Origin of the sequence: Cytobacillus depressus (assembly GCF_008923245.1) — a bacterium.
Lineage (GTDB): Bacteria > Bacillota > Bacilli > Bacillales > Cytobacillaceae > Cytobacillus > Cytobacillus depressus.
In genome coordinates this window covers 1-57,554 of the sequence record NZ_WBOS01000023.1, presented here as the reverse complement: position 1 = coordinate 57,554, position 57,554 = coordinate 1, and the positions used below count along the sequence as shown (strand labels likewise).

The 57,554-nt window shown below is 40.1% G+C and carries 56 protein-coding genes and 1 rRNA gene; 55 read left to right on the top strand and 2 right to left on the bottom strand.

Translation table 11 applies throughout. The features are described 5' to 3' along the window. Positions 1–87: ribosomal RNA gene (gene rrf, locus F7731_RS24120) — 5S ribosomal RNA — on the top strand; the annotation flags it as partial. 152 nt (positions 88–239) lie between these two features. Here the strand turns inward: rrf and F7731_RS24115 are convergent. Next, entirely contained in the window at positions 240–443 is a 204-nt protein-coding gene (locus F7731_RS24115) for a sigma factor G inhibitor Gin (RefSeq protein WP_151537346.1), read from the bottom strand. Between the two features lie 228 nt (positions 444–671). Here F7731_RS24115 and F7731_RS24110 point away from each other — a divergent pair, with 228 nt between their 5' ends. The 9 genes from F7731_RS24110 to rsmI all read left to right on the top strand — a co-directional run bounded on the left by F7731_RS24110 (position 672) and on the right by rsmI (position 7,726). Then, complete coding sequence (locus F7731_RS24110) at positions 672–2,105, top strand: aminotransferase class I/II-fold pyridoxal phosphate-dependent enzyme (RefSeq protein ID WP_151537345.1); 1,434 nt, start codon at positions 672–674, stop codon at positions 2,103–2,105. Positions 2,106–2,138: 33 nt separating this feature from the next. Continuing rightward, the gene (gene tmk, locus F7731_RS24105; RefSeq protein ID WP_151537344.1) at positions 2,139–2,777 is read left to right on the top strand and encodes a dTMP kinase; all 639 of its coding nucleotides are present in this window, start codon (positions 2,139–2,141) and stop codon (positions 2,775–2,777) included. A gap of 241 nt (positions 2,778–3,018) precedes the next feature. After that, the gene (locus tag F7731_RS24100) at positions 3,019–3,348 is read left to right on the top strand and encodes a cyclic-di-AMP receptor (protein WP_151537343.1); all 330 of its coding nucleotides are present in this window, start codon (positions 3,019–3,021) and stop codon (positions 3,346–3,348) included. A 50-nt stretch (positions 3,349–3,398) separates the two neighbouring features. Beyond that, complete coding sequence (holB, locus tag F7731_RS24095) at positions 3,399–4,406, top strand: DNA polymerase III subunit delta' (protein ID WP_151537342.1); 1,008 nt, start codon at positions 3,399–3,401, stop codon at positions 4,404–4,406. Then, positions 4,399–5,226 (top strand): PSP1 domain-containing protein, encoded by an 828-nt coding sequence (locus F7731_RS24090; RefSeq protein ID WP_151537341.1) that lies wholly within the window; start codon positions 4,399–4,401, stop codon positions 5,224–5,226. Before holB ends, F7731_RS24090 begins: the two co-directional genes overlap by 8 nt. A gap of 13 nt (positions 5,227–5,239) precedes the next feature. Beyond that, positions 5,240–5,614 carry a DNA replication initiation control protein YabA gene (yabA, locus tag F7731_RS24085; RefSeq protein WP_151537340.1) on the top strand — a complete coding sequence of 125 codons (375 nt, stop codon included), beginning with the start codon at positions 5,240–5,242 and terminating at the stop codon, positions 5,612–5,614. 244 nt (positions 5,615–5,858) lie between these two features. Further along, on the top strand, positions 5,859–6,599 hold the full coding sequence (locus F7731_RS24080) for a tRNA1(Val) (adenine(37)-N6)-methyltransferase (RefSeq protein ID WP_151537339.1): 741 nt from the start codon (positions 5,859–5,861) through the stop codon (positions 6,597–6,599). Next, on the top strand, positions 6,589–6,873 hold the full coding sequence (locus F7731_RS24075) for a GIY-YIG nuclease family protein (protein ID WP_151537338.1): 285 nt from the start codon (positions 6,589–6,591) through the stop codon (positions 6,871–6,873). Before F7731_RS24080 ends, F7731_RS24075 begins: the two co-directional genes overlap by 11 nt. After that, positions 6,851–7,726: a 16S rRNA (cytidine(1402)-2'-O)-methyltransferase gene (gene rsmI / locus F7731_RS24070; RefSeq protein ID WP_151537337.1), complete on the top strand. Its 876-nt coding sequence runs from the start codon at positions 6,851–6,853 to the stop codon at positions 7,724–7,726. The genes F7731_RS24075 and rsmI overlap by 23 nt, the downstream gene beginning before the upstream one ends. A 240-nt stretch (positions 7,727–7,966) precedes the next feature. Here the strand turns inward: rsmI and abrB are convergent, their stop codons facing one another. Further along, positions 7,967–8,251, bottom strand: coding sequence for a transition state genes transcriptional regulator AbrB (gene abrB / locus F7731_RS24065; RefSeq protein WP_151537336.1), 285 nt, complete (start codon positions 8,249–8,251; stop codon positions 7,967–7,969). 634 nt (positions 8,252–8,885) lie between these two features. On the opposite strand from abrB, the gene metG reads away from it, so the two are divergent. From metG to lysS, 45 genes are all read left to right on the top strand, one after another. Next, the gene (metG, locus tag F7731_RS24060; RefSeq protein WP_151537335.1) at positions 8,886–10,850 is read left to right on the top strand and encodes a methionine--tRNA ligase; all 1,965 of its coding nucleotides are present in this window, start codon (positions 8,886–8,888) and stop codon (positions 10,848–10,850) included. Between the two features lie 267 nt (positions 10,851–11,117). Beyond that, positions 11,118–11,885 (top strand): TatD family hydrolase, encoded by a 768-nt coding sequence (locus F7731_RS24055; protein ID WP_151537334.1) that lies wholly within the window; start codon positions 11,118–11,120, stop codon positions 11,883–11,885. A gap of 386 nt (positions 11,886–12,271) precedes the next feature. Beyond that, on the top strand, positions 12,272–13,456 hold the full coding sequence (locus F7731_RS24050) for a G5 and 3D domain-containing protein (RefSeq protein WP_151537333.1): 1,185 nt from the start codon (positions 12,272–12,274) through the stop codon (positions 13,454–13,456). Positions 13,457–13,637: 181 nt separating this feature from the next. Further along, on the top strand, positions 13,638–14,198 hold the full coding sequence (rnmV, locus tag F7731_RS24045) for a ribonuclease M5 (protein WP_151537332.1): 561 nt from the start codon (positions 13,638–13,640) through the stop codon (positions 14,196–14,198). Further along, complete coding sequence (gene rsmA / locus F7731_RS24040) at positions 14,191–15,069, top strand: 16S rRNA (adenine(1518)-N(6)/adenine(1519)-N(6))-dimethyltransferase RsmA (RefSeq protein WP_151537331.1); 879 nt, start codon at positions 14,191–14,193, stop codon at positions 15,067–15,069. The genes rnmV and rsmA overlap by 8 nt, the downstream gene beginning before the upstream one ends. 402 nt (positions 15,070–15,471) lie before the next feature. Continuing rightward, the gene (gene yabG, locus F7731_RS24035; protein ID WP_151537330.1) at positions 15,472–16,359 is read left to right on the top strand and encodes a sporulation peptidase YabG; all 888 of its coding nucleotides are present in this window, start codon (positions 15,472–15,474) and stop codon (positions 16,357–16,359) included. 231 nt (positions 16,360–16,590) lie between these two features. Next, positions 16,591–16,854, top strand: coding sequence for a biofilm formation stimulator Veg (gene veg, locus F7731_RS24030; protein ID WP_151537329.1), 264 nt, complete (start codon positions 16,591–16,593; stop codon positions 16,852–16,854). A gap of 565 nt (positions 16,855–17,419) precedes the next feature. Continuing rightward, positions 17,420–17,596, top strand: coding sequence for a small, acid-soluble spore protein, alpha/beta type (locus tag F7731_RS24025; protein WP_151537349.1), 177 nt, complete (start codon positions 17,420–17,422; stop codon positions 17,594–17,596). Between the two features lie 331 nt (positions 17,597–17,927). After that, complete coding sequence (ispE, locus tag F7731_RS24020) at positions 17,928–18,797, top strand: 4-(cytidine 5'-diphospho)-2-C-methyl-D-erythritol kinase (protein ID WP_151537348.1); 870 nt, start codon at positions 17,928–17,930, stop codon at positions 18,795–18,797. Between the two features lie 59 nt (positions 18,798–18,856). After that, on the top strand, positions 18,857–19,675 hold the full coding sequence (gene purR / locus F7731_RS24015; protein ID WP_151537328.1) for a pur operon repressor: 819 nt from the start codon (positions 18,857–18,859) through the stop codon (positions 19,673–19,675). Positions 19,676–19,715: 40 nt separating this feature from the next. Continuing rightward, positions 19,716–20,093: a RidA family protein gene (locus F7731_RS24010; protein WP_151537327.1), complete on the top strand. Its 378-nt coding sequence runs from the start codon at positions 19,716–19,718 to the stop codon at positions 20,091–20,093. Positions 20,094–20,611: 518 nt separating this feature from the next. Continuing rightward, on the top strand, positions 20,612–20,902 hold the full coding sequence (spoVG, locus tag F7731_RS24005) for a septation regulator SpoVG (RefSeq protein ID WP_053479353.1): 291 nt from the start codon (positions 20,612–20,614) through the stop codon (positions 20,900–20,902). Between the two features lie 380 nt (positions 20,903–21,282). Continuing rightward, a complete protein-coding gene (gene glmU, locus F7731_RS24000; protein ID WP_151537326.1) occupies positions 21,283–22,656 on the top strand; it encodes a bifunctional UDP-N-acetylglucosamine diphosphorylase/glucosamine-1-phosphate N-acetyltransferase GlmU in 1,374 nt (457 codons plus the stop codon). A gap of 17 nt (positions 22,657–22,673) precedes the next feature. Further along, positions 22,674–23,630, top strand: coding sequence for a ribose-phosphate diphosphokinase (locus F7731_RS23995; protein WP_151537325.1), 957 nt, complete (start codon positions 22,674–22,676; stop codon positions 23,628–23,630). Positions 23,631–23,801: 171 nt separating this feature from the next. After that, positions 23,802–24,434 (top strand): 50S ribosomal protein L25/general stress protein Ctc, encoded by a 633-nt coding sequence (locus F7731_RS23990; RefSeq protein WP_151537324.1) that lies wholly within the window; start codon positions 23,802–23,804, stop codon positions 24,432–24,434. A 204-nt stretch (positions 24,435–24,638) separates the two neighbouring features. Further along, entirely contained in the window at positions 24,639–25,199 is a 561-nt protein-coding gene (gene pth, locus F7731_RS23985; RefSeq protein ID WP_151537323.1) for an aminoacyl-tRNA hydrolase, read from the top strand. A gap of 136 nt (positions 25,200–25,335) precedes the next feature. Further along, on the top strand, positions 25,336–25,566 hold the full coding sequence (fin, locus tag F7731_RS23980; RefSeq protein WP_151537322.1) for an anti-sigma-F factor Fin: 231 nt from the start codon (positions 25,336–25,338) through the stop codon (positions 25,564–25,566). 325 nt (positions 25,567–25,891) lie between these two features. Continuing rightward, positions 25,892–29,425, top strand: a complete 3,534-nt coding sequence (gene mfd, locus F7731_RS23975) for a transcription-repair coupling factor (protein ID WP_151537321.1) — start codon at positions 25,892–25,894, stop codon at positions 29,423–29,425. A gap of 299 nt (positions 29,426–29,724) precedes the next feature. Continuing rightward, positions 29,725–30,261 (top strand): stage V sporulation protein T, encoded by a 537-nt coding sequence (gene spoVT, locus F7731_RS23970; RefSeq protein ID WP_151537320.1) that lies wholly within the window; start codon positions 29,725–29,727, stop codon positions 30,259–30,261. Positions 30,262–30,372: 111 nt separating this feature from the next. Beyond that, entirely contained in the window at positions 30,373–31,980 is a 1,608-nt protein-coding gene (locus tag F7731_RS23965; RefSeq protein WP_151537319.1) for a putative polysaccharide biosynthesis protein, read from the top strand. A 6-nt stretch (positions 31,981–31,986) separates the two neighbouring features. Further along, positions 31,987–33,462, top strand: coding sequence for a bifunctional methyltransferase/pyrophosphohydrolase YabN (gene yabN, locus F7731_RS23960; protein WP_151537318.1), 1,476 nt, complete (start codon positions 31,987–31,989; stop codon positions 33,460–33,462). Further along, entirely contained in the window at positions 33,452–33,718 is a 267-nt protein-coding gene (locus F7731_RS23955; protein ID WP_151537317.1) for an RNA-binding S4 domain-containing protein, read from the top strand. The genes yabN and F7731_RS23955 overlap by 11 nt, the downstream gene beginning before the upstream one ends. Positions 33,719–34,073: 355 nt before the next feature. After that, entirely contained in the window at positions 34,074–34,376 is a 303-nt protein-coding gene (yabP, locus tag F7731_RS23950) for a sporulation protein YabP (protein WP_151537316.1), read from the top strand. Beyond that, complete coding sequence (yabQ, locus tag F7731_RS23945) at positions 34,373–35,005, top strand: spore cortex biosynthesis protein YabQ (RefSeq protein ID WP_151537315.1); 633 nt, start codon at positions 34,373–34,375, stop codon at positions 35,003–35,005. The genes yabP and yabQ overlap by 4 nt, the downstream gene beginning before the upstream one ends. 14 nt (positions 35,006–35,019) lie before the next feature. Beyond that, positions 35,020–35,427 (top strand): FtsB family cell division protein, encoded by a 408-nt coding sequence (locus F7731_RS23940; protein ID WP_151537314.1) that lies wholly within the window; start codon positions 35,020–35,022, stop codon positions 35,425–35,427. Positions 35,428–35,509: 82 nt separating this feature from the next. Further along, positions 35,510–35,977, top strand: coding sequence for a S1 domain-containing RNA-binding protein (locus tag F7731_RS23935; protein WP_151537313.1), 468 nt, complete (start codon positions 35,510–35,512; stop codon positions 35,975–35,977). A 265-nt stretch (positions 35,978–36,242) separates the two neighbouring features. After that, positions 36,243–38,726, top strand: coding sequence for a stage II sporulation protein E (gene spoIIE / locus F7731_RS23930; protein WP_151537312.1), 2,484 nt, complete (start codon positions 36,243–36,245; stop codon positions 38,724–38,726). Positions 38,727–38,817: 91 nt separating this feature from the next. Beyond that, a complete protein-coding gene (locus F7731_RS23925; protein ID WP_151537311.1) occupies positions 38,818–39,555 on the top strand; it encodes a vWA domain-containing protein in 738 nt (245 codons plus the stop codon). Beyond that, positions 39,524–40,519 carry a protein kinase domain-containing protein gene (locus F7731_RS23920; RefSeq protein WP_151537310.1) on the top strand — a complete coding sequence of 332 codons (996 nt, stop codon included), beginning with the start codon at positions 39,524–39,526 and terminating at the stop codon, positions 40,517–40,519. Before F7731_RS23925 ends, F7731_RS23920 begins: the two co-directional genes overlap by 32 nt. 82 nt (positions 40,520–40,601) lie before the next feature. Continuing rightward, positions 40,602–41,990, top strand: a complete 1,389-nt coding sequence (tilS, locus tag F7731_RS23915) for a tRNA lysidine(34) synthetase TilS (RefSeq protein ID WP_151537309.1) — start codon at positions 40,602–40,604, stop codon at positions 41,988–41,990. Positions 41,991–42,045: 55 nt separating this feature from the next. Next, positions 42,046–42,591 (top strand): hypoxanthine phosphoribosyltransferase, encoded by a 546-nt coding sequence (hpt, locus tag F7731_RS23910; protein WP_212031239.1) that lies wholly within the window; start codon positions 42,046–42,048, stop codon positions 42,589–42,591. A 141-nt stretch (positions 42,592–42,732) separates the two neighbouring features. Further along, a complete protein-coding gene (ftsH, locus tag F7731_RS23905) occupies positions 42,733–44,715 on the top strand; it encodes an ATP-dependent zinc metalloprotease FtsH (RefSeq protein WP_151537307.1) in 1,983 nt (660 codons plus the stop codon). A gap of 228 nt (positions 44,716–44,943) precedes the next feature. After that, a complete protein-coding gene (locus tag F7731_RS23900) occupies positions 44,944–45,720 on the top strand; it encodes a type III pantothenate kinase (RefSeq protein ID WP_151537306.1) in 777 nt (258 codons plus the stop codon). A 36-nt stretch (positions 45,721–45,756) separates the two neighbouring features. Continuing rightward, positions 45,757–46,635 carry an Hsp33 family molecular chaperone HslO gene (gene hslO, locus F7731_RS23895; RefSeq protein WP_151537305.1) on the top strand — a complete coding sequence of 293 codons (879 nt, stop codon included), beginning with the start codon at positions 45,757–45,759 and terminating at the stop codon, positions 46,633–46,635. A 21-nt stretch (positions 46,636–46,656) separates the two neighbouring features. Further along, a complete protein-coding gene (locus F7731_RS23890) occupies positions 46,657–47,553 on the top strand; it encodes a peptidyl-prolyl cis-trans isomerase (protein WP_151537304.1) in 897 nt (298 codons plus the stop codon). Positions 47,554–47,748: 195 nt separating this feature from the next. Continuing rightward, the gene (gene cysK, locus F7731_RS23885) at positions 47,749–48,678 is read left to right on the top strand and encodes a cysteine synthase A (RefSeq protein ID WP_151537303.1); all 930 of its coding nucleotides are present in this window, start codon (positions 47,749–47,751) and stop codon (positions 48,676–48,678) included. Positions 48,679–49,039: 361 nt separating this feature from the next. After that, the gene (locus F7731_RS23880) at positions 49,040–50,464 is read left to right on the top strand and encodes an anthranilate synthase component I family protein (RefSeq protein ID WP_151537302.1); all 1,425 of its coding nucleotides are present in this window, start codon (positions 49,040–49,042) and stop codon (positions 50,462–50,464) included. Continuing rightward, on the top strand, positions 50,461–51,033 hold the full coding sequence (gene pabA / locus F7731_RS23875; protein ID WP_151537301.1) for an aminodeoxychorismate/anthranilate synthase component II: 573 nt from the start codon (positions 50,461–50,463) through the stop codon (positions 51,031–51,033). The genes F7731_RS23880 and pabA overlap by 4 nt, the downstream gene beginning before the upstream one ends. Before the next feature lie 10 nt (positions 51,034–51,043). Further along, complete coding sequence (gene pabC / locus F7731_RS23870; RefSeq protein ID WP_151537300.1) at positions 51,044–51,919, top strand: aminodeoxychorismate lyase; 876 nt, start codon at positions 51,044–51,046, stop codon at positions 51,917–51,919. Positions 51,920–52,183: 264 nt separating this feature from the next. Further along, a complete protein-coding gene (gene folP, locus F7731_RS23865; RefSeq protein ID WP_151537347.1) occupies positions 52,184–52,999 on the top strand; it encodes a dihydropteroate synthase in 816 nt (271 codons plus the stop codon). A 2-nt stretch (positions 53,000–53,001) separates the two neighbouring features. Then, the gene (gene folB / locus F7731_RS23860; protein WP_151537299.1) at positions 53,002–53,373 is read left to right on the top strand and encodes a dihydroneopterin aldolase; all 372 of its coding nucleotides are present in this window, start codon (positions 53,002–53,004) and stop codon (positions 53,371–53,373) included. Beyond that, a complete protein-coding gene (folK, locus tag F7731_RS23855) occupies positions 53,363–53,890 on the top strand; it encodes a 2-amino-4-hydroxy-6-hydroxymethyldihydropteridine diphosphokinase (RefSeq protein ID WP_151537298.1) in 528 nt (175 codons plus the stop codon). Before folB ends, folK begins: the two co-directional genes overlap by 11 nt. Beyond that, entirely contained in the window at positions 53,842–54,057 is a 216-nt protein-coding gene (locus F7731_RS23850) for a helix-turn-helix domain-containing protein (protein WP_151537297.1), read from the top strand. The genes folK and F7731_RS23850 overlap by 49 nt, the downstream gene beginning before the upstream one ends. A 41-nt stretch (positions 54,058–54,098) precedes the next feature. After that, positions 54,099–55,100, top strand: coding sequence for a tRNA dihydrouridine synthase DusB (gene dusB / locus F7731_RS23845; RefSeq protein WP_151537296.1), 1,002 nt, complete (start codon positions 54,099–54,101; stop codon positions 55,098–55,100). Positions 55,101–55,567: 467 nt separating this feature from the next. Then, complete coding sequence (gene lysS / locus F7731_RS23840) at positions 55,568–57,058, top strand: lysine--tRNA ligase (protein ID WP_151537295.1); 1,491 nt, start codon at positions 55,568–55,570, stop codon at positions 57,056–57,058. The last annotated feature ends 496 nt before the right edge of the window (positions 57,059–57,554 follow it).

Here is a 57,554-nt window from a genome sequence, read left to right as displayed (position 1 = left end):
GTTCCCATCCCGAACACGGAAGTTAAGCTTTTCAGCGCCGATGGTAGTTAGGGGCTGTCCCCTTGTGAGAGTAGGACGTCGCTAGGCAATCTAAAGAACATCTAAATGATGTTCTTTTTTTATGCGCAAAATTAGCAAGCCATGAACCATCCTCAATCTAATAACATCACTACGCAAGGGTTTAAATTGCAATACTCCCTTAAAACAAAATAAAAAGCCCCAAAACTGGAGCTTGAACATTAAGAGAATATTTCAGGATTTGTAATTTTTTTTAGCTGATTTAAATAAAATTTATATTTTGGATTACTCGTATCTGTTGAAATCAAATCACTTTCGCAATCTGTACAGATAAAAGAAGTGTATAGGTGTATCCCTTTTAGTTTTGTATGCTCGCAAATGACACACTCTTCCCCTATATGTTTCTTTGCTAATAGCGAACTCAATGACTCCACCTCCATACACTAAGTCTGCCCAACCTTCTATTATTGCATACAATCTTTAGAAAATTCTCCTCTAAAAAGATTACTTGTTTAATAATGTATGTTAGAAAGCGAATTTCGTTGTATGTCTTATTGAATTCTTTGCTCGTTATAAAGCTTTTAACATGAAAGTACCTTCTTCCTCATCTATTTGATAAAATAGACAAGATGATAAACAAGTGGTGATAAAGTATGAATCAAAATAAACTTCCTTTATTTGAAGCATTACAAACACATGCAAATGGCAATCCAATATCTTTTCATGTTCCAGGCCATAAGTATGGCAACTTGATCCCAGAGCAGGCAAAAGAGTATTATCAGCATTTATTGAAGCTAGATGCTACTGAATTGAATGGATTAGATGATCTTCATTCACCAGAGGGCGCGATTTTTGAGGCCGAGAAGCTGCTAGCTGAATTTTATCAGGCTAAAAAAAGCTTCTTTCTAATAAATGGGTCAACAGTTGGAAATTTGGCGATGATTATGGCTGCTATTGGAGAAAATGATACAGTGCTTATACAAAGGAATTGTCATAAATCGATCTTAAATGGAATACATCTTGTCAAGGCAAACCCTGTCTTTTTGGGACCGGATTATGATGAGGACTGGGGAGTGGCTGGGGGAGTATCTGTCGAAACGGTCAAATTAGCGATTCAGGAATTTCCTAATGCAAAGGCTATTATTCTTACATACCCGAATTATTATGGGATGGTCTATGAGCTGGAGGAATTGATTCACTATGCCCAATCGAAAGGAATACCTGTATTAGTTGATGAGGCGCATGGAGCTCATTTTGCTGGAAGTCGCTTATTTCCGCCGTCAGCCGTTCAACTAAATGCTGATCTTGTTGTCCAGTCGGCACATAAAACCCTACCGGCTATGACAATGGGAGCCTATTTACATTTTAATAGTAAACTCCTTTCGGAAAAAAGGGTTCGTCACTTTTTGCAAATTTTGCAATCGAGCAGTCCTTCTTATCCGATTATGGCGTCACTCGATATCGCAAGACATTATTTGGCTACATACTCAGATAAGGATATGGAATATCTTTTACAAAAGGTCAATGAATTTAGACGCAGACTGCAGCAAATAAAGGGCATTAAAGTCCTTTCCTATCACAAGGGCTTGGGAGATCCGTTGAAAGTAACCATTCAATCCACAACAGGGTTAAGCGGTTATGAGCTACAGAGCATGCTTGAAGGTGTGGGAGTCTATACAGAAATGGCAGACCCCTATAATGTATTGCTTGTATTTCCATTAATAAAAGCAAATATGGAGCTTTCAATCGAGGAGATGACAGCCCATTTTGAAAAGGCCCTTCAGTCAATTCCAAATTCGTTGATGTCCAAAATCATTCCTTTTAAGAAACCAAGTATTTCAAAGCTAGCATTAAGCGCAAATCAAATGGCTGACCGCGAGTCGGTCTCCATCCCGTTAGAAGAGGCAACCGGTAAAATTTGTGCCCAATTAATCATTCCATATCCTCCGGGGATTCCTTTATTATTTCCTGGGGAAATAGTTAGAAAAGAAGATATTGGAAATATTCACTTACTCCTCCAAACTGGCGCCAGATTTCAAGGAGGAGAGCATTTAAAATATGGCAGACTAGATATATTTCCAGAATAACTATATATCGTTATGTCATCTTGGAGGTAAACAATGAAAAAAGGTATTTTTATAACAGCAGAAGGACCCGATGGAGCTGGAAAAACAACGATTATGAAACTGCTTGGGGAAAGATTAGAAGCGGAAGGTTATCCAGTGATGCTGACTAGAGAACCAGGCGGAATCGAAATTGCTGAACAGATAAGAAATGTCATTTTAGATAAGAGCAATACGAAAATGGATGCCCGGACAGAAGCACTTCTTTATGCAGCAGCAAGGAGACAGCATTTAGTTGAGAAGGTTCTTCCTGCTCTTGAAAAAGGGTTGATCGTTTTATGTGATCGGTTTATTGATAGCTCCCTCGCTTATCAAGGGTATGCAAGGGGATTGGGAGTGGCTGAAGTATTTTCAATTAATCAATTTGCCATTGAAGGAATGATGCCGAGTTTAACACTCTACTTTGATATTGAATCGGAGGCTGGGCTTGAAAGAATCAACCGGCATAAAGATCGGGAAGTGAATCGTCTTGACTTGGAGAACTTAGCATTCCATCAAAAGGTTCGGGAAGGCTACTTTCAATTAATGAAAGACCATTCTGATCGCATTTTTAAAATAGATGCATCTAAATCGATTGAGGAAGTATATCAAGCGGCAGAAAAAAAGGTGAAAGAAATGATCCATCAGGCAGACTAAACATCGAGGGTTAAATAGACCCTCTTTTTTTGATGAACAAATCAAGTAATTCGCGTGCCATGGAAAAAACGCGGACATTTTGCAATGCAAGGTTGAGAGCAATAGTCACGAATTGTGTATATACCTTTCGACATTTAGGATAAAACATGTTTGTTCCCAAAAAAATTGCTATAATGGAGATAGGCATATATTTTCAACATTATAAAAAATGAACAGGGTAAATAAAAGGGGCTGAGAGTGTATGAAACTTATATTAGCGGTGATTCAAGATCAGGACAGTAATAAATTAATGAATGCGTTAGTAGATAATAACTTTCGTGCGACCAAACTGGCAAGTACTGGCGGCTTCCTAAAGTCTGGGAATACAACCTTTATGATTGGAACAGAAGATATTCGTGTGGACAGGGCTTTGCAAATTATTAAAGAGAATTGCAAGTCAAGAGACCAGCTAGTTGCCCCTATCTCTCCAATGGGGGGGAATGCGGATTCATATGTTCCATATCCTGTAGAGGTTGAGGTTGGTGGAGCAACTGTCTTTGTCTTGCCGATTGAAAATTTCCTTCAATTTTAACGAGACCTTCTTCTATTGCATAAAAACTAAGAATTAAAGTGGTGATGATTGTGGCAAAAACGTGGGAAGACCTTCAAGAATTACAGCCTGTTGTATTAAAAATGTTCAAAAATAGCATCATGAAGGATCGGCTTGCCCACGCTTATTTATTTGAAGGGATGAAAGGAACTGGGAAACGAGAGGCTGGTTATCTTTTAGCAAAAAGTGTATTTTGTCATTCTCCCCTTCAAGGCTATATTCCTTGTGAAGCATGTGTAAATTGCAAAAGAATTAACAACGGGAACCATCCTGATGTCCATTTGATTGAACCGGATGGATTGTCTATTAAGAAGGCTCAGATTCAGGCGCTTCAAGAGGAATTTACGAAGACCGGTGTGGAATCAAGGAAAAAATTATATATGATTGTTCATGCCGACCGGATGACGACGAATGCAGCGAACAGCCTGTTAAAATTCCTTGAAGAGCCACATGCGCATACGATTGCAGTTTTGATGACAGAACAGGCCCAGCAAATACTACCTACTATACTTTCTCGCTGTCAGGCTATATCATTTCAATCCTTATCTCCTGAAAAAATGATTGAAAAATTAAGGCTGAATGGAGTAGACCCACAGCTAGCGCCATTAATTGCCCACCTTACCAATAATCTAGATGAAGCTATTGAATATAGTCAAAATGATTGGTTTGTACAAGCGCAAAAAATAGTGTTAAAATTATGTGAAGCGCTTAAAAAAACTCCGCTGGAGGCAATGGTTGCTCTTCAGGATGATTGGTTTAAGCACTTTAAAGAGAAAGAACAATTAGATCTTGGCTTAGACTTATTACTTCTAGTTTTTAAGGATCTATTATATATACAGCTCGGCAAGGACGGACAGATTGTCTATCAAAATGAGAAAGCGCGTTTAGAACAGTTTGCATTGCAATCCTCTAATAGAAAAATATCAGAACAGATGACGGCTGTTTTAGAGGCAAAAAGGAGATTGTATGCAAATATGAATCCGCAGCTGTTAATGGAACAGCTTGTGTTGAAGTTGCAGGAGGGGTCTTCATTTGTATGATGTAGTAGGAGTTCGCTTTAAAAAGGCGGGCAAAATTTATTATTTTGATCCCGGCGGGCTGGAGATTAATAAAGATGACTTTGTGATTGTCGAAACAGTCCGTGGTGTGGAGTACGGCAAGGTCGTTGTGCCGCCGAAAAAGGTTGACGAGAATGATGTTGTTCTCCCATTAAGAAAAGTCCTCCGAATTGCTGATCAAAAGGATAAAATGATTGTCGAAGAAAATAAGCAAGCTGCAAAAGAAGCATATGAAGTTTGCAATGAAAAAGTCAGTACTCATCAGTTAGAAATGAAACTAGTTGATGTTGAATATACATTTGACCGAAATAAAGTCATCTTTTACTTTACAGCCGATGGACGAGTCGATTTCAGGGAGTTAGTCAAGGATCTCGCAGCGATTTTCCGTACGAGAATTGAATTGCGGCAAATCGGTGTCCGAGATGAAGCGAAAATGCTAGGCGGCATAGGCCCTTGCGGAAGAATGTTATGCTGTTCTACTTTTTTAGGCGACTTCGATCCTGTATCTATTAAGATGGCAAAGGATCAAAATCTTTCATTAAACCCGACGAAAATCTCAGGGCTCTGTGGACGATTAATGTGCTGTCTGAAGTATGAAAATGATGAATATGAAGAAGCAAAATCGCAGCTTCCTGACCTTGGAGAATGGATTCAAACGCCTGAAGGTCCCGGTAAAGTGGTCGGCTTAAATATTTTAGAACGAGTGCTTCAAGTGGATGTAACTGCGGCTGAGCGCGTGCTTGAGTATACTTTAGATGAATTAGTAAAACAGGGTGCTGTATCAGTTCAATCCACAGATTAATGAGGTGGAATACGTGGATAAAAAAGAAATCTTTGATTCAGTTAGTAATATGGAAACCCAAATTGGCCAGCTCTATCAACAGCTTGGTGAGTTAAAGCAGCACTTGGCAGAAACCCTTGAGGAGAATAACTCTTTAAAGCTGGAAAATGAACATTTACGGCGTCGTTTGGAATTTACAACAAATAAAGAAAAACCTGCAGAGAAAAAAGGCCAGACTGCCAATCAGCCAACAGGCTCAGCCGATGATAAATTGGTGGATGTCGGTGAAGGCTACGATAATCTTGCCCGTCTTTATCAAGAGGGATTCCACATATGTAACCTCCATTTTGGAAGCCCGCGAAAAGAGGGAGATTGCCTTTTTTGCTTGTCGTTTCTTAATAAGAAATAATAGTGTAGCCTTCCTCATAAAGGGAAGGCTATTTTTACTTATTGTCTAGCTCCAGCGCCTACCCCCTCGAGGTCATAAGCCAATCCGCCCAGAAAGGTAAAGAACACCTTTCCGAGCGGATCGTCTTATGCTTGTCGGGGGTGAGCACAAAGGAAAGCTCCTGCGAATAATCAACGCAGGAACAATTGTCCTATGATTGTTCCGAAGGCGCTTGCGCTTTAATTAATAAATGGAGGAAGAAAGTATGGAATTTTTAAAAGGAGACGAACGATTAGATTATTTGCTTGCCGAGAATTTACGCATTATCCAAAGCCCTTCAGTGTTCTCCTTTTCACTTGATGCGGTTTTACTAGCTAGATTTGTTCATGTACCGATTCAAAAAGGCAGCCTGATCGATCTTTGCAGTGGAAACGGCGTCATTCCGCTGTTCTTAAGCTTGAGAACAAAGGGCTCCATAATTGGAGTAGAAATTCAAGAGAGGCTATATGATATGGCCAAAAGAAGCATCGAATACAATCAACTAGAAAATCGCATTCAGATGATTCATGGGGATATTAAGGAAATACCGAAGGAGCTCGGCTTTGGCAAGTTTGATGTAGTGACATGCAACCCGCCTTATTTTACGACTCCAACCTCTGAAGAAATAAATGAGAATGAGCATCTGGCTATTGCCCGGCATGAAATTTTATGTACATTAGAGGACGCAATTAAAGCATCAAGTCAATTAGCGAAGCAAGGCGGGAAAGTTGCCTTTGTCCATCGGCCAGGAAGATTTTTAGATATTATGACGTTAATGAGGAAATATAAGTTAGAACCGAAAAAAATCCAATTCGTGTATCCAAAGCAAGGGAAAGAAGCGAACACATTATTAATAGAAGCGATTAAAAATGGCAACCCAGATTTAAAAATACTGCCTCCTTTAATCGTATACCAGGATAATAATGAATACACTTCTGAGATAAAGGAAATCTTGTATGGAAAATAGCCATTTCTTTTATGTTCTTCATTGTAAAGATGATACGCTGTATGCGGGCTATACGAATAATTTGGAAAAGCGTGTGAGGCTTCACAATGAAGGAAAAGGGGCTAAATACACGAGAGGCAGAGGCCCCGTCGAGTTAGTTTATTCAAAGGTGTTTGATAATAAAAGCGATGCATTAAAGGCCGAGTATGAATTTAAGCAATGGTCACGAAAGAAAAAAGAGGAATACCTCACAAATAAGACAGGTGGTACGTATGTGGCAACAAAAAAGCTTTGAAAAGGAAGAAAGCAAAGGCATATTGTATTTAGTTCCGACTCCTATTGGAAATTTGGAGGATATGAGCTTTCGGGCAATTCGAATCATGAAAGAAGCAGATTTTATTGCTGCTGAGGATACGAGAAATACAAAAAAGCTGTGCAATTACTTTGAAATAGAAACGCCCATCATCAGCTATCATGAACATAATAAAGAAGCGAGCGGGAAGAAGATTATTGAAAAGCTAGCTGAGGGAGCAAAAATCGCACTTGTTAGTGATGCGGGGATGCCGACGATTTCTGACCCGGGCTATGAGTTAGTTACAGCGGCAGTAGGGGAAAGGCTAACAGTCGTTCCGCTTCCGGGGGCAAATGCCGCCTTAACGGCCTTAATCGCTTCAGGTCTTAATCCGCAGCCTTTTTACTTTTATGGCTTTTTAGATCGGCAGAAGAAGACGAAAAGGAAACAGCTTCAAGAGCTTGCAAAAATGTCGGCAACAACGATCCTTTACGAGGCGCCGCACCGTTTAAAAGAAACACTCACATTGATTGAAGAAGAAATGGGCAACCGAGAAATCGTCCTTTGCCGGGAGCTAACAAAGAAATATGAAGAATTCATCCGAGGGACGGTAAAAGAGGCATTAGACTGGGCGGTAAGTGGAGAAATTAGAGGGGAGTTCGTTCTTATTATTGAAGGTTCATCAGAGCATCTTCAAGACGAGGATGACTCGTGGTGGAAGGACATGTCCATTGAATTGCATGTCGAACATTATATCAATGAAAGTGGCATGAATAGTAAAGAGGCCATTAAACAAACAGCAACAGACCGAGGTTTGAATAAGCGCGACGTTTACCATGCCTATCATGTGAAATAAATAGATAAAGAAAACTCGCCGACTGGCGAGCCTTGGAAAGGCGAAGACAGAGGCGTAGTTGCACTTATCGCGCTCATGGCTGCCACGTCCTGTGGCATTCGCCCGACTAGGGCATCCTGCCCGTCGTACTTAATTCCTAAAATTGGCGACTGCGTCGAATTTACTTCTTCGTTGACAATTTATACGTCCTTAACGTGCAAAAAAGAAAGCTTCTCAATCCCATGAGAAGCTTTCTGCATATTATTTTACAAGTTCAAATCTGTTTTGGATTTCCTCTAATAATTGTTCTGCACCTTCACGGCTTACGATTAATTTTCCGCTAGCTAATGTGATGTTGTTATCAGAAACTTCGCCAGTTACAAGGCAAGTCATATTTGGCTTGTATTTTTTAAGAACGATACGGTCATCGTCAACATAGATTTCTAGAGCATCTTTCTCTGCAATGTCTAATGTACGTCTTAATTCAATCGGAATAACCACGCGTCCAAGTTCATCAACTTTACGAACAATACCTGTAGATTTCATAATAAAAATCTCCTCTCCAAATCTAAAAAAATATTTTTCTATTTTCACTAATTCGCCAATATTCGACAAAAACTTCTTGATTTCATAATACCAGGCTTTCCCAAATACGTCAATAAATTTATTTTGATTTTCAATGGGAATTTTTACCCTTTTGTTGTAAATACTGATATAAAGGGGTTTTAATAGACTGAAGTTTTATGGAAAGGACAGATAATGGGAATTTCCCTGTTTATGCTATAAAAAAATGAGAAATGTGAAGTTAGGAAATTCGACAAAAAGCAACACCACCTGCTATAAATTCAATAATAATATTTGCATATTCCATCGATCTACATCTTATGACTTTCGTCCATGATCACTAAGGAAATCTGCTTAGAAAAATCATCGTAGGAACACTCCGTTCATTGATGGTTCCAAAGTCGCTCTGCTTATTTATTGTCTAGCTCAGGCGCTAACAGGCTCCTGGGTCTATATTTCTTGCACAAATACTAAATTTTAGGTATATTTTGAAGGTATAAGAGGACATGATGACTTAATGTATTAGTGTTCGATAAAGGCTTATTTAACTTTATTCAGTTCAATCTCGCCCATCTATTCGGTCGGGATTTTTTAGCTAAAGAAGGAGGAAGTTTTCATGGGAGATAAAAAGAATTTTTATCTGACGACACCAATTTATTATCCGAGCGGAAATTTACATATAGGACATGCCTATACAACGGTTGCTGGTGACGCAATGGCCCGCTACAAGCGTATACGCGGGTATGATGTAATGTATTTGACGGGAACGGATGAACACGGGCAAAAGATTCAAGAAAAAGCGGAGGAGAAAGGTATTTCACCGCAGAAATATGTTGATGAAATTGTCGATGGGATTCAGGAGCTTTGGAAAAAGCTTGATATATCCTATGATGATTTTATTCGTACAACACAAGATCGGCACAAGGTCATCGTTCAAAAAATCTTTGCCCAATTATTAGAGCAAGGAGATATTTATCTTGGTGAATACGAAGGTTGGTATTGTACGCCATGTGAATCTTACTTTACAGAGCGCCAATTAGTAGATGGAAATTGTCCTGACTGTGGAAGATCGGTGAACAAGGTTAAAGAAGAATCATATTTCTTTAAGGTGAGTAAATATGCCGACCGCCTGCTGCAGTATTATGAAGAGAATCCTTCATTTATTCAGCCTGAATCACGGAAAAATGAAATGATTAACAACTTTATTAAGCCGGGCTTAGAAGATTTGGCTGTTTCCAGAACGACATTTGATTGGGGCATTCAAGTTCCTGGGAATCCGAAGCATGTCATCTACGTATGGATCGATGCTCTATCGAACTATATTACGGCCCTTGGATACGGATCAGAAGACCCAGTAAAATATGAAAAGTATTGGCCGGCAAATGTCCATTTAGTAGGGAAGGAAATTGTTCGTTTCCATACGATCTATTGGCCAATTATGTTAATGGCGCTAGACCTGCCTCTGCCTAAAAAGGTATTTGCTCATGGCTGGTTATTAATGAAGGATGGGAAAATGTCCAAATCCAAAGGAAACGTTGTCGATCCGGTTACTTTAATCGATCGATATGGGCTAGATGCTTTACGCTACTATTTATTGCGTGAAGTCCCATTCGGCGCAGACGGCGTATTTACACCTGAAGGGTTCGTAGAAAGAATTAATTTTGACTTGGCGAATGATTTAGGTAACTTATTAAACCGTACGCTCGCTATGGTGGATAAGTATTTTGACGGAGTTATTCCAGCTTATAATGGCTCTAATGGGGAATTCGATCAATCCTTACTTCAAGCAAACAAAGAAACGATCCAAAAGTATGAAGAAGCAATGGAAAACATGGAGTTTTCTGTAGCCTTAACAGCAATTTGGCAATTAGTAAGTAAATCTAATAAATATATAGATGAAACACAGCCATGGGCATTAGCAAAGGATGAAGCAAAAACGGCTGAACTTGAAAGTGTGATGGCACATTTAGCGGAATCTCTACGAAGAATTGCCATCCTTCTTCAGCCATTCTTAACACAGGCACCGAAGGAAATCTTTACACAGCTCAATGTGAACGTGGATAATTTAACGAATTGGGATAGCTTAGAAAGCTTTGGAATCATTCCAAATGGAACTAAAATTGCAAAAGGATCACCAATATTCCCGCGTCTTGATTTGAAAGAAGAAGTGGAATACATCAAAACAAAGATGCAAGGGGCAACTCCGAAAGCAGAAGAAGTAAAGGCAGAAGAAAAGCCAGAAGAAAAGCCAGACAGTGAAGAAATTACAATTGATGACTTCATGAAGGTTGACTTGCGGGTAGCACAGGTTATTCATGCAGAACCAGTGAAAAAGGCGGATAAGCTGCTCAAGCTTCAATTAGATCTAGGCTATGAAAAACGCCAAGTTGTCTCAGGGATTGCGCAATTTTACAAACCAGAGGAGCTAATTGGCCGTAAATTAATTTGCGTCACGAATTTAAAACCTGTAAAGCTTCGTGGTGAGCTATCTGAAGGAATGATTTTAGCCGGAAGTAAAGATGGAGAGCTTTCATTAGCAACGATCGCTGAGTCTCTTCCATTGGGAGCAAGAGTGAAGTAATCACTGATAATGAGTAAAAATAAACATAGAAATGTTTCACGTGTAACATTAAACGTAAGACATTTCTATGTTTTTCTTTTGGAAAATAATATGTATTTGGATATTCTATTGTAAAGTCAACAATTTTAAAATAACTTCTTTATTTTTCTATAATGTCAAATAAAAGTAAATACTATCTTTGGAAAATGACATGTCATTTGTACTAATTGTTACGTAAGTGAAAAGAATGTAACTAAAATAAAATTTATGTAAAAGGGTGAGTTTTTAATGTTTTTCGACACACACGCACATTTGAATGCTGAACAATATAATGATGATCTAAGGGAGGTAATTGACAGAGCTTTAGAAGAAGGTGTCTCACGAATTGTTGTTGTAGGATTTGATCGTCTCACAATTGAAAAAGCAATGGAACTAACAGAGCAATACGACTTTATTTATGCTAGTGTCGGCTGGCATCCTGTTGATGCGATTGATATGACGGATGAAGATCTTCGTTGGATTGAAGAGCTTGCAAGCCACCCGAAAGTAGTCGCTCTTGGCGAGATGGGGCTTGATTATTATTGGGACAAGTCACCGAAAGAAATTCAGAAAGAGGTCTTTAGAAAGCAAATTCAGCTGGCGAAAAAGGTAAAGCTGCCGATCATTATTCATAATCGGGATGCGACAGCAGATATTGTAGCGATTTTGAAGGAAGAAGGAGCAGCGGAAGTTGGAGGCATTATGCATTGCTTTAGCGGCAGTCCTGAAACAGCAAAGGAATGTGTCGATATGAACTTTTATATTTCCCTTGGCGGACCTGTAACTTTTAAAAATGCCAAAAAACCGAAGGAAGTAGCAGAAGCCATTCCTCTTGATCGGCTGTTAATCGAGACAGATTGTCCATATTTAGCTCCGCATCCATATCGGGGCAAGCGGAACGAACCGAGCTATGTCAAGCTTGTTGCAGAACAAATTGCCGAGATAAAAGGTGTTTCAGTAGAAGAAGTGGCGGAAATGACGACTGCCAATGCAAAAAAATTATTCGGCATAATTTGATAAGGAATGTTGTCGATTTAATGGGGGACTTGTCCAATTTCTTTCGATTTCCAAAAAGTTCTACATTTCCTTGTCCGAACATAGGATAACCATGTCGACAACTCTCTCTTTCCTTTCTCTTGAAGTTTTTGCATAATAGGAAATACGTTTGGGGGTGTTAGTTAAAAACGATCAAAAGCGTTGATCTAAGCCTTGTATGTAATAGGTGAGCAGATTGATTTTCCTGCATGGGTGATGACTTCGTGCATCAAAAACGGTTCAACAAATCCGGCGACAATTCATTTTTTTACACAAAAAGGAAAAGGGAAGAGAGTTGACAAACCTGTAAGATAGTCTATATAATCACTCCGAGAGAAAAGGAGGCGTTTTTCATCGTATTTCAAAACATGAAAAACCTGTTTTCTGAGTCTTTGAGTAAAAAGAAAATCATGATCATTACTGCTAGTTTCATAGTTTTAATCGCCGCTTTAGGCTTTTTTATATTTGAATTCACGAAAAAAACAGTGGCTATGACACTAGACGGTAAAGAGCAGATCATTAAAACACATGCAAATACAATCCAAGAGGTTTTCAATGATTTAGATATTTCTTTACGCGCAGAGGACTATGTGTCTGTATCGCTGGACACAAAGGTGAAGGACAACTTAAAAGTTGTTTGGGAGCCGGCTAAACAGGTTCACATTGTGAAAGACAACGAGAAGAAAACGATTTGGACAGTATCCAAAACAGTCAAAGAGCTTTTGAAAGAACAGAAGATTGCTATAACTGATCACGATAAGGTTCAGCCAAGTCTCGAAGAGGAAATAACAAACAATCTTGATATTGTTGTCAATAAAGCTTTTTCTTTAACGTTGTCAGATGGCGGGAAGGAACAGCAGGTATGGTCAACTTCGACTACGGTCGCTGACTTTTTATCACAGCAGGGGATAGAGCTAAATGATCTAGATCGCATTGAACCCAAGGCTGATGCAATCGTCAAAAAAGACGACCACATCCAAATCATTCGAGTAGAAAAAGTCACCGATGTAGTGGAAGAACCAGTTAAATTTGCTGTCGTATCGAAAAAGGACAGCAGCCTTGCTAAAGGATCCCAAAATGTTATTCAACCAGGCAAAGACGGCCTTCTAACGAAGGAATTTGAAGTAGTTTTAGAAAATGGCAAGGAAGTTTCGCGAACATTAATAAGCAAAAAAACCATCAATGAGAAGCAAGATAAGATTGTAGCGGTTGGCACAAAGCCAATGGCTGTTAATGTTGTTGCATCACGTGGTGAAACAGGCGGAAAGGAAATATACGTTTCTTCGACCGCTTATACAGCGCATTGTAATGGCTGTTCCGGAAGAACAGCGACAGGCCTCAATCTGCGAGCCAATCCAGATATGAAGGTGATTGCCGTAGACCCGAGAGTAATCCCATTAGGAACGAAGGTATATGTTGAAGGCTATGGGTATGCAATTGCTGCTGACACGGGCTCAGCCATTAAAGGAAACAAAATTGATGTGTTTTTTGCTTCTAATGCAGACGCCTATCGCTGGGGACGCAAAAACGTAAAAATTCGAATCCTAAATTAATTATTGATGCAGGGGACCTCTAATATCCTCTGCATTTTTTCTTTCTTGGACTTTTCATATATAATTAAATTATCATTTCACTTGTTATATATATAGACGAATAACGTTACAGAAATGTTTCATTTTTTTATCAAATATTTTATTTTTATTTTTTATTTTTCAAACTTCCCGAGGAGGATTTATGAAAATCAAAGAAATCATTGTGGTAGAAGGCAAGGATGATACGACCGCAATTAAGAATGCGTTAGATGCCGATACGATCGAAACGAACGGGTCGGCGATAAGTGAAGAAACGATTGAAAAAATAAAGCTTGCGCAAAAAACGCGAGGCGTGATTGTTTTCACAGATCCAGATTTTCCAGGTCAAAAAATTCGTAATACAATCAAAGAAAAAGTTCCAGGCTGCAAGCATGCTTTTCTTGATAAAAAGGATGCCATTCATAAGCGTGGCAAAGGGGTTGGTGTCGAGCATGCCTCTCCTGAAATGATTCGCAAGGCCCTTCAGGATGCACATATAATGCATGAGGAGACAATTGAAGCCATCACACAAGACGACCTAATCACAGCGGGACTAATAGGCGGTGCTGGAGCAAGAGAGCGAAGAGAAAAGCTAGGAAAGATTTTGAAAATTGGGTTTACAAATGGTAAGCAGCTACATAAAAGCTTAATGATGTTTCAAATTAGTAAAGAGGAGTTTGCTGCCGCCATCCAAGCAATACGTCAGGAGGAAGAAAATGCATAAAGATATAGCAACCCCGGTAAGAACTCGAGCCATTTTAGAAAAATACGGGTTTTCCTTTAAAAAAAGTTTAGGACAAAATTTTTTAATTGATACGAATATCTTGAGAAGAATTGTTGACCATGCCGAATTAACCGATGATTCGGCGGCAATTGAAATTGGCCCTGGGATTGGAGCCTTAACAGAACAGCTGGCCAAAAGAAGTAAAAAAGTAGTCGCTTTTGAAATTGACCAACGTTTGCTGCCTATTTTAGAGGATACACTTTCTCCTTATCCTAATACAAAGATCATCCATGAAGATGTTTTAAAAGCGGATGTAAAAGGGATGATTGAAACGGAATTGCAAGGCATTGACGACTTAATGGTAGTCGCCAATCTGCCGTATTACGTGACAACACCGATCATTATGAAGCTGTTGGAAGAAAAGCTTCCAATTAGGGGAATTGTGTGTATGCTTCAAAAAGAGGTGGCTGATCGAATTTCCGCTAAGCCAGGAACGAAAGATTATGGGTCCTTATCCATTGCCATTCAGTATTACACTGAAGCTGAAACAGTGATGATCGTACCTAAAACGGTGTTTATTCCTCAGCCCAATGTAGATTCAGCTGTTATTCGCTTGACGAAGCGAAAGGAGCCAGCTGTCTCCGTCCAAGATGAGGGATTCTTTTTTCAAATCATACGAGCAAGCTTTGCGCAAAGACGTAAGACGTTGCTCAATAATTTAACTAGTCATTTGCCAGATGGAAAACAAAAGAAAGAAGAAATAATTGCAGCGTTAGAGCAGGCTGGAATTGAGCCAGGAAGAAGAGGCGAAACATTATCGATTGAAGAATTCGCCCGTCTTAGTGACGGCCTCTCGCCAATCTTTTCATAAGACTCGCCAAGTGCGGGTCTTTCTTATTTAAAAAGATTTAGATTCGGAGACTTAAAGGACATCAATGAGCGGTTTTCCGCCCAACTATGTCCTTTAAACCCCGGTTAAAGGACATCCTTTGGTGTCTTCCCCCCCATCTATGTCCTTGAAACCGCCAATATTTGTGTTTCATCCCGTTATGTCCTTTAAGCGCTTTTAATTTTATAGCACACGTCTTTAAACAAATGCATATTTTATGAGAGAACCTAGACTGTATTTCGATAGGGGAGCGGGTTGCTTCGCTATGTATCCTTGCTGAAAGGATGCAGACGAAATCGTTTAGTTTACATTGAGACTGCCCTTATAGTAGTGGCGAGACAAACGCCATGAAAGGCATATCTTGGGCTAATTGGAGTGACGGTGTTGAGCATAAATCTAATGGATATTGTCGGAAGAGTTTCTTACTCCTGTGATATTCTGTTTCGCGTTATTGACTTCCGGGAACAAAACGGGCAAAAGGTTGCCGTGTTATATGGGGAGGACATCCGGCTTATTGCAGATGCGCCCCTTGAAGATTTAATCGCCATTAGCCCGTCAACGCGGGCAAAAATTGCACAAGAATATCACTCAATGGAAGAACAGTCATTGGAGCTGTTTCGGCAAGATGTCGAATTGATTAAGCAGAAACAGGAGTATCAAGCGACAGACGGCTACAGCAAATTATTTAACTACTTTCAAATGCCTGGGAAAGTGCTTCACTTAGATGGAGATCCCTCCTATTTAGAGAAATGTTTAAATGTATATGAGAAAATTGGTGTACCTGTAACAGGCATCCACTGCAATGAAAAAGAAATGCATTTGAAAATTGGCCAGCTCATCGACTATTACAGACCAGATATTCTCGTTATTACAGGTCATGATTCCTATTCCAAAGCAAAAGGAAAAAAATCAGATATTAACGCATACCGCCATTCGAAATACTTCGTTCAAACAGTCATAGAAGCAAGGAAGAAGATCCCTCATTTAGATCAGCTCGTTATCTTTGCCGGCGCGTGCCAATCCCATTTTGAATCCATCATCCAAGCTGGCGCTAATTTTGCCAGTTCCCCTTATCGGGTAAATATTCATGCTCTTGATCCTGTCTATATTGTCGCAAAAGTTAGTTTCACCCCATTTATGGAGAGAATTAATGTTTGGGATGTTTTACGAAATACACTAACAGGGGAAAAGGGTCTCGGCGGAATTGAAACAAAAGGAGTATTAAGAACCGGTATGCCGTTTAATATAGAACATCATAATGAAACTGACTAAAAACCGTTCGATCAAAAACGGTTTATTTTTTTTGCGTACAACATGGTCATATTTCTTTAAAATTAGCATACATATTCTAAGATGAATAAGGAAAACCTATAAATGTTGAAAAATAAAAGAATTTGTGGACGAAAATATATTGACAATCTTTTTTAAAGACTGTTATAATTTATATTTTTATTTGACTCCACTGTGTCAGTGTGATAAACTTAACATAGTGAGGTGGAACGAATGGCAAAAACATTATTGGATATCAAAAAGGCTCTTGATTCAAACCTTGGGAAAAGACTTTTACTCAAGGCTAATGGCGGACGCAGGAAGACGATTGAGCGTTCAGGTGTTTTAGCAGAGACGTACCCTTCTGTATTTGTGATAGAGCTGGATCAGGATGAAAATGCGTTTGAGCGCGTATCCTACAGCTACGCAGATGTTTTAACAGAAACAGTTCAAATTACCTTCTATGAAGAAACAGCAGGACGAGTTGCATTAAATTAACATAAATTTTTTTTGCCTGAAAGCGACGAACGAATGTTTGTCGCTATTTTTATTTTAAAAAGCATAGTTCAAGTGTGTGTTCAAAAAGGAGGACAAAAAGAGCCGAGAAGTTCAAGGAAGCGTGGCCTCCGAGCACCGAGCGCTAGCTGGTTGCTTCGGAGCATTTCCTTCGCACGAAGAAAAAGCGCTCTTCTTTTCGAGGATATGCTTTTAATACTTGTGGAGCGGAGGAGTAAGCTGACTTCAAAAAGTGGAAGTGCCTTGGTCAGTCCTGACAAGCATAAGACGGCTTACGTAGTGGCTCGATCTTTAGCCACGCAGTAAGATGGCTTATGACCTCGAGGGGCTAGGCACTTGAACTAGATTAGCTGAAATTCGACAGCTCTTTGAATAATCTTCTCGAATAAACATCGCACGAAGAAAAAGTGCTTTTCTTTTTCGAGGATTTTTTCCCGGACTTTTTGAACATCCTCTTCAATCTTCTTTTTTCCTCTAATAGGCTATTATGATTAACGAACGGAAACTCCATACTATTAGTACCGCAGTGTGAAAGGAGATGTTAATCATAGGTAGGCGCAGAGGAGTAATGACAGAAGGTTTCAAAGAGGAACTAGCGAAGGAGCTCGGCTTTTATGATGTGGTTCAAAGAGAAGGCTGGGGCGGGATTAGAGCAAAAGATGCCGGTAATATGGTGAAAAGAGCAGTGGAAATCGCACAGCAAAGCCTCAAGAACAACCGGTAATTCTCCATAAATTCCTTTACTGCACAGTATGGTATTTGGTGATTAATAACTAAATAACGCACTTCGGTATGCTGGGACCCAAAAGGTTCCAGCATTTTGTCTAGCTCCGGCCACCCCCGACTTACAGGACGTACTAGACGACAACGCGACAGGACAAGGAAAGCTTCCTAGAGTAATCATCGCAGGAACAATTTACCTTTAAATTGTTCCGAAGGCGCCTCCGCTTATCTTTTTTAAAAATAATGTCTAATCAAAAGGTCTTACTTTGGCTGTTTTGTGGTAAAATAGGACAAAAAATGGACACGTTGAATGGTCAAAGTAGGTGAAAATGTTGAAGCTTTTAGTAAAGGCACCGGCGAAAATTAATTTATCTTTGGATGTCTTACATAAACGTGGGGACGGCTATCATGAAGTGGAAATGATTATGACAACCATTGATCTAGCCGATCGCCTTGAATTAACGTTATTGGAGCAAGAAGAAATAAAAATCATTTCACATAATCGGTTTGTTCCGGATGATCAGCGAAATCTTGCATATCAGGCGGCACTGCTTTTAAAGGAGCGGTTTCAAGTAAAAAAAGGCGTCGCGATTACCATTGAGAAAACGATCCCTGTTGCTGCTGGTCTTGCAGGGGGGAGCAGTGACGCTGCTGCTGTCCTGAGAGGGTTAAATAAGCTATGGGGGCTCGGATTAAGCTTAGATGAACTGGCAACGATTGGAGCGGAAATTGGTTCGGATGTGTCCTTCTGTGTTTACGGGGGGACGGCGTTGGCAACGGGAAGAGGAGAAATCATAAAAGAGCTTCCGGCTGCTCCAACATGCTGGGTGATTCTAGCCAAGCCGTTTATCGGTGTTTCGACAGCAGATGTATATCGGAGACTTCAGTTAAGCAGTGTCAAGCATCCGAATACGAAAGAAATGATACAAGCAATTGAAGGCGGCGATTACGATCAAGTATGTGGCCTTGTCGGGAATGTCCTTGAAGAAGTGACTTTCAAACTGCATCCTGAAGTCGCCCAAATTAAAGAGCAAATTAAAAGATTCGGTGCAGATGCAGTATTAATGAGCGGTAGCGGCCCTACTGTTTTTGGCCTTGTCCGTCATGACTCGAGAATGCAGCGAATTTATAATGGATTGAGAGGATTTTGTGATCAAGTTTTTGCCGTCAGAATGCTAGGTGAACGTCATAAACTTGATTAAATCCGTATGATGATGATATATTGATGATAGAATATTCGGATTTGATTGGGGGTCCTATAGTGAAATTTCGTCGAAGTGAGCGCTTAATTGATATGACGAATTATTTATTAGAACATCCAAGACAATTAGTCTCTTTAACCTATTTTTCAGAAAGGTTTCAATCAGCTAAATCCTCAATCAGTGAAGATTTAGCGATTATTAAAGAGACTTTTGAACAACAAGGAATTGGAACATTACAAACAGTCCCGGGTGCTGCAGGCGGAGTGAAATTTCAAGTAAAAGTATCGGATGAGGAAGCGAGGTCTTTTATTTCTGAGCTTTGTGAGGTCATCTCCGCCCCTGACCGTTTATTACCAGGTGGCTATTTATATATGACAGACATTATAGGGAATCCTTCTATTGTGAATCGGGTCGGTCGCTTATTTGCCTCGGCCTTTGGAGAAACGCAAATTGACGTTGTTATGACTGTAGCAACGAAGGGAATTTCCTTAGCTTATGCAGTGGCTAACTATTTAAATGTTCCTGTTGTCATTGTACGAAAGGATAGTAAAGTCACAGAAGGCTCAACGGTCAGTATCAATTATGTATCTGGTTCATCCAATAGAATATCAACGATGATGCTTTCAAAGAGAAGCTTGGCAGAAGGCTCTAAGGTGCTTATTGTCGATGACTTCATGAGAGGTGGCGGCACCGTTAATGGGATGATCGGCATGCTTGAGGAGTTCAAAGCAACTGTAGCCGGAATCGCTGTCTTAATCGAAGCAGAGAATGCTGAGCAACGACTTGTTGATGAGTATTTATCTCTCATCAGGCTATCGGAAGTGGATGAAAGAGAAAAGAAGATCAAAGTAAGCGAAGGTAATTATTTTAAAAAATAATTATAGTTTAATCTCATTATTTATTAAGGGGGATACACGTATGAAAATCGTTCAAACAACTAAAGCGCCAGCTGCTATTGGCCCATATTCACAAGGAATCATTGTAAACAACTTATTTTACAGTTCAGGTCAAATTCCGCTAACAGCTGAAGGTGTTTTGGTCGAAGGTGACGTTAAAGTTCAAACGCATCAAGTATTCAAAAACCTGCAAGCTGTTCTTGAAGAAGCAGGGGCATCCTTAGAAACAGTAGTGAAAGCAACTGTGTTTATAAAAAATATGGATGATTTTGCTGTGATTAATGAAGTCTATGGTGAGTATTTTCATACACATAAACCAGCACGTTCATGCGTAGAAGTAGCTCGCTTGCCTAAAGACGTTTTAGTAGAAATTGAAGTAGTAGCTCTTGTTAAAGAATAGGGGAATATTAAAAGCAAGCTCATATTATGGTGAGCTTGCTTTTTTATTGTCTAGCTCCATAAGGAATGCTTCGGCAGCATATTCATCGCACGAGTAAAAGCGCTAGCTTTTAGGAGGAGCGCCTACCCCCGACGTACAGGACGTACTAGTGTCGACAATGCGACAGGACAAGGAAGACTTCGACAGCGACACATCGCACGACCAAAAGTGTAGCTTTTGGGAGGACGTCGTGTATTTGTCGACCTCGAGGTCACAAGTCAATCCTCCCTGAAAGGTAAAGAACACCTTTCTGAGAGGCTTGTCTTGTGCTTGTCGGGGGTGATCAAGGCGCTTCCGCTTTTCTTTCCCCTTTTTTGTATATTTTCTCCTTTTTCAAGTCATACTGGATGAGGGACTAAAAAGAGTGTAAATTTCAATTAAAAGATTCTAAAAATTTTTTCGATTCAAGAAGGAAAAATGGAAATAATGTTGAATTATTAAACTAAGGTTTAAATCTCCTAGAAAAGGTGGTGAACAGAATGGAAGTAACTGACGTAAGATTGCGCCGCGTTAATACAGATGGTCGTATGAGGGCAATTGCATCCATTACATTGGATCATGAATTTGTTGTTCATGATATTCGTGTTATTGATGGAAACAATGGGTTATTTGTTGCTATGCCTAGCAAACGAACTCCGGATGGGGAATTTAGAGACATCGCTCACCCAATTAACTCTGGAACACGGGGGAAAATCCAGGAGGCTGTATTATCAGAATACCACCGCTTAGGTGAGTTAGAAGTTGAATTCGAAGAAGCTGGAGCTTCCTAAATAATAGCAACTAGAGCCTACTGCACAAGTAAGGCTCTTTTTTAATCTCCACGATGTCCCTTACTGCTCTCTTGTTTTATTCTTCTCTTTATCTTCAGAATGAAAACCAATTTTTTCTACTATTGTGTAAAATATATGTAGTTTGCTGTCAATTCTTGAAATAAGCGCTTCAATAAGATATATTTTTAATGGATAAAAATGAAATGAAATTAAACTTTACGAAACAATGGCGAAGAATACTGATTTTGAATTCGTAAATGAGAGGGTAAGCCAATATAATGGTAAAGGTGTATTGGCTTCTTATAGTGCCTGATTTTGTTCGTTTTTCTGCATTTAGGAAGGCTCCTTCCTACTTACTCTTATGAAATGGAGGCCTGTCTGTGTATAATCGATATGCGGTCATTTTAGCCGCAGGTCAAGGGACGAGAATGAAGTCTAAGCTTTACAAAGTCCTGCATCCTGTGTGTGGAAAGCCGATGGTTCAACATGTGGTTGATCAAGTTTCTAAGCTTAATATAAAAGAAATTGTAACGATTATCGGTCATGGGGCGGAGCTTGTACAGGCTCAGCTTGGCGACAACATTAAATATGCTTTGCAAAAGGAGCAGCTTGGGACGGCTCATGCTGTCATGCAGGCGAAGGAAATGCTTGATGGAAAAGAAGGCGTGACAATTGTCGTATGTGGGGATACTCCGCTTATCACACATGAAACAATGGAAGCCCTTTATAAACATCATGAAGAAACAGGTGCGAAGGCGTCTGTTTTAACAGCATGGACTAATAATCCCGCCGGTTATGGACGCATCGTTCGCAATGATAGCGGACATGTTGAGAAAATAGTCGAGCATAAAGACGCAACAGAAGAGGAACGCAAGATTCAAGAAATCAATACGGGAACTTATTGCTTTGATAATCAAGCATTATTTCAAGCTTTAAGTCAAGTAAGCAATGATAATGTTCAAGGAGAATATTATTTGCCTGACGTCATTGAAATTTTAAAAAATGAAGGGGCTCCAATTGCAGCGTATCAAACAGCTGAATTTGGGGAGACTCTTGGCGTCAACGACAGGGTTGCTCTTTCTGAAGCTGAGCAGTTTATGAAACAAAGAATTAATGAGGCTCATATGCGGAATGGGGTCACAATCATTGATCCTTCGAATACGTATATTGGTGCTGATGTAACGATTGGAATGGATACAGTCCTTTATCCGGGAACGATTCTTTCCGGCCAAACCTCTATCGGTTCCAACTGCAAGATCGGCCCTCATAGCGAAATCTCAGATTGTACAGTAGGGGATCATACGGTGATTCGTCAATCTGCTGCCTTTGACAGCCAAATTGGATCAGATGTCCAAATTGGGCCATTTGCCCATATCCGTCCGAATTCAGAAATTCACGGTCATGTAAAGATTGGAAACTTTGTTGAAGTGAAGAAGTCTGTCTTTGGAGAAGGAAGCAAGGCGTCTCATCTAAGTTATATTGGTGACGCTGAGGTTGGCCGTGATGTCAATATTGGCTGCGGAACGATTACAGTAAATTATGATGGGAAAAATAAATTCCTAACGAGAATAGAAGACGGGGTTTTCGTAGGCTGTAATTCCAATCTTGTGGCGCCTGTAACCATTGGGAAAAATGCTTATGTAGCAGCAGGATCCACGATTACAAATGATGTTCCAGAAGAAGCTTTATCGATTGCAAGAGCACGTCAAGTAAATAAAGAGAACTACGTAGAAAAACTAAAAAGTAAGAAATAAATTGATGGGGGCCAATTATGTCTAACCAATATTTAGATCCAAATTTAAAAGTTTTTAGTCTTAATTCTAACCGTGAATTAGCTGCTGAAATTGCTAATTTTATTGGTGTAGAGCTTGGGAAATGTTCTGTACAGCGATTCAGCGATGGAGAAATAACAATCAACATCGAAGAAAGTATTCGCGGCTGTGATGTTTATGTGATTCAATCAACAAGTTCTCCTGTTAATGAGCATTTAATGGAGCTCCTTATCATGATTGATGCATTAAAGCGTGCATCTGCAAAAACGATTAATATTGTTATGCCTTATTACGGCTATGCACGTCAGGATCGTAAAGCAAGAGCTCGTGAGCCAATCACAGCAAAGCTTACTGCAGACTTACTTGAAACAGCTGGTGCAACGCGTGTTATTACACTTGACTTACATGCTCCGCAAATCCAAGGCTTTTTCGATATGCCAATTGACCACTTAATGGGTGTTCCAATTCTTTCTGAGTACTTCAAAAAGAAAGCAATGAACGAAGATGTAGTTATCGTATCTCCAGATCACGGTGGTGTAACGAGAGCAAGAAAGCTTGCTGAACGATTAAAAGCGCCAATTGCTATTATTGATAAACGCCGTCCAAAGCCAAATGTGGCAGAGGTGATGAACATCGTTGGTCATATTGATGGAAAAGTTGCGATCTTAATTGATGATATTATTGATACAGCCGGAACAATTACATTAGCTGCAAATGCCCTAATTGAACATGGTGCGTCTGAAGTATATGCATGCTGTACCCATCCAGTATTATCAGGCCCTGCCATCGATAGAATCAAAAACTCTACGATTAAAGAGCTTGTTGTTACAAACTCAATTACTCTTCCAGAAGAAAAGAAAATTGATAAAATTGTTCAGCTTTCCGTTGCTCCATTAATTGGTGAGGCTATCATCCGTGTTCATGAAGAGCAATCAGTCAGCACGCTGTTTGATTAATCGATAAACTTTAAATATTATTTGCTAAAGACAGGCTTGCTTAATCGCAAGCCTGTCTTTATGTTCCCCAAAGTGTTATACTAAATATTGTTAGAAGGTTTAGACTCCCCCCATTTAGGGCATTTTTTATATAGAGTCTTAATTAATGTTGTATTGAAAGGGGACCTACTTATGACAACTGTATTGCAAGCAAAGGAAAGAAAAGAATTTCGCGGATCCGTTTTAACTCGTATACGTCGGGATGGAAATATACCAGCAGTCGTTTACGGGGCAAAAGTAGAAAGCAAACCGATTTATTTTAGTGAAGCGGATTTTTCTAAAGTAATGAAAAAGGTTGGCAGGAACGGCGTCATTTCATTAGACTTAAATGGCCAAAAACATAACGTTGTCCTTAGTGACTATCAGGCAGATCCAATTAAGAATGAAATTGTCCATGTCGATCTTCTCGCAGTAGATATGTCACAGGAAATAACAGCGAATGTCCGTGTTTCACTTGTCGGAGAAGCACCGGGGGTAAAGGATGGTGGAGTACTTCAGCAGTCCTTGCATGAGATGTCTGTGACGGCAACTCCAGATCATATCCCGCCATCAATCGATGTTGATATAACAAATCTGCAAGTTAATGAAACGATCACAATCGGTGATATAAAAACAAACCTTGGCTATGAAGTGAATCATACCGAGGATGAGGTGATTGCTTCCATTCTAGCTCCGAGACAGGAAGAAGAAATCAGCAGTGGCGAGAAGCAGAATGAGGGAACTCCTGAAAATGAAGAAGGTAGAGAAACTAAGGCTAGTGATTAATAAAAATTAAAATAGAAGAGTTCCTTGCAAAGAATAAGGGGCTGACCCGAAAAAGTGATTGGTCAGCCCTATTTTTACGTTCAGCGTTCGTTTAATAAAAGGTTAAGTTAGTGAATGTTGTTGAATTTTAGCCATATGCGTGCATATGGCGGTATTTACATCAACAATATTATTTAATAAAGCATTATAAAAAGAGGTGAGAAAATGAAACTGATTGTAGGACTGGGGAATCCAGGGAAGCAATATGAGAAAACAAGGCATAATATTGGCTTTGAAGTTATTGATGCCCTATCTGAAAAGCTAAATATACCTCTTGACCAGGCGAAATTTCAAGGCATCTATGGCGTTGGTCATGTAAATGGGGAAAAGGTATATTTATTAAAGCCGCTTACATATATGAACTTATCGGGGGAATCGATTGTTCCATTAATGGATTATTTCCAAATTGAAAATGACGAGCTTGTTGTCATTTATGATGACTTGGATTTACCTGTCGGAAAGATCCGTCTGCGGCAAAAAGGAAGCGCCGGCGGCCATAACGGAATAAAATCCACTATTGCTCATTTAGGCACACAGGAGTTTAACAGAATAAGAGTAGGAATTGACAGACCTCCGAGTGGAATGAAGGTCCCAGACTATGTTCTAGGGAGATTCACGAAAGAAGAGCAAGAACAAATGGTCGAGGTTATTCAGCGATGTACAGCAGCATGTGAGGAATGGATTTCTAAGCCATTTTTACAAATTATGAACGAATTTAATCAATAAATAGCACATAATTGTCTACTTTTTTCATAGGATAGTATATCATTCTAATCATAAGTGTAAATATCGTGCCCATGAATAAGTTCCCTTCAAACCGTTAATACTATTATCATCAGAGTGTTTACTAGGAGGAACGGGCATGGCTATTCATTATCATTGCCGCCATTGTGGAGTAAAGATTGGGACAATTGAAGATACAGCAGTCAACACGGAGCAGCTTGGCTTTCATTTGTTAAACCATGAGGAACGCCAAGCAATGATTGCATATGATCCGTCTGGCAATCTGCAAGTAAAGTCTATTTGCGAGGATTGTCACGATCTTCTTCAACGCAATCCAGACTACCACCAGCATGATTTTTTAATTCAATAACAGGCTTTGGACTAATCTCCAAAGCATTTTTCTATTTATAAAAGAAATGCGGAAGCGCCCTGATCAGCCCCGACAAGCATAAGGCAGTCTGGCAGGAAGGTTGTTCTTTAACCTTCTTGACAGACTGACTTATGACCTCGAGGTCGACAAAAACGCGACGTCCTGTCGCATTGTCGACACTAGTACGTCCTGTACGTCGGGGCTAGGCGCTGGAGCTGGACAATAAGAAAAGCGCAAGCGCCTTAACCAAAGGCACTGTAGCTAGACAATATAAAAGTGGAGCTAATAAAGGGGTTATGACACCCTTAAGAAAGGGAGGGTAGCAATGAATGGGCTTAAAAAAATTATCAATCAACAGGATGACCTTCAATCCGTATTATCCGGTATTGAGGAGGGGCTAAGAGAGCAGCTCATATCAGGTCTGTCTGGTTCAGCACGAACGTTATTCCTAGCCTCCGTGTATGAGCAGACGCGAAAGCCGATATTAATTGTCACTCATAATCTTCTTCAAGCACAAAAGCTTTATGATGATATTGTTAACCTAGTAAACGAAACAGAAGTGTTTCTTTATCCGGCAAATGAATTAATTGCTGCCGAAATCAGTATCGCCAGTCCAGAATTAAAAGCACAGCGAATTGAAGTGTTAAATCATTGGAGCAAAAGCAGGTTCGGGATTTTGATTGCACCGATGGCAGGCTTGAGAAAGATTCTGCCACCAGCATCTCTCTGGAGAGAAAGCCAGTTAACCTTAAAAGTAGGTGATGAGCTCCAGGAAGAGCAACTTCTGACATTTGTCCAAATGGGCTACTCACGGGTTAGCATGGTTTCATCACCAGGTGAATTTAGCGTACGGGGCGGCATCATTGATATTTACCCATTAACAGAAACAGATCCGATTCGTATTGAATTATTCGATACAGAAGTGGATTCAATTCGAACTTTTTCATTAGAAGATCAAAGGTCTAAAGAGAAATTAACGGAAGTAACGATCGGGCCAGCAACCGAATACCCATTAAAGCAAGAACATTTTGAAAAAATGGTAGAAAAAATTGATGCTGGATTAGGGCAGAGCCTGATAAAAATGAAAGACGAGAAAGCGAAGACTTTGCTCACACAAAACATTGGCTACGAGCTTGAGCAATTAAAAATGGGCAGTAAACCAGATCAATTATTTAAATATTTATCTTTCGCTTATGAAAAAGAAAATAGTTTAGTAGACTATTTACCAGACAATGGACTTATTTTTGTTGATGAGATCAGCAGAGTTCAAGAAATGAATGACTCGTTGGATAAAGAAGAAGCGGAATGGTATACAAGTCTATTAGGTGAGGGGCAAATGATCCATGATGTGAAAATATCGCATCAACTACGTGGACTTTTACAGCAAAAGAAGCAGCTGCTCATATATTTGTCATTGTTTCTCAGACATGTCCCGAACACGAATCCGCAAAATATTATTAATATTTCCTGTAAGCAAATGCAGAACTTCCATGGCCAAATGAATGTGCTTAAAGGTGAAATTGAGCGCTGGAAAAAGGGCAAAAATACTGTCATTTTTCTCGGCTCCGATGAAGAAAGAGTGAAGAAGCTTCAAAGAGTATTAGAGGACTATGAAATTGAAGCCAGCTTTATTGGCAAAGATCAGCCTATTCTTCAAGGAAAAGTACAGATCGTGGAAGGCGGCTTGCTAACCGGTTTTGAGTTGCCAAGCCAGAAGCTTGCGGTCATAACAGAAGAAGAGCTCTTTAATAAAAGAACGAAAAAACAGCCGCGCCGTCAAAAATTATCTAATGCGGAGCGGATTAAAAGCTATTCCGAGCTTAAAGTGGGCGATCATGTTGTTCATGTCAATCACGGGATCGGAAAGTATTTAGGCATTGAAACACTTGAAATTAACGGGGTTCATAAAGATTATCTTCATATTCGCTATCAAGGAAGCGACAAGCTTTATGTTCCAGTCGAGCAGATTGACCTTGTCCAAAAATATGTAGGTTCCGAGGCGAAGGAGCCAAAATTATATAAGCTGGGCGGAAGTGACTGGAAGCGAGTTAAGAAGAAGGTGGAGTCATCCGTCCAAGATATTGCTGATGACTTGATCAAGCTTTACGCGGAGAGAGAAGCAGCAAAAGGACATGCTTTTAGTCCGGATGGCGAAATGCAGCGTGAGTTTGAAGCGGCATTTGCCTATCAAGAAACAGAGGATCAGCTTCGTTCCATTCACGAAATTAAAAGGGATATGGAAAGAGAGCGCCCGATGGACCGCTTGCTTTGCGGAGACGTTGGGTACGGCAAGACAGAAGTGGCGATTCGTGCTGCCTTTAAAGCTGTTGCAGATGGAAAGCAAGTTGCTTTTCTCGTTCCTACGACCATCCTTGCTCAGCAACATTATGAAACAATGAGGGAGCGCTTTCAAGATTACCCGATTGAGGTTGGTTTATTAAGCCGCTTCAAAACGAGAAAACAACAAACCGAAACCCTTAAAGGATTGAAAGCTGGGACGATTGATGTTGTTGTCGGCACCCATCGGATTTTATCGAAGGACATTCAATATCGCGATTTAGGTCTCCTTATTGTCGACGAAGAACAGCGTTTCGGAGTAACACACAAGGAAAAAATTAAACAGATGAAGACAAATGTAGACGTGCTAACCTTAACGGCTACACCGATTCCGCGAACACTTCATATGTCCATGCTGGGCGTGCGTGATTTATCCGTCATTGAGACACCGCCGGAGAATCGCTTCCCAATTCAAACATACGTCATGGAGTATAATGGCGGGATTGTTAGAGAAGCAATTGAAAGAGAACTGGCAAGGGACGGTCAAGTGTATTTCCTATATAACAGAGTAGAAGACATCGAACGGAAGGCAGAGGAAATTTCAATGCTTGTGCCTGATGCAAGGGTAACCTATGCACATGGGAAAATGACTGAAAACGAACTTGAATCTGTCATGTTAAGCTTCCTTTCCGGTGAATCTGATGTCCTTGTCAGCACGACGATCATTGAAACAGGAGTAGACATCCCGAATGTAAATACGCTTATTGTTCATGATGCGGATAAAATGGGACTTTCACAGCTTTATCAGCTGAGAGGAAGGGTCGGCCGCTCGAATCGGATCGCTTACGCCTATTTTACTTATCGAAAAGATAAAGTATTAACAGAAGTAGCAGAGAAGCGGCTTCAGGCCATAAAGGAATTTACTGAGCTCGGGTCTGGATTTAAAATTGCCATGCGCGATTTATCCATTAGAGGCGCTGGTAATTTGTTGGGGGCCGAACAGCATGGCTTCATTGATTCCGTTGGATTTGATTTATACTCTCAAATGTTGAAAGAGGCCATTGAAGAGAGGAAGGGCAATATAGAGCAGCATGAAATCAAACAGAGGTTGGAAATTGATCTCGAAATAGATGCATATATTCCAGATTCCTATATATCTGATGGTCATCAAAAAATTGAAATGTATAAACGTTTTAGAGGCGTTTTCACTTTAGAGGATTTGGAAGAACTTCATGATGAGATAATAGACCGATTCGGCGAATACCCAGAGGAAGTGGGTTACTTATTCCAAGTGGCAGAAATGAAGGTTTATGGAGAGCTTGCCGGCGTAGAAACAATTAAACAGAGCAAAAATGAAATATTAATTCTTTTATCCGATCAGGCAAGTGAAGGAATCGACGGTTCGAAAATCTTCAAGATCACAAGCAAATTTGGCCGCACAGTAGGTCTCGGAATGGAAGGCAAGAAGCTAAAAGCAGTTCTTCATATTAAAGGTATGAAAGCGAACGATTGGTTAAATATTGCCTTTGAAGTTGTTCAAGGGATGAAGGAATCGAAAAAACAAGAGCAGAACCAAACATAAAAGACACACTTGCCCTAAATAATCGAAGTGATTTTTCCTTTTCGTTCCATTCGATGTTTATCGATGGAAAAATTGGATAATTTTAAAATATCACTGGCTAAAAAAGAATAATTCAGTCTAATTATCCAATTAAGGCGAATTTGATTTACACAAGAAAAAATTTTTGAATGTGTATAGAACTTTCCAGATGAAAGATACTAAGTTCTAACATGGCGATGTATTCAATTTCTCCCAAGGTTGAATCAGAGCCAATATGAAAAGCTGAAAAAAATCATCAGATGAAAGTGAGGCAACTTTGGATGAAAGCAACTGGTATTGTTCGTCGAATCGATGATTTAGGGCGTGTGGTTATTCCAAAGGAAATTCGCAGAACTCTGCGTATTCGTGAAGGAGATCCATTAGAAATTTTCGTAGACCGTGATGGAGAAGTTATTTTGAAGAAGTACTCGCCAATCAGTGAACTGGGCGACTTCGCAAAGGAGTATGCAGAAGCACTGTTTGACAGCTTAGGAAATCCGGTATTAATTTGTGACAGAGATACATATATCGCTGTTGCAGGAGGCTCCAAGAAGGAATACTTAAACAAGAACATTAGTGATTTAGTTGAGAAGACGATGGAGGACCGCAGCTCTGTTCTCTTGAACCAGCCGGGAGAAATTTCTCTCGTTGATGGTCACTCTGAGGACATTTCCTCCTATACTATTGGGCCAATTATTGCGAATGGGGACCCAATTGGTGCCGTTATTATTTATGCAAAAGAAGATACATTAAGTGAAGTTGAGCAAAAAGCTGTGGAAACTGCAGCAGGGTTTTTGGCAAGACAAATGGAATCATAAAGCGAAACTTTCCATCAGTGGGCCCCCAGCATATTGGGGGCCCACTGATGGTTTTTCGGCGTAAAAGTCTGTATAATACTTTCGAATGTAAGATTTGGAAGGAGAGGAGCTATGGGGCCCGAGAAAAATACGAGGGATTTATTTAAAGGGGCCTTTATCTTAACCATTGCTGCCCTTATTATCAAAGTATTAAGCGCGGTTTATCGCGTGCCGTTTCAAAATATTGTTGGTGATGTAGGTTTTTATATATATCAGCAAGTATATCCGTTTTATGGGGTCGCCTTAGCGTTATCTACATACGGATTTCCAGTTGTCATTTCGAAGCTTTACACGGAGCTGTCGAGCAAAAAGGATAAAAACGGTGTACAAAGTTTATTTATCACATCTTTTATCCTTTTATCTTTGATCGGAATAATTGGTTTCTCCATTTTATACTGGGGAGCGGATTGGCTGGCTACCCAAATGGATGACCCGCAGCTGGCTATATTACTCAAAGTTATATCTGTGATGTTTCTTATTTTCCCGATTGTCTCTTTGCTTAGAGGTTATTATCAAGGCAAGGGGAATATGGTTCCGACAGCTGTTTCCCAAGTGGGTGAACAAGTAATAAGAGTAACGACGATCTTTTTGGCAGCCTTTATGCTGACGAAAGAGGGATATAGCTTATATATTGTTGGAGGCGGAGCCGCTTTTGGCTCTGTAACAGGCGGAATTACAGCGATATTCATTCTCGTGACATTTTATTGGCTTAAGCGAGGAAGAACCCGTCTGACCTTTGGAAATTTTAATTTCAAAAAAAGCAAAAAAATTGGCAAGGAGCTGCTTTTTCAAGGCTTTGCTGTATGTGTCAGCAGTATGCTGCTAGTGTTCATGCAGCTCGCTGATTCTTTAAATCTATACTCCACACTCGCTCTATCAGGAATAAGCCCTTTAGAGGCAAAAGGGCTGAAGGGGATTTATGACAGGGGGCAGCCATTAATTCAAATTGGAATGGTTGTTGCTACCTCGATGTCTTTATCATTAGTCCCGATGATTACGAATGAAAAGCTGCATTCTCGGTTTGAATTTATGCATGAAAAAATTTGTTTAGTGCTTAAAATCGCTTTATTTATCAGTGTTGCCGCTGCAATCGGGCTGTGGAATATTATTCACCCAACAAACATTATGCTTTTTGAAAATAGCGAGGGTTCGGATGTTTTAGGTGTATTAAGTATCGTGATCTTATTAAGCTCTATGATTGTAACTGTGACGGCCATCTTGCAGGGGTTAGGCATTGTTTTTTTTCCAGCCTATGTTATTCTTGGCAGCTTTGCAGTGAAATATATGCTAAATGGAATGTTTATACCGCTGTTTGGGACGATGGGGGCTGCAGTGGCTACATGCATCACGCTTAGTTTAGTTATGTTTATTTTGCTTTTTAAACTACGACTAAAGCTTGGAACGTCCATCTTAAATGTCCGCTTTATTTTAACTATTAGTGCAGCCGCACTGTTTATGTTCGTTATTTTACAGCTATATTTGTATGTGACAGGGTATTTAACTGGTTTCCGTGAGGAGCGGATATTTGCAGGTATTCAGGCGCTGAGTGCCGTTGTTATCGGAGGACTTAGTTATTTATGGATTGTATTAAGAGGAAATACCTTTAAGAGGAATGAGCTCTCACTGCTACCTTTTGGAAGCAAATTGAGCTTTTTCCTGCCTAAAAAGAATAGGAGATGATGGCTAATGTCGAAAATTACCATTCTCGGGCTAGGTGCCGGAGATTTAGACCAGCTCCCGCTTGGTGTTTACCGAGCTTTAACAAATGCTTCGCTTCTTTATTTACGGACGAAAGAGCATCCTGTTATAACAGATCTGATAAAGGAAGGGCTCGAGTTCATTTCCTTTGACTCTATATATGAAAAGCATAAACAATTTCAAGAGGTTTATGAAGAAATATACTCAACCTTAATCCAAAAGGCTTTGCAAGAAGATATTACATATGCTGTGCCAGGCCATCCGCTCGTTGCGGAGAAGACTGTTCAGCTACTGCTTGAGAGGGCTGCGGATCATGGGGTTACCATTGAAATTGGCGGTGGCCAAAGTTTTCTCGATCCTTTATTTCAAGCGTTAAAAATTGACCCAATCGAAGGATTTCAGCTGCTTGACGGAACAAGCTTGAAAAAAGATGAGCTTGTGTTTACACAACATTTAATTATTGGTCAAGTGTATGATCAGTTTGTGGCGTCCGAAGTGAAGCTGACCTTAATGGATATTCTTCCTTACGATAATGATGTTTTTATTGTAACTGCTGCTGGAAGTAAAGAGGAACGAATTCGTAAAGTCCCATTACATGAGCTTGATCGTGCAGTTGAGCTTAATAATCTAACGTCGCTATACGTTCCGCCTATAACAGATGAAACGATTTTATATAAGAACTTTTCCAAGCTTAGGGGAATTATTGCGGAGCTGAGGGGGCCGAATGGGTGTCCATGGGATAAAAAGCAAACGCATGAATCATTAAAAAAGTATTTAATTGAAGAAGCGTATGAACTTATTGAGGCAATTCATGAGGATGATATTGATCATATGATTGAAGAGCTTGGCGATGTTCTTTTGCAAGTCATGCTTCACGCACAAATTGGTGAGGATGATGGCTTCTTCACAATTGAAGATGTTATCGAAGGAATTTCAGCAAAGATGGTTCGCCGCCATCCGCACGTATTTGGAGACCGAAAGGCTGAAACGGAAGAAGATGTGCTAAGAAATTGGCAGGACATAAAAAATGAAGAAAAAGGAGCAGCCAATGAAAAGTTAATTATGGATGGGGTTAGTAAAGCCCTTCCGAATTTAATGGCTGCCTCGGAGATTCAAAAGAAAGCAGCAAAGGTTGGCTTTGATTGGCAGGAAGTTGGGCCTGCATGGGAGAAAGTAAAAGAAGAGCTTCGTGAATTTGAGACAGAGGCAGAAACAGGTAGTCATCAAATGGTGAATGAATTCGGTGATATTCTGTTTGCCCTTGTGAATATCGCGCGCTTTAACAAAATTGATCCTGAAGAAGCCCTATATTTAACAAATGAGAAGTTCAAAAGACGATTCTCATTTGTTGAAAAAAGGGTAAAAGAAAGTGGCAAAGATTTTGCTGCTTACTCCCTAGAGCAATTAGATGAGTTTTGGGAAGAAGCAAAGAAATTAGAGAGGAGCATGAACGATGAGACTTGATAAATTTTTAAAGGTTTCACGGTTAATTAAAAGAAGAACATTAGCGAAAGAAGTTTCCGATCAAGGAAGAATTCTTGTAAATGGCGTCCAGGCTAAAGCTAGTACTACTGTGAAGGTAGGCGATGAATTAGTCATTCGTTTTGGCCAAAAGCTTGTCACAGTCAAAATCGAACGCCTCCAAGAAACAACGAAAAAAGAAGAAGCAGCCGAGATGTATACGATTGTAAAGGAAGAAAAGGCCGAAGTCGAAAGCTAGAATTTTCTAGCTCCATGCTTGTCAGCTCGAGGTCATAAGTCATTCTGTCAAGAAGGTTAAAGAACAACCTTCCCGCAAGACTGCCTTATGCTTGTCGGACTTGCACAGGATGTGTTGACGTCGATGTTCCTCTTACAAGGTGCTTCCGCATTTCTAATTGTCTAGCTCCAAGCGCCATCGGCTCGAGGTCATAAGCCAATCCGTCAAGAAGGTTAAAGAGCAACCTTCCTGCCGGTTGGGCTTATGCTTGTCGCCGATAATCAGGCGCTCTCCGCTTTTCGGTGTTCTATTCCATTCCCTCTTTTCATAAACTTGTACAAAAAGCTTGTACTTTGTGATTGTGAGGGGATAGAAGATGAGCCAAAATTATGAGCAAAATTCAACTAGATCGAATGTCCAGGAGCACGATGTCATTATGAGGGGCAGAAGGCTGTTGGATATTACTGGGGTAAAGCAAGTAGAGAGTTTTGATAACGAGGAATTCTTATTGGATACAGTTATGGGATTTCTGGCGATAAAAGGGCAGAACCTGCAAATGAAAAACCTTGATGTGGATAAAGGGATTGTTTCCATTAAAGGGAAAATATTAGATCTCGTTTATTTAGATGATCAGCATGGAGATAAGGCTAAAGGCTTCTTTAGCAAGTTGTTCCGATGACGTTATCCACACAATTTCTTACCATGCTCTCGATGATTGGCATGGGCAGTATGTTTGGTGCAGCCTTGGATACGTATAATCGTTTCTTAAAAAGATCCAATCGGAAAAGCTGGATTGTTTTTATAAATGATATTCTTTTTTGGATTGTTCAAGGGCTCGCCATTTTTTATATTTTATTTATCGTTAATCGCGGTGAACTGAGATTTTATATTTTTATTGCCCTTTTATGTGGATTTGCTGCTTATCAAAGTTTGATTAAACATATTTACTTACGATTGCTAGAGATTGTCATCTCAATGATAATCTCTATTTATCGCTTTATAGTAAAAGTCATTTACTTAGGTTTGTTTAAACCAATTAGAGGATTAATTTTATTTGCCATCTCGTTGTTGGTTATGACAAGCAGAGGGCTTTTATCTCTTTTAAAAATGCTTTTCAAAATCAGTTTATTTATTTGTAAAGTGGCACTTCTTCCAATTAAGTGGATATTCGTCCTATTGTGGAAAGTTTTGCCGAAACGTCTTAAAAAATCAGTCGAGAAGTTATATAATAGAATGGCAGGATTTTCAAAGCGAATCAAGAATAATTTAGTGAATTGGATAACAAGATTGAAAAAAAATAAAAATTAAGGGAGGGATGCGAAATGGGTGCCGTCAAAAAAAGAAATGTAGCCCAAATTCATACAAGCTATGTCGAGCAGCAGGAAGCCGCTGAGATCCACGCAGAAAGGAAAAGAAAGCTCTTATTTAGAAGATTAGCAGCTTTTTTCGTTGGAGTTGCCGTCCTTTCCTTCTTCATGATTTCCACACTCGTTTCGCAATCCTCTACAATGGAAGAGAAATTAGCAGAAAAGAAGAAGCTTGAGCACGAACTGGCCTTATTAAAGGAAAAGGAAGTAGCTCTTGAAGAAGAAATAGTTAAGCTGAATGATGATGAGTATATTGCTAAGCTTGCCAGAAAAGATTATTTCCTTTCTGAGAACAATGAAATTATCTTTAATTTGCCTGAGCAAAGGGAAAAAAGGAATAAGAAGGATTCGTCATCTAATTAGACCTTGTATTGAACTCTTTTCTTAAATTCGGTATAATATATAATAAGTATTTTTATATCTGTCAAGGAGGAAGTTTCTTTTTATGTCAATCGAAGTGGGCAGCAAGTTACAAGGAAAGGTAACAGGTATTACAAATTTCGGAGCGTTTGTGGAGTTACCGGAAGGCTTAACAGGTCTGGTGCACATTAGTGAGGTCGCAGACAATTATGTAAAGGATATTAACGAACACCTTAAAGTCGGTGACCAGGTTGAAGTTAAAGTTATTAATGTCGAAAAGGATGGAAAGATTGGCTTATCCATCAAAAAGGCAAAAGATCGGCCTGAAAGACCAGAAAGACCAGAAAGACCTGAAAGAGGCGAAAGAAGAGAGTCCAGAGGACATTCACATTCCCAACGTCCACGTCAAGGCAGATCGAATGATAATCGCTCTACAAGAGAAAACTTCGAATCTAAAATGGCCCGTTTCTTAAAGGATAGTGAAGATCGTCTGTCATCATTGAAACGTAATACGGAATCAAAGCGTGGGGGAAGAGGCGCTAGACGGGGTTAACTTGCTGCTTAATCGATAGCATTTTTATATAGCAGGGTTGAACGTTTATAATTCCCATTAGAAAGACAAGTCACATTGACTTGTCTTTTTTGTGTGCAACTAAATTGTTGTCGCATTATAGGCTATTTCACACATTTTGTTTGCTTTTTGGATATTACAGAGGAAAGCGTCGAACGAATTATAGCTGCTTGTCCGCTTTTTTGACAAACTTCTATCCTCATTAAATCTATACTGAACAGTAAGATAAAAGATGGGAGTGTAGAAAATGGAAAAAGTAGAAAGGAATTTGATCGAGCCAATTGGAGATGTGAATTTTGACAGACCTAAATTGGAATTCGCTAAGGGAATTATGAAATTTCAGTCTGGACTGGAAACCTTTTTTATCAAAAAAGGCTACCTTCTGTTAATAATTGGTTTTTTGCTTGGTAGGGCACTCATTTTGGCCAAACTTACTCCTTTTTGTCTCCCGTTTTTTGCTGCTGTTTATTTCATCAGAAGGGATAAAGCCCCTCTTGCGTTAGTCGGTTTAGTTGCTGGTGCTGCTACGCTGTCTATAACAAATACCGTATCTGCCTTTGGAATGGCCTTCCTATTTTTATTTACTTTTCGAATCGCAAAGAAATGGCTAAAACATGAATTGCGAGCATTGCCATTTTTTGTGTTCTTTACATTGCTTGGCGGAGGTTTATTAAAGACATTTATCCTAACAAAGAATATGACCCTCTATGATGGGATGATGGCTGGAGTCGAAGCAAGTTTAGGGTTTATTCTTACCCTTATTTTTATCCAAAGCATCCCGCTATTATCCTTTAGTAAGCGCCGTCAATCGTTGAAAACAGAGGAAATCGTCTGTTTAATAATAATGTTAGCCTCGGTCATGACAGGGACAATTGGTTGGTCTGTCTATGATCTTTCAGTTGAACATATTATGTCGAGATATTTAGTTCTGCTTTTTGCTTTTGTAGCCGGTGCGACGGTTGGATCGACAGTCGGAGTTGTGACAGGCTTAATATTTAGCCTTGCCAATGTGACGAGCTTCTATCATATGAGCTTGCTTGCCTTTGCCGGTCTTCTCGGCGGTCTATTAAAAGAAGGCAGGAAAATAGGGGTAGCAGCTGGGTTATTTATAGCAACTCTATTAATGGGCATGTACGGAGAAGAAAGCGCCAATCTATTAAAAACGGTGTTAGAAACTGCAGTAGCTATATTCTTGTTTCTTCTCACGCCTCAGGCATTATCTACTAGACTAGCAAAGCATATTCCAGGTACAGCCGAATATGCCGCTGAACAACAGCAATATATGAGGAAAATGCGCGACGTAACTGCTCAAAGAGTCGCACAGTTCTCCAATGTATTTCAAGCGCTTTCAAAGAGCTTCTCCTCTTATGATGAGCCGTCCGAATGGGAGGAAGAAGAGAAGGATAGAGAACTAGACTACTTTTTAAGCAATGTGACAGGAAAGACATGCCAAAGTTGCTTTAAGAAGGATCATTGCTGGGCAAGGAACTTTGATACAACCTATGCCTATATGGAAAATATTATGAGTGATTTAGATGAAAATAATGGTGCACTTTCCCCACGACTTTCAAGAGAGTGGGAGAAATATTGTACAAGATCGAAAAAAGTAACAGAAGTGATCCAACAGGAGCTTACATTCTTTTATGCAAACCAAAAATTAAAAAAGCAGGTGCAGGAAAGCCGCAGATTGGTCGCTGATCAATTACGGGGCGTATCAGAAGTTATGGGCGATTTTGCTAAGGAAATTCAAAGAGAACGGGAAAACCATCATAAACAAGAGGATTTGATTCTCGAAGCGCTGCAAGATTTCGGCATTCATATTGAACAAGTAGAAATATATAGCCTTGAGCAGAGAAATGTAGATATTGATATGACCATCCCTTACTGTCAAGGACATGGAGAGTGTGAGAAGTTAATTGCACCAATGCTTTCTGATATTTTAGGTGAAACGATTGTGGTGAATTCAGAGGAGTGCTCGACCTATCCAAATGGCTTTTGCCATGTGACGTTCCGCTCAGCCAAGGCGTTTACAGTCGATACGGGAGTTGCTCATGCGGCAAAAGGCGGCGGGTTTATTTCAGGGGACAGCTATTCAACGATTGAGTTAGGCTGCGGAAAGTTTGCCATTGCCATTAGTGATGGAATGGGTAACGGGGAGCGGGCTCATATTGAAAGCAAAGAAACCCTTCAGCTACTGCAGAAAATTTTACAATCCGGAATTAAGGAAAAAGTTGCGATTAAATCAGTCAATTCCGTTTTATCGTTACGAACAACGGACGAAATCTTCTCAACTTTGGATTTGGCGATGATCGACCTCCAAAATGCTGGGGGGGAATTTTTGAAAATTGGCTCTTCTCCAAGCTTTATTAAGCGGGGAAATAAAGTGTTAAAGATACAAGCAAGCAATTTGCCGATGGGCATTATACAAGAGTTTGAGGTTGATGTTGTAAGTGAACAGCTTAAAGCTGAAGATTTATTAATTATGATGAGCGATGGCATATTTGAAGGGCCGAAGCATGTAGAAAACTTTGATTTATGGATGAAGAGGAAGATTAGCGAGTTAAAAACAAATGATCCACAAGATGTGGCTGACTTAATTATGGAGGAGGTCATCCGCTCAAGATCTGGCTCTATTGAGGATGATATGACAGTCGTCGTAGCTAAAATCAAACATAATACGCCGAAGTGGGCATCGATTCCTGTTCATTCAATCCGCCAAAAAGCCAATTAGTTAATTTAACCTGAATAATATAAAAATATGTATAATTCCCCCTCCGAAGGACGAAAATGAGGATAAATTAGAAAAGTGGAGGGGCCTCATTATGAAAACTGGTACGTTAAAGCAAATTTTATTAATTACAGATGGCTACTCAAACCAAGGCGAAGATCCGATGGCGATGGCTGCCTTGGCAAAGGAGCAAGGAATAACAATCAATGTCATAGGAGTGATGGAAAAGGACGTTATTGATGAAAAGAGCATGAACGAGATTGAAGGCATTGCTATGTCTGGAGGAGGGATAAGCCAAATTGTCTATGCGAAGCAGCTATCCCAAACCGTTCAAATGGTGACAAGAAAGGCAATGACTCAAACATTGCAAGGAGTCGTCAACCGCGAATTGCAGCAAATCTTAGGAGGCTCAAAAACAGTTGAAGACCTTTCGCCGGAACAGAGGGGCGAGGTCATGGAGGTTGTAGATGAGCTCGGAGAAACTGTGGAGCTTGAAGTACTCGTTCTAGTTGATACGAGCGCAAGTATGACACATAAGCTTCCGACTGTGAAGGAAGCATTGGTTGATTTATCACTAAGCTTAAATGCACGTTCAGGAGAAAACCGCTTTTCTGTTTTCGTTTTTCCGGGAAAAAAGAAAGAGGTAGAAAAGCTGCTCGATTGGTCACCTAACTTAGGAGCATTAACAAGTATATTCGGCAAGTTAACGACAGGCGGGATCACTCCAACAGGACCAGCGATTCGAGAAGCCTTATCCCATTTTAAGAAAAAACGCTCATTAAGGAGTCTGTTATCCCGCGATGATGAATCATTCTTTGAAGAATCTGTTTAATATAAGCCGAGGCATGGTCATTAAAGGGAAATGGCATCATAATTGTTATACAATTGTGAGCGAGCTTGGCTACGGGGCAAACGGGATTGTGTTTTTAGCGAATAGCGGACAAAAGCAGGTCGCATTAAAAATGAGTGATAACGGATTTTCCATTACATCAGAGGTCAACGTGTTAAAATCTTTTGAAAAGGTCCCAGGCTCTGCCCTTGGACCTTCTTTGATTGATGTGGATGACTGGGTTTACGGCGGAAAGCAAATATCCTTCTATGTGATGGAATATATAAAGGGCCCGGACCTGTTGAAATTTATTGAGCAAAAAGGGGAATCGTGGATTGAAGCCGTCATTTTACAGCTGTTGAATGACTTACATAAGCTACATGAAAGCGGATGGGTGTTTGGAGATCTAAAGCCAGAAAATTTAATCGTTACAGGCCCTCCACCACGAATTCGTTGCATTGATGTAGGTGGCACGACCATCCAGGGAAGGGCGATTAAAGAATTTACTGAGTTTTTTGATCGTGGATATTGGGGACTTGGTACGAGGAAAGCTGAACCAAGCTATGACCTTTTTGCTGTTGCCATGATTCTAATGAATATAGCTTATCCGAAACGGTTCCACAAAACGTCAGGAGATCTAAAACAGCTTATTTTTATGATCAGGCAAAAAAAGGAGCTATTGAAATTTGAAGGAGTACTTTTACATGCTTTACAAGGGAAATATTCTTCAGCCGAGGAAATGAGAAACGTCATTTTACAATTAAATCAGACAACCCCTCAGCAGAAACCAATACACTCGAGCAAAACGGGAAAGAACAGCCGAGCACATACGAAGAATAATCAAGTGGCAGTGAGCAGGCAATCGTATATAAAAAAGAAAAAAAGAGGCGGTTTTTTGGAAACCATCTTAATCTTTTTGATCATCTCCCTTCTTTATGTCATATATATATATGGTCAATTGGTATAAAGCAAAGTTAAATGCAATCTTTGAAAAAAGCACCCTGAAAATGTTATGCTTTTAGTAAATTTGATTAGTAAGGAAGACGCAAATGCTAGATGCAAAGGTAAGGGCTTTTCTAGAGAGAAACGCCTTAAATTTAAACAATAAAAGGCTGTTGATTGGCGTTTCAGGAGGGCCTGATTCGTTGGCCCTTCTTCATTATTTATCGAGCAAAAAACAGCAGTGGAATCTTTCGATAATAGCCGCGCATGTGGATCATATGTTTAGAGGGGAAGAATCGCTTGCAGAAGCAGAATTTGTTCGGCAGTTTTGCAAGGTAAGAAATATTCTATTTGAAATGGAACAAATTGATGTTCCGACATACATAAAGGAAACAGGAAAAAGCTCGCAAATCGCTGCACGAGAATGCCGGTACCGTTTTTTTGATAAAGTAATGGATAAATACGAAGCAGATTATCTCGTTTTAGGTCATCATGGGGATGATCAAGTTGAAACGATCCTCATGCGACTGACAAGAGGGAGTTCTGGTGATGCTAGAGCGGGAATTGCTTTCTTAAGGCCTTTTGGCAATGGGGAAATTCTTCGCCCTTTTTTATGTTTAAATAGAGCGGAAATAGAACATTATTGTTTAGAGCAGAAATTAGACCCTCGAAGAGACCCAAGCAATGAAAAGGGGATATACAGCCGCAACCGATTTCGCAAGGAAGTTCTCCCTTTTTTAAAAAGGGAAAATCCGCAAGTTCATGAGCATTTTCAACGTTTTAGCGAAGAAATTCGTAGCGACGAAGCTTTTTTGCAGGAATTAACTGTCCAAAAAATGAATAAAGTAATGGAAAAGAAAACTGCTCAGGAAATAATCCTAAATATTAGGGCCTTTCATGCAATGCCAATACCTTTACAAAGAAGAGGGATTCAACTAATATTAAACTATCTTTACAAGAAAAAACCTGCATCTTTATCTGCATTACATACTGAAAATGTGATTTCGTTAATAGGCAGTCCCAATCCATCCGGTATCCTTCATTTCCCAAGCGGTTTAAAGATTGTCCGCTCATACGAAAAATGCCATTTTCAATTTGGTTTTTGCCCAGTGCAATCTTTTCGTTTTGAAATAGCCGAACCCGGAGAGGTTAATTTGCCAAACGGCAGCAGTATTTCTTTTGCCTATACGAAGGGATCATTAGAAAGTTTTCAGTCTCATTCGATCCTTCTGGAACGTGATGCTATCACCTTGCCGCTTATTATTCGAACAAGGGAAGCTGGCGATCGAATGACATTGAAAGGCATGCAGGGTTCTAAAAAAATTAAAGATATTTTTATCGATAAGAAAGTGCCGTTGCAGGATCGGAACAGTTGGCCGATTGTAACGGATAGCAAGGGTGAAATTCTATGGATCCCTCGGTTAAAAGAGTCGCAGTATTCAATCAAGCATAATGCAGATTCCACTTATATTCTTTTAACACATAGGGAGAAATAATTTATACATTTTGCATTTGTAATATAGCAATGATCTTCTAGGAGGAACACAAATAATGAGAAACGATATTGAAAAGGTACTAATTTCGGAGGAAGAAATTCAGGCGAAAACAAAGAGCCTTGCGGCAGAACTTACGGAGGAATATAAGGATCGTTTTCCTTTGGCAGTTGGAATCTTAAAAGGCGCTATGCCTTTTATGGGTGATTTGCTAAAACATATTGACACTTATCTTGAAATGGATTTCATGGATGTTTCTAGCTACGGAAAATCAACTGTTTCATCAGGTGAGGTTAAAATCGTCAAAGATTTGGATACTTCTGTTGAAGGAAGGGACATTCTAATCATTGAAGACATTATCGATAGTGGTTTAACGCTTAGCTATTTAGTTGAGTTATTCCGCTATCGCAAGGCAAAATCCATTAAGATTGTCACTTTACTTGATAAGCCTACAGGACGTAAAGTTGATCTTCAAGCAGATTATGTTGGCTTTATTGTTCCTGATGAATTTGTTGTGGGCTATGGTTTAGACTATGCTGAAAAGTATCGAAACCTACCATATATTGGGGTCCTAAAGCCAGAAATTTATAGCAACAATAATTAAGTATCGAGACTTTATTTTTCATTATGAATAGACTTTTTGACAGCTAGAATATTCCCAGTATAAAAAGGGTAAATCCTTGTATTAACATGATTCTAATGCTACTATACATTATAGTTTGTTAACTGTGGGAGGAGGTAAGGGATGAATCGGATCTTCCGTAACACCATCTTTTATTTATTGATATTTCTTGTCATTATCGGCGTTGTTAGCTTTTTTAACGGCAACAATGAACCGACTGAACAAATTTCTTACGATAAATTTGTCACTTACTTGGAAAGTGGAGAAATAAAGTCGATCGCCATGCAGCCTGAAAGAGGCGTTTACGAAGTAAGAGGTGAACTTGTAGGGGATGAAAAAGGCAAGAACTTTCTAACTTATGTCGTAAATAGTGATAAAATTCTGGACCGTATTGATGCTCTTGCACAAAAATCAAAAGTTGACTTTCAGCCAGCGAAGGAAACGAGCGGCTGGGTGACATTTTTCACGTCCATTATTCCATTTATCATCATTTTCATTTTATTCTTCTTCTTGCTGAATCAAGCACAGGGCGGTGGAAGCCGTGTGATGAACTTTGGCAAAAGTAAAGCTAAGCTTTACGATGAAAATAAAAAGAAAGTCCGCTTTAAAGATGTAGCGGGTGCAGATGAGGAAAAACAAGAGCTTGTTGAAGTAGTAGAATTTTTAAAAGACCCAAGAAAGTTCTCAGAATTGGGTGCTAGAATTCCAAAAGGGGTTCTCCTTGTTGGACCTCCAGGAACAGGTAAAACATTGCTTGCTCGTGCTGTTGCGGGTGAAGCTGGTGTACCATTCTTCTCGATTAGTGGATCTGACTTCGTCGAAATGTTTGTCGGTGTCGGAGCTTCGCGTGTTCGAGATCTATTCGAAAACGCGAAAAAGAATGCACCATGTATTATTTTCATCGATGAAATTGATGCAGTTGGCCGTCAGCGTGGAGCTGGTCTAGGCGGAGGTCACGATGAACGTGAACAAACACTGAATCAGTTGCTTGTTGAAATGGATGGATTCGGCGCAAACGAGGGAATTATTATTGTTGCTGCAACAAACCGTCCGGATATTTTGGACCCAGCTTTACTGCGTCCAGGACGTTTTGACCGTCAAATTACAGTTGATCGCCCGGATGTTAAGGGAAGAGAAGCTGTTCTTAAAGTGCATGCAAGAAATAAGCCTTTAGATGAAACAGTAAACTTGAAAGCTATTGCACAGCGCACACCAGGCTTCTCGGGTGCTGATTTAGAAAACCTATTAAACGAATCAGCATTAGTGGCAGCTCGTCTAGATAAGAAAAAGATTGATATGACAGATATTGACGAAGCAACAGACCGTGTAATTGCTGGTCCCGCGAAGAAAAGTCGTGTCATCTCTAAAAAGGAAAGAAATATTGTTGCCTTCCATGAAGCAGGTCATACGGTTATTGGAGTCGTGCTTGAGGATGCCGAAATGGTCCATAAAGTAACGATTGTGCCTCGTGGCCAAGCTGGCGGATATGCGGTAATGCTTCCGAAAGAAGACCGTTTCTTCATGACAAAGCCAGAGCTTCTAGATAAAATTGTCGGCTTGCTTGGCGGCCGTGTTGCAGAGGAAGTTGTATTTGGTGAAGTGAGTACGGGTGCCCACAATGATTTCCAACGTGCAACAGGCATTGCTCGAAGAATGGTAACTGAATTTGGAATGAGCGATAAGCTCGGACCGCTGCAATTCGGTCAATCACAGGGCGGTCAAGTATTCTTAGGAAGAGATTTCAACAATGATCAGAATTACTCTGATGCAATTGCCTATGAAATTGACCTTGAAATCCAGCGTATTGTTAAAGAGAGTTATGAAAAGGCAAGAAAGGTTCTGACTGAAAATCGTGAGAAGCTTGATCTAATTGCCAATACACTTCTAGAGGTTGAAACATTAGATGCAGAACAAATTAAGCATTTAATGGATCATGGAACATTGCCTGATCGTCCGGTGAAGGCTGACGACTCTAAAGAGGTTAAAGTAAATATTAACATCAGTAAAGATGATAAAGATGCTTCTGATGAAATCCAAGAAGTAAGAAAAACGAATCCAGCTGAAGAGGAAAATCCTCCGTCAATTGGAGAAGACCGAAAAGAATAGAAAGAAAAATGGCGCTCATTTTTGAGCGCCTTTTTCTTTTTTTATAATTGGTTATATTAGAGTTATTTTAGCCTTGTCTAGCTTCAGCACCTACTCCCCGCGAGGTCATAAGACGGTTTAATCGATTAACATAAATTTTAAAATTACACCCTCTAATTCAAGTTGTGTTATGATGTTTTCAGTGAAAAAGCTGTTGTTCAATAAACAAATAATAGAGTGGTGAGAGAAATGATATTTGTTTTTGATATCGGAAATACAAATATGGTTTTAGGGGTATATGATGGGGATCAGCTGAAATATCATTGGAGACTGGAAACAAGCCGGAATAAAACAGAAGATGAATACGGCATTATGATAAAGTCTCTGTTTGAACATGTAGGATTAACATTCGGGGACATTAATGGAATTATTATCTCTTCTGTTGTTCCGCCGATCATGACAGCTCTGGAGCGGATGTGCGATAAATATTTTCACATTAAACCGTTAATTGTGGGCCCTGGAATCAAGACGGGCTTGAATATTAAATATGAGAATCCGAGAGAGGTTGGCGCGGATCGCATTGTGAATGCGGTGGCTGCTATTCAAGACTACGGCAGCCCGTTAATTATCGTCGACTTTGGTACAGCAACAACATATTGTTACATTAATGAGAAGAAACAATATATGGGGGGCGCCATTGCTCCGGGTGTGGGTATTTCGACAGAGGCATTGTACTCAAGAGCGGCTAAGCTGCCAAGAATTGAAATTGCCCGTCCTGAAGGAATAATTGGCAAAAATACTGTCTCCGCCATGCAGGCTGGAATCTTATTTGGTTATGTTGGCCAAGTCGAGGGCATCGTAAAAAGGATGAAGGAGCAGGCTAATGAGAACCCAACCGTCATTGCTACTGGTGGATTAGCTAGCTTGATTGCTAAAGAATCAACAATTATTGATGTTGTTGATCCTTTCTTAACGTTGAAAGGGCTTCAGCTCATTTATAAACGTAATTTCGAATCAGCGAAATAATAAACAGCATGAATGGAAGCAGAAAGGAGTTTGCAAATGAACGATTATTTAGTGAAAGCAATTGCATTTAATGGACAGGTTCGTGCGTATGCCGTCCGTACGACAGAAACAGTTGGAGAGGCTCAGAGAAGACATCAAACATGGCCAACAGCCTCGGCAGCTTTAGGCAGAGCGATGTCTGCCGGTGTAATGATGGGTGCCATGCTAAAAGGCGAGGAAAAAATTACGATCAAAATTGAAGGTGGCGGTCCAATCGGCCCCATTTTAGTAGATAGTAACTCAAAGGGTGAGGTCCGTGGCTATGTTACCCATCCGCAAACGCATTTTGATTTAAATGAACAAGGGAAGCTTGATGTTCGTCGTGCGGTCGGCACTACAGGGACATTAACTGTAATCAAGGACATCGGAATGAGGGAGAATTTTTCCGGGCAAGTTCCGATTGTATCTGGTGAGCTTGGGGAAGACTTTACATACTATTTTGTGACATCTGAGCAAACACCATCATCCGTTGGCGTCGGCGTTCTTGTAAACCCTGATAATTCAATCCTTGCTGCAGGCGGATTTATTATACAGCTGATGCCAGGTACGGAAGAAGAAACGATTAGTGTAATTGAAAGCCGCTTAAAAACAATTCCGCCCGTATCAAAACTGATTGAGCAAGGATTGACACCTGAAGAATTGTTAACAGAGCTTTTAGGAGCAGAAAATGTCAAGATTCTTGAAAAGCAGCCTGTCGCTTTTGTTTGTACATGTTCAAAAGAAAGATTCGGCAATGTCATTACAAGCTTAGGGGCACAGGAGATTCAAGATATGATTGATAAAGAAGGGGAAGCAGAAGCCCAATGCCATTTCTGTAATGAAATGTATCATTATTCAAAAGAAGAGTTAGAGGAATTAAAACGAGAAGCAGAGTAGACAGCTTTGGAGGAGAATAAGTTGAAAAGGGACAGGCTTAGGAAGGATAAGCTTTTGATCATTATCGCTGGGCTGATCATCATCAATTGCTTAACAGTTGTTTTTTTTCTATCAAAAGGGAATGCAGGCCAGAAAGAGGTTGTGGCGACCGTTGGCAAAGAAAAAATTACCCGGCAGGATTGGCTGAATGAGATGGAGTCCAGATATGGGAGAGAAGTGTTAAGTGAGCTAGTTGACCAAAAGGTGATTGAAACAGCTGGGAAAAAGTATGACGTGGAAATTTCTGATAAAGCGGTTGAACGTGAGCTTAACATGCTAAAAACGATGTACGGAACATCTAGCGGCTATCAGGCGGCTGATGAGGATAAGTGGCGGCTGCAAATTAAAAACACCCTTATGCTCGAAGAACTTTTGACGAAAGATGCCAAAATCCCAGAAAAAGAAATAAAGAATTACTACGAGCAAAATAAAAGCCAATTCCACTTACCTGATTCCTATCACATGTCTCAAATCATCGTAAAAACAAAGGCAGAAGCGGATCAAACTTTAAAGGAATTAGATCAAGGCTCAAGCTTTTCTGTTCTCGCGATGGAACGCTCCATCGATGAATTTACAGCTAAATACGGCGGCGACGCTGGCTATATTAACGAGGATAATGAACATTACTCCAAATCGATAATGAGTGAAATAAAGAAATTAAAGCATGGGAAGTGGAGCAAAGCATTTAAGGTCGATGACGGATTTGCCATCGTTATGCTCCATGAGCACGTTAAAGGGAAAGTCTATTCTTACAAAGAAGTAAAGGATCAAATCCGCAGACAAATTGCATTAGAACAAATGGATACACCTGTTTCCGCCAGATCGCTATGGAGTGAATCAGATGTAGACTGGTTTTATGGGAAGACAGAAGCACATTAGAAAAAAGGATGACTCAAGGCGGATTTGAGTTGTCCTTTTTTGTACACAACAAAGATAGGTTATAGTAATATTGGGCGAAAGTATGAAATTTTGTAAATATTATACTTTTTTAAGGAAAAATATTTGACATTGACGCCTATTCGTATTAAATTTTAATTAAACCAATATAAATACTCGGATTAAGGAGTGGGGAAAATGCCTAAAGTAGCAAATTCAATTGCAGAACTAGTAGGTCAAACACCGATTGTGAAGCTTAACCGACTTGTAGATGAGAATAGTGCAGATGTTTATGTAAAATTAGAATATATGAACCCTGGAAGCAGCGTGAAAGACCGTATTGCTTTGGCAATGATTGAAGCTGCGGAGGAAGCTGGCGTTTTGAAAGATGGATCAACGATTATTGAACCTACTAGTGGCAACACGGGAATTGGTCTTGCGATGATTGCAGCTGCTAAAGGCTATAAGGCTGTATTAGTTATGCCGGAAACAATGAGTATGGAGCGACGCAATCTTCTGCGTGCTTATGGAGCAGATCTTGTGTTAACGCCCGGTCCAGAAGGAATGAATGGCGCCATTCGAAAAGCAAGCGAACTTGCAAAAGAGCATGGGTACTTCATGCCTCAGCAATTTGAAAACCCATCCAATCCGGAAGTGCATCGCCGTACAACAGGGAAAGAGATTGTTGAACAAATGGGTGATCAGCTAGATGCCTTTATCTCTGGTATCGGTACTGGCGGAACGATTACAGGTGCAGGCGGAGTCCTTCGTGAGAAATACGAAAATATTAAAATTTATGCAGTGGAGCCAACAGATTCCCCGGTGCTTTCGGGCGGAAAACCAGGCCCTCATAAAATTCAAGGAATTGGTGCAGGGTTTGTTCCAAAAGTTCTAAACACGGAAATCTATGATGAAGTAATTAAAGTAACAAATGATGAAGCGTTTGAATTTGCTCGCTTAGCGGCGAAGGAAGAAGGAATTTTAGGCGGAATTTCTTCGGGAGCAGCTATTTTTGCCGCTTTGAAAGTAGCAAAAGAGCTTGGGAAAGGAAAGAAGGTCCTTGCCATCCTTCCAAGTAATGGAGAGCGTTATTTAAGTACACCTCTTTATCAATTCGAAACGGAATAATCTATACGAAAGCAATGGCTTGCTTAGCTATTGCTTTTTTCGTTATCCAGCTCCACAAGGAACGCTTCGGCAGCATAATCATCGCACGAGTAAAAGCGTTAGCTTTTAGGAGGAGCCCCTACCCCCTCGAGGTCACAACCCAATCGTCCCAGAAAGGTAAAGTACACCTTTCCGAGCCGATCGTCTTGTGCTTGTCGGGGGTGACCACTAAGTAAAGCTTCTTAGAATAGTCATCGCAGGAACAATTTGATTTGTAATTGTTCCGAAGGCGCTTCCGCTTTTCTAATTCGCATTTGTTCTTTGTAAATAAACTATCTTCATGTATGATGTAAAAAGATACTGAATTAGAGGTGAAACTCCTGTGAAAAAACTTAAAATATATACCAAAAAGCTTCCGTTTTCTTTTGACCAATTTTATCAGAAATATCGCAATTTAGCAGAAGGTAAGCAGCATCATGTCATCTTAGAAAGTGGCAGAGGGGGACGTTACAGCATTGCTGCTTTTGATCCTGATACGGTTCTAATCGGAAAACATTCGAAGCTAGAAATTATCCATGCTGATGGGAGTCAAATGCTTGAAGGAAATCCTCTGCATTTATTAAAAGAATGGCTGAGCCAATATGAGGTAGAGAAGGATGATTCACTGCCAGATTTTCAAGGAGGAGCAATTGGTTTAATCAGCTATGATTACGGCCGTTATATTGAACGATTGCCTCAAATGGCTGAAGATGATCTTCAAATTCCTGATATCCATTTCTTAGCCTTTAAGGAATGGTTTGTCTTTGATAAATTACATAATGTTTTATGGTTAATGGGATTGTATGGGGAAAATGAAGAAAGCTTAGCAGAAGATCGCGCATCGGAATGGGAATGTCGATGGACGGAAGAGGTGAACCAAGCCCCGGCTGCTTTACATAAGAACATGCCGCAGGATGTAGAGGATCAGCTTGATGTGTCGCTAAGTGAAGAGAAGTTTATTCAGGCTGTTGAAAAGGTTCAGGATTATATCGCTCAAGGCGATGTATTCCAGGTGAATCTATCGGTTCGCCAAAGCCGCCCGATTCAGGTAGACGCGATTGATGTTTATGAACAGCTTAGAGTGCTTAACCCATCACCGTATATGGGCTATTTTCATACCCCTGAATATCAGCTTGTCAGCGGCTCACCAGAGTTACTAATTAAGAAAAAGGATCATGAGGTGAGCACGCGCCCAATTGCTGGTACCCGTTCACGCGGAGCAGATGAGGCCGAGGATAACAAGCTTGCAAATGAGCTAATTGAAAATGAAAAAGAGTGTGCTGAGCACGTCATGCTTGTCGACTTAGAAAGAAACGATCTCGGGCGTGTTTGTCAATATGGCTCTGTTGAAGTGAATGAGTTTATGGTCATTGAAAAATACTCGCATGTGATGCATATCGTCTCTAATATTAAGGGTGAGCTGGCAGAGGACAAGGATGGTTTCGATTTAATTGATGCTGTATTCCCAGGCGGAACGATTACAGGTGCTCCGAAAATAAGAACAATGGAAATTATTGAAGAGTTGGAGCCTGTAACAAGGGGACCGTATACAGGGTCTTTAGGCTGGATTAATTTTAACGGTGATCTAGAGCTGAATATTATTATTCGCACAATGATTGTGAAGGATGGAAAAGCCCATGTGCAGGCGGGGGCTGGAATTGTCATTGACTCCAATCCGAAAAATGAATATAAAGAGTCATTGAAGAAAGCAATTGCCTTATGGAAGGCGAAAGAAATGGCCGAACAGGAAAAGGGTGACACGAAATGATTTTGATGATCGATAATTACGACTCTTTTACGTATAACCTTGTTCAATATCTTGGAGAAATTGGCGAGGAGCTGCTCGTGAAAAGAAATGATGAAATAACAATTGAGGAAATAGAAAAACTGCAGCCTCGTTTTTTAATGATTTCACCAGGGCCATGCACACCAAATGAAGCAGGATTGAGCTTAGAGGCGATCGAGGCCTTTGCTGGCAAAATTCCTGTGTTCGGTGTCTGCCTCGGGCACCAATCCATTGCCCAAGTGTTTGGCGGCGATGTCGTTCAGGCGGAGCAGCTTATGCATGGGAAAACATCAGATATTTATCATGATGGGAAAACCATTTTCAGTGGCCTGCCAAATCCATTCCCTGCAACAAGATATCATTCTCTAATTGTTAAAAAGGAAACATTGCCTTCTTGTTTAGAAGTATCCGCTTGGACCTCTGATGATGAAATTATGGCCGTTCGCCATAAGGAGCTGCAAGTTGAGGGCGTGCAATTCCACCCAGAGTCAATTATGACGACAGCGGGCAAGGATTTGCTTAGAAACTTCCTTCATTTTTATGGGAGATAGGGGGAGAGTCATGTATTTGTATATGAATGGGGAGCTTGTTCCGAAAGAAGAAGCTCTCATTTCCCCGTTTGATCACGGCTTTTTATATGGAGTGGGTTTATTCGAAACGTTTCGCACGTATAATGGGCACCCATTTTTATTAGATGACCATTTAGAACGATTGAATCGTGGCTTAGAAGAGCTGAATATTTATGTTCAGTATACGAGAAGCGAGATTTTACATGCACTGCAACTTCTCCTGAAGGAAAATAAGCTGAAAGATGCATATTTTCGCTTAAATGTTTCAGCAGGATTAGGGGAGATTGGCTTGCAGACTGAGCCATATGTTAAGCCAAATATGATAATATTCGCAAAACCTCTTCCTTCGAGACGATCAGGGCAGGAAAAAAGGGCAGAAATATTAAAGCTGAATCGCAATACGCCAGAGGGCGCTGAAAGACTGAAATCACATCATTTTTTAAACAATATTTTAGCAAAGAAGGAAATAGGGAGTTCACTTGATTGTGAAGGAATCTTTCTTACGAAGGAAGGATTTTTAGCTGAAGGGGTTGTATCGAATCTCTTTTGGCTGAAGAAAAAAACTCTTTTCACTCCTACCGTTGATACAGGAATATTAAATGGCATTACGAGACAATTTGTTATTAAGCTTGCTAAACTTAATGGATTCGACGTTCATGAAGGCTTTTTTACGTTAACGGATGCGATGACGGCGGATGAAATGTTCGTGACGAATTCGATTCAGGAAGTTGTTCCAATTTCAATGTTTAATGGTACACCTATGCCTGGCGCAGCAGGAGAGAAGGTGAAGGTACTCCAACAGATTTACGAACAACAAACTGTAAAGCTATGGAGTAAAGAAGATTTGTCCCGCATTAACTGGCAGTAAGACTTCCACCTTAAAACCTTAGTATATCGAAGAAGTTTAGGTAGGAGGTCAACTGCCAGTAAAAGCCCGATTGGTGAGATACAGTGAAACTTGCCGATGTGCTTTTCAGCGGCTTAGTTGAACCAATCGGGTTCGTACTGTCTCTTTATCAAGGCATTAGCCTTGATATTAGAGACAGTAGAACGGGACTAACACTCAGTGGGGGATGAAAGACCCCCCGCTGAGTGAAGTTTCACTTTATAAGGAGGTTTTTTCTTGAAAAACATGATACAGTGTGGACCTTATACCTTAGATTACGAGAAGAAAACGCTTATTATGGGAATTTTAAATATGACCCCTGATTCCTTTTCAGATGGTGGGAAGTTTAACCGCGGTGACGAAGCGGTCGAACGTGCAATGCAAATGGTAGAGGATGGCGCTGACATCATTGATATTGGTGGCGAGTCAACACGACCTGGGTTCGATCCTGTATCAGTAGAGGAAGAACTTGAGCGGGTTATCCCCGTTATTGAAGCTATCTCCAAAGAAGTTAAAGTTCCGATTTCAATAGACACATATAAAGCAGAGGTGGCACGGCAAGCGATTAATGCCGGCGCCCACATTATTAACGATATTTGGGGTGCGAAGGCAGACCCTGATATGGCTGCTGTTGCTGCTGACATGCAAGTTCCAATTATTTTAATGCATAATCGTGAAAATATGGATTATACCCATTTTTATCGTGATGTCGTTAATGATTTATATGAAAGCATTGCTTTAGTAAAACAGGCTGGTGTTAAGGACGAAAATATTATTCTAGACCCTGGCATTGGATTTGTTAAAGGCTTACATTATGATTTAGAAATGATGAGAAATCTGGACAAGCTCGTGTCTATAGGTTATCCAGTCCTACTTGGAACTTCTCGAAAATCTATGATTGGGAAAGTTCTTGATCTCCCTGTCGAAGAGCGATTGGAAGGAACAGGTGCCACCGTTTGTTACGGAATTCAGAAAGGGTGTCAGATCATCCGTATCCATGATGTGAAGGAAATGAAGCGGATGGCTGCTATGATGGATGCACTTATGGGGAAAGGGAGCTGAACATGGATAAAATCATCTTAAATCAAATGGCTTTTTACGGTTTCCATGGTGTTTTTCCAGAAGAAACCCGTCTAGGTCAACGATTTTATGTCGATTTGACAGTGGAAGCAAGTTTGAAAAAGGCTGGGGAAACGGATCAACTTGAAGATTCGATCAATTATGCCGAGCTTTACGATGTTTGTAAGGAGATTGTTGAAGGCAAACCTTTAAAACTCGTAGAAGCTGTTGCGGAAAAGATTGCCGGGGAAATATTGAGACGTTTTGAGACTATTTCCCAAGTCATTGTAAAGGTAATTAAACCTGATCCTCCTATTCAAGGACATTATGAATCAGTAGCTGTTGAAATAACAAGGAGTAGGGAAAATGATAAATAAAGCTTACATAGGTTTAGGCTCCAACATGGGGGAAAGAGCTGCGACTTTAAAAGAGGCAATTGCGAACATTGAAGCTGTACCGAATATACAAGTGGTAAATACCTCATCTATTTATGAAACAGAGCCGGTTGGCTATGAGGATCAAGATCGATTTTTAAACATGGTCATTGAAGTAAGAACAAGCTTAAACCCATTTGAATTGCTGAATACTTGTTTAGAAATAGAAAAAGGCCTTGGCAGAAAAAGGGATATTAGATGGGGGCCTCGGACGATTGACCTTGACATTTTGTTGTATAATCAGGAAAGTATCATTTCAGAGAAATTAACCGTTCCTCATCCTCGAATACAGGAGAGAGCTTTTGTCATTATTCCTTTATTAGATATTAAGCCTGACTTCAAGCTTCCGACAATGGAAGTTTCTCTTCAAGATGTTTTAAAGAGAATACCTGATAGAGAGGGAGTACGAATATGGAAGCAGAAAAATGGGGAAGACGTATTCGCGCTTTTCGCAAATTAAAAGGTTTTACACAAGAAGGCTTTGCTAAACAGCTTGGTGTGTCTGTTTCAATTCTTGGTGAGATTGAGCGGGGAAACAGAATGCCCGCTCTTGAATTTATAGAGCGGACTGCTCACTTGCTAAATATTACCGTTGAAGATTTAACCCCGCCGGAGGAAAATGAATAGATGTAAACCGGCGATAGACTATCCCAGGAGGGAGGTTCTTTATGTTTAAAATTGGCGATATTGAGTTGAAAAACCGAGTTGTACTCGCGCCAATGGCAGGAGTATGTAATTCTGCATTCCGTCTCACTGTGAAAGAGTTTGGCGCCGGACTTGTATGTGCTGAAATGGTCAGTGATAAAGGAATTGTATTAAAAAACGAGAAAACAATGAATATGCTTTATATAGACGAACGTGAAAAACCGCTAAGCCTGCAAATTTTTGGCGGAGAAAAAGAAACATTGATTGAAGCGGCTCGATTTGTTGATAAGAATTCAAATGCTGACATTATTGATATTAATATGGGCTGTCCTGTTCCGAAAATCACGAAATGTGATGCAGGAGCAAAGTGGCTGCTTGATCCGGACAAAATTTATGAAATGGTTTCAGCGGTAACGAACGCAGTTGAAAAGCCTGTTACTGTGAAGATGCGTATGGGTTGGGATGAAGATCATATTTATGCAGTCCGCAATGCTCAAGCGGTAGAAAGTGCCGGCGGAAAAGCTGTTGCTTTACACGGTCGTACACGTCTACAATTGTACGAAGGAAAAGCGAATTGGGATATTATTCGTGAAGTAAAGCAAAACATCAATATTCCGTTAATCGGGAACGGGGATGTTCAAACACCTCAAGATGCTAAGCGTATGCTTGAAGAAACCGGCTGTGATGGTGTTATGATCGGACGGGCGGCTCTTGGTAATCCGTGGATGATCTACCGTACGGTTAAATTTCTTGCAACGGGTGAATTAATGGGAGAGCCAAGTGTTCGCGAGAAGATTGGTGTATGTATTCTTCATTTAGATCGCTTAATTGCTTTGAAGAATGAGTATATTGCTGTACGTGAAATGCGCAAGCATGCGGCTTGGTACTTAAAGGGCATTCGCGGCAATGCGAACGTTCGTAATGCCATCAATGAATGTAACACAAGAGAAGATCTAGTCACGGTATTAACTACCCTTGTTATTGAAGCGGAGGCAAAAGAGCAAGGGCAAACTCAGGCAGGGTAAAGTTGACAATCAATAGCTTCTTTATCTATAATACTTTTGAAACAGAGAGAACTGCCAGTATACAAGCTGGCAGTTTTTATTCTATTTATCGCAGATTAACGGACAGTAAGACTTCCACTTCAAAACTTTAGATAATTCGGAGAAGTTTAAGTGGAGATCAACAGCCCGTAAAGGCCCGACGACGGACAGGATGTCCTAGTCAGGCGAAAGCCACAGGATAAGGAATACTACGGAAGCGATACATCGCACGACCAAAAGCAGAGCTTTTGGGAGGATGTGGCGTTTTGAGCGTGATAAGTTCAACTAACATTCAATGGGGAAAGACACCCCACTGAATGAAGTTTCACTTTATAAACATATTTGATGTGTGTGTTGTTTACTTTGTGTAAAATAATAAAAGTATGAAGATTTTTGTTCGCAGTATATTGCTTTACATAAAATAGATTTACAAATTGGAGATGATACAAATGAGTCAGAATCATGAGGAATTAAATGACCAACTAATGGTCAGAAGGGAAAAAATGAATAGCCTGCGCGAAAAAGGGCTAGATCCATTTGGAAAAAGATTTGTTCGTTCACATCAATCCCAAAAGCTATTTGATCAATACGGTGATCTTGAAAAGGAAGCTCTAGAAGAAAAGAATGTTTCGGTAACGATTGCTGGACGTATTATGACGAAGCGCGGTAAAGGGAAAGCCGGCTTTGCTCATATTCAAGACTTAACTGGCCAAATTCAAATTTATGTTCGTACAGATGCAGTTGGTGAAGAAAGCTATGAAATTTTTGATTCAGTCGATCTAGGTGATTTAGTTGGCGTATCTGGCGTACTTTTCAAAACAAAAGTAGGCGAACTATCAATTAAAGTAAAAGAGTTCGAACTTCTTACAAAAGCACTTCGCCCGCTACCAGACAAATTCCATGGACTGAAGGATGTTGAGCAGCGTTACCGCCAGCGTTACCTCGATTTAATTATGAGTGACGAAAGCAAAAAAACATTTATTGCTCGTAGCCGTATCATCCAATCGATGCGCCGTTATCTAGACAGCGAAGGGTATTTAGAAGTTGAAACACCGATGATGCATTCCATTGCAGGTGGTGCTTCAGCCCGCCCGTTCATTACCCATCATAATGCACTTGATATGGAGCTTTACATGAGAATTGCCATTGAGCTTCATCTGAAGCGTCTAATAGTGGGCGGTTTAGAGAAAGTGTACGAGATTGGCCGCGTGTTTAGAAATGAAGGGGTTTCTACACGTCACAATCCTGAATTCACGATGATTGAGCTATATGAGGCATATGCTGATTACCGAGATATCATGAGCTTAACGGAGAACTTAATTGCCCATATTGCTCAAGAAGTACTAGGTACGACAACTGTTCAATATGGAGAATACGAAGTAGACTTGAAGCCAGAATGGAAAAGACTTCACATGGTTGATGCTATTAAGGAATATACAGGAGTAGACTTCTGGAAGGAAATGAGCAAGGAAGAGGCACATGCATTGGCGAAAGAGCATGGAGTGGAAGTAACTGAACATATGCTTTATGGGCATGTTGTCAATGAATTCTTTGAGCAAAAGGTTGAAGAGAAGCTTATCCAGCCTACATTCATTTATGGACATCCAGTAGAAATTTCTCCTCTTGCTAAGAAAAATGAGGAAGACCCACGTTTCACTGATCGTTTTGAGTTATTCATTGTTGCTCGTGAACATGCTAATGCTTTCACAGAGTTAAATGATCCAATTGATCAAAGAGAGCGTTTCGAAGCTCAGCTTAAAGAACGCGAGCAAGGAAATGATGAAGCACATATGATGGATGATGATTTCATTGAAGCATTAGAGTACGGTATGCCGCCAACAGGTGGATTAGGAATCGGGATTGATCGTATTGTTATGCTATTAACAAACTCACCATCTATTCGTGATGTATTACTTTTCCCTCTAATGCGTCACCGTTAATATACTATTTTAAAGGCAAAGCACATAATATTGTGTTTTGCCTTTTTTAATTTTATATTTTGTTATACGCTTTTGTTGATTTTCGTTCCAGGCACTTAGCGATCGCGTTCAGTCCGGGAGCCTCCTCGTTGCATTCCACTCCAATCAATAATAAAATAGCAATCTCAATAATTTCATTTAGCCTAAATTTAAATCAACTATTAGCGTGTGGAATAATATGAATATTTTTATTTTGCTTTTTCTAAAAAAACCTATTGCGAAATAGTTTTGACGGTGGTATATTTATATTCGTTGCCGCTGAGACGGCAGCTGAAAGAAGTTAATAAAAAAGATGAAAAAAGTTGTTGACTCAACATAGTGAATCTGATATTATTAAAAAGTCGCTTCTGAGCGACAAGATAGTTCTTTGAAAACTGAACGAACAAAACGTCAACGTTTTAGTCTTTTTATCAAAAAGACATTATGAGCTAATCAACTCACAATTTATTGGAGAGTT

What these genes read in the sequence shown, in the direction of transcription:
- F7731_RS24110 (WP_151537345.1), top strand. Translation starts at nt 672, where the DNA reads ATGAATCAAAATAAACTTCCTTTATTTGAAGCATTACAAACACATGCA.
- tmk (WP_151537344.1), top strand. Translation starts at nt 2,139, where the DNA reads ATGAAAAAAGGTATTTTTATAACAGCAGAAGGACCCGATGGAGCTGGA.
- F7731_RS24100 (WP_151537343.1), top strand. Translation starts at nt 3,019, where the DNA reads ATGAAACTTATATTAGCGGTGATTCAAGATCAGGACAGTAATAAATTA.
- F7731_RS24080 (WP_151537339.1), top strand. Translation starts at nt 5,859, where the DNA reads ATGGAATTTTTAAAAGGAGACGAACGATTAGATTATTTGCTTGCCGAG.
- F7731_RS24075 (WP_151537338.1), top strand. Translation starts at nt 6,589, where the DNA reads ATGGAAAATAGCCATTTCTTTTATGTTCTTCATTGTAAAGATGATACG.
- rsmI (WP_151537337.1), top strand. Translation starts at nt 6,851, where the DNA reads ATGTGGCAACAAAAAAGCTTTGAAAAGGAAGAAAGCAAAGGCATATTG.
- abrB (WP_151537336.1), bottom strand. Translation starts at nt 8,251, where the DNA reads ATGAAATCTACAGGTATTGTTCGTAAAGTTGATGAACTTGGACGCGTG.
- metG (WP_151537335.1), top strand. Translation starts at nt 8,886, where the DNA reads ATGGGAGATAAAAAGAATTTTTATCTGACGACACCAATTTATTATCCG.
- F7731_RS24055 (WP_151537334.1), top strand. Translation starts at nt 11,118, where the DNA reads ATGTTTTTCGACACACACGCACATTTGAATGCTGAACAATATAATGAT.
- F7731_RS24050 (WP_151537333.1), top strand. Translation starts at nt 12,272, where the DNA reads ATGAAAAACCTGTTTTCTGAGTCTTTGAGTAAAAAGAAAATCATGATC.
- rnmV (WP_151537332.1), top strand. Translation starts at nt 13,638, where the DNA reads ATGAAAATCAAAGAAATCATTGTGGTAGAAGGCAAGGATGATACGACC.
- rsmA (WP_151537331.1), top strand. Translation starts at nt 14,191, where the DNA reads ATGCATAAAGATATAGCAACCCCGGTAAGAACTCGAGCCATTTTAGAA.
- veg (WP_151537329.1), top strand. Translation starts at nt 16,591, where the DNA reads ATGGCAAAAACATTATTGGATATCAAAAAGGCTCTTGATTCAAACCTT.
- F7731_RS24010 (WP_151537327.1), top strand. Translation starts at nt 19,716, where the DNA reads ATGAAAATCGTTCAAACAACTAAAGCGCCAGCTGCTATTGGCCCATAT.
- spoVG (WP_053479353.1), top strand. Translation starts at nt 20,612, where the DNA reads ATGGAAGTAACTGACGTAAGATTGCGCCGCGTTAATACAGATGGTCGT.
- F7731_RS23995 (WP_151537325.1), top strand. Translation starts at nt 22,674, where the DNA reads ATGTCTAACCAATATTTAGATCCAAATTTAAAAGTTTTTAGTCTTAAT.
- F7731_RS23990 (WP_151537324.1), top strand. Translation starts at nt 23,802, where the DNA reads ATGACAACTGTATTGCAAGCAAAGGAAAGAAAAGAATTTCGCGGATCC.
- pth (WP_151537323.1), top strand. Translation starts at nt 24,639, where the DNA reads ATGAAACTGATTGTAGGACTGGGGAATCCAGGGAAGCAATATGAGAAA.
- fin (WP_151537322.1), top strand. Translation starts at nt 25,336, where the DNA reads ATGGCTATTCATTATCATTGCCGCCATTGTGGAGTAAAGATTGGGACA.
- mfd (WP_151537321.1), top strand. Translation starts at nt 25,892, where the DNA reads ATGAATGGGCTTAAAAAAATTATCAATCAACAGGATGACCTTCAATCC.
- spoVT (WP_151537320.1), top strand. Translation starts at nt 29,725, where the DNA reads ATGAAAGCAACTGGTATTGTTCGTCGAATCGATGATTTAGGGCGTGTG.
- F7731_RS23965 (WP_151537319.1), top strand. Translation starts at nt 30,373, where the DNA reads ATGGGGCCCGAGAAAAATACGAGGGATTTATTTAAAGGGGCCTTTATC.
- yabN (WP_151537318.1), top strand. Translation starts at nt 31,987, where the DNA reads ATGTCGAAAATTACCATTCTCGGGCTAGGTGCCGGAGATTTAGACCAG.
- F7731_RS23955 (WP_151537317.1), top strand. Translation starts at nt 33,452, where the DNA reads ATGAGACTTGATAAATTTTTAAAGGTTTCACGGTTAATTAAAAGAAGA.
- yabP (WP_151537316.1), top strand. Translation starts at nt 34,074, where the DNA reads ATGAGCCAAAATTATGAGCAAAATTCAACTAGATCGAATGTCCAGGAG.
- yabQ (WP_151537315.1), top strand. Translation starts at nt 34,373, where the DNA reads ATGACGTTATCCACACAATTTCTTACCATGCTCTCGATGATTGGCATG.
- F7731_RS23940 (WP_151537314.1), top strand. Translation starts at nt 35,020, where the DNA reads ATGGGTGCCGTCAAAAAAAGAAATGTAGCCCAAATTCATACAAGCTAT.
- F7731_RS23935 (WP_151537313.1), top strand. Translation starts at nt 35,510, where the DNA reads ATGTCAATCGAAGTGGGCAGCAAGTTACAAGGAAAGGTAACAGGTATT.
- spoIIE (WP_151537312.1), top strand. Translation starts at nt 36,243, where the DNA reads ATGGAAAAAGTAGAAAGGAATTTGATCGAGCCAATTGGAGATGTGAAT.
- F7731_RS23925 (WP_151537311.1), top strand. Translation starts at nt 38,818, where the DNA reads ATGAAAACTGGTACGTTAAAGCAAATTTTATTAATTACAGATGGCTAC.
- F7731_RS23920 (WP_151537310.1), top strand. Translation starts at nt 39,524, where the DNA reads ATGATGAATCATTCTTTGAAGAATCTGTTTAATATAAGCCGAGGCATG.
- tilS (WP_151537309.1), top strand. Translation starts at nt 40,602, where the DNA reads ATGCTAGATGCAAAGGTAAGGGCTTTTCTAGAGAGAAACGCCTTAAAT.
- hpt (WP_212031239.1), top strand. Translation starts at nt 42,046, where the DNA reads ATGAGAAACGATATTGAAAAGGTACTAATTTCGGAGGAAGAAATTCAG.
- ftsH (WP_151537307.1), top strand. Translation starts at nt 42,733, where the DNA reads ATGAATCGGATCTTCCGTAACACCATCTTTTATTTATTGATATTTCTT.
- F7731_RS23900 (WP_151537306.1), top strand. Translation starts at nt 44,944, where the DNA reads ATGATATTTGTTTTTGATATCGGAAATACAAATATGGTTTTAGGGGTA.
- hslO (WP_151537305.1), top strand. Translation starts at nt 45,757, where the DNA reads ATGAACGATTATTTAGTGAAAGCAATTGCATTTAATGGACAGGTTCGT.
- cysK (WP_151537303.1), top strand. Translation starts at nt 47,749, where the DNA reads ATGCCTAAAGTAGCAAATTCAATTGCAGAACTAGTAGGTCAAACACCG.
- pabA (WP_151537301.1), top strand. Translation starts at nt 50,461, where the DNA reads ATGATTTTGATGATCGATAATTACGACTCTTTTACGTATAACCTTGTT.
- pabC (WP_151537300.1), top strand. Translation starts at nt 51,044, where the DNA reads ATGTATTTGTATATGAATGGGGAGCTTGTTCCGAAAGAAGAAGCTCTC.
- folP (WP_151537347.1), top strand. Translation starts at nt 52,184, where the DNA reads ATGATACAGTGTGGACCTTATACCTTAGATTACGAGAAGAAAACGCTT.
- folB (WP_151537299.1), top strand. Translation starts at nt 53,002, where the DNA reads ATGGATAAAATCATCTTAAATCAAATGGCTTTTTACGGTTTCCATGGT.
- folK (WP_151537298.1), top strand. Translation starts at nt 53,363, where the DNA reads ATGATAAATAAAGCTTACATAGGTTTAGGCTCCAACATGGGGGAAAGA.
- F7731_RS23850 (WP_151537297.1), top strand. Translation starts at nt 53,842, where the DNA reads ATGGAAGCAGAAAAATGGGGAAGACGTATTCGCGCTTTTCGCAAATTA.
- dusB (WP_151537296.1), top strand. Translation starts at nt 54,099, where the DNA reads ATGTTTAAAATTGGCGATATTGAGTTGAAAAACCGAGTTGTACTCGCG.
- lysS (WP_151537295.1), top strand. Translation starts at nt 55,568, where the DNA reads ATGAGTCAGAATCATGAGGAATTAAATGACCAACTAATGGTCAGAAGG.